This is a genomic window from Streptomyces hygroscopicus subsp. hygroscopicus, from assembly GCF_001553455.1.
GTDB classification, from domain to species: Bacteria; Actinomycetota; Actinomycetes; order Streptomycetales; family Streptomycetaceae; genus Streptomyces; species Streptomyces hygroscopicus.
This window is the reverse complement of the sequence record NZ_BBOX01000009.1, coordinates 1-55784: the sequence shown is the minus strand read 5'-3', so window position 1 is coordinate 55784 and position 55784 is coordinate 1. Positions and strand designations below refer to the sequence as shown.

Sequence of the window (55784 nt, the reverse complement as noted above, 5' to 3'; positions counted from 1 at the left end):
GCGCCTGGGCGGCATGGGCTGGGACGTCGTCGACTACACGCGGACGCCGCCACGGGTGAAGGATGGGCTGGTGCGCGACGAGCGCGCACAGGCCGCGTACCTGACCGACGTGCTCGACGTGTTCGAGTCGATGAGCCTGTACGCGGCCATGGCCTTCACCTTCGTCACCCGCGATGCCCCGCACCGCGGCGAGCCGCGACTCGACCTGGACATGGCCTCCTACAGCCTGGTGAAAACGGTCCGGGACCGCCCGGCCGATCCGGACTCTCCCTGGCACTGGGAGCCCAAGGAATCGTTCAGGGCCGTCGCCGACGCCTACGCCCGCCGACGACGGCGGCCCTGAGATCCGCCCGGATTCTGAGAGTGCGCCTGGTGTCCCCCGCCGCCCTCGCCGCAGGACCCGGCGCCGGACGCCAACGCCCCGCGCCCCAGGCGCCGTTCGGGAATCCGGTCGGCGCCTCCGCGGAAGGCCGCCATGAGCGCCCCGGTCCGCCGCGGTCCGGCCCCCACGGTCGCCCGGATCGCCCCGCTCGCCCACGTCAAGGTGTTCCGGGGCGCTCGCTGTCCGGCCGCAGCGAGCGCACGTACTCCGTGGGCGTCTGACCGTAGTGCTTTTTGAAGGCCCGGATGAAGTGGCTGCTGTCCGCGAACTGCCAGTGGGCGGCGAGTTCGGAGACACTCGGGCGGCCGACCGGAGCGGCGAGGGCGGCTCTTGCCTCCTCCAGCCGCCGGTGGCGGATGTAGGAGGCCACCGACTCCCCCACGGTGGCGAACGCCCGCTGCAGGGTGCGCAGGGAGACGTTGAGCGCACCCGCCAGCATCGCCGGAGAGAGGTCCGGATCAGTGAGCCGGTCCTCGGCGAGGTCCTTCGCGGCTTGGGCGAGAGCCGGCGCGAGCAGCGGTTCCACATCGTCGAAACGGCTCCTGACCACCGCCTTGGCCAGCTCGATCAGGATGCTGTGGGCGGCCTGTACACCGGCCGGCCCCAGGTCGCCCACCACGGAGTGGAGCATGTTCGTGTGTGCCGTCAGCAGGCGCACCTCGGCCGAGTCCACCGGCCCGGTGAAAGTCCGCTTCCCTATCAGCGGTTTGAGCATGGCGGAAGGCAGCACGACGACCTTTGCCACGGTGTGCGGTGCCGTCTCGAAGAGCGTCGGCCGCCCGACGTGCCGCAGATGGAACTGCCCTGCCGAAACGCTGTGTGCGCCCCGGTCGGAGGAGCCGTCCAGGCGCCACGCGCCGCGCCGTACCACATACAGCCGGACCTGGTCCTCGACGCGGACGACAGGGCCGTCGGTCCGGAGGACCGACTCGCTGTAAAAGTCGGTGACGGCCGCGTCGCCCACTCTGAAGGCACGGCTCCTGGACCGGAAGTCCGCCATCGTGGCCGGGCTGAAGGTGGGCAGCCGAAAACCGTCGCCGATCTGCGTCTCCCACTCGCGCCGGAAGGCGTCGAACGCTCCGGATGCGGCGCCCGGGGCCGTGGAGTCCACGGTGAACGCTCCACGCGATCCATCAGCTTGCGCTCCGTTACTGCTCATCGTCGGTCTTTCCGCTCCGCGTCGGGTGTCGTCGGTGTGACGCTACCGCGTGACGTTCCTGTCCCATGATCCCGTCGCTGTGGTCCAAGCGTGCGCCGGGCCGTTCCTCTAGCTTTCGGGGTGGCGCAGGGCCCGGGGCGTTCCGGCCCGCGACGCATGGAAAGACGAGAACTCCGTGAACCAGAACACACCTCGCCGGGTAGCCGTCATCACGGGTGCCGGCAGCGGCATCGGGGCCGCGATCGCGCACCGGTTCGCCGCCGATGACCACATCGTGGTGCTCGTCGGCCGTACCGAGGCGGCACTGCGACAGACCGCCCAGGAGGGCCCGAACGGTGCGGACATGCGCCCCTGGGTCGCCGACGTCACGGACCAGGACGCCGTCACCACGGCCATGAACGGCGTGGCCGAACGGTTAGGCCGCCTGGACGTACTGGTCAACAACGCCGGTGTGGCGATCCCCGGCACCGTCGACCGGATCGGCATGGACGCGTACCGGACCATGATGAGCACCAACATCGACGGTGCCTTCTTCGCCTCGCGCGCCGCCCTGCCCCATCTGCGGTCCACGCGCGGATGCATCGTCAACATCGGCTCCGTGGGCGCGCTCGGCGGCGACTGGGGCCAGGCCGCCTACGACATGACCAAGGCCGCGGTGGCGAGTCTGACCAATGTGATGGCGCTGGACCACGGCCGGGAGATCCGCGTCAACGCCGTCCACCCCGGTGTGACCCTCAGCAGACAGCGCCTGCGGGACGTGTTCGCCGAGGGGACCGCGCGGCACCGGCGTTTAGTGGAGCGCGTCCCGATGGGCCGCCCGGGCGAGCCGGCCGAGGTCGCCGCCGTCGTCGCGTTCCTCGCGAGTGACGAGGCGAGCTATCTCAATGGCGTACACATCCCCGTGGACGGCGGCCTGACCGCCTCCAACGGCCAGGCCGACCTGTACAAGGCCAACGGCTGACGGCCTCACCACCGGCACACCCGCTAACGCTTTTACGTCCAGGGCTACAGAGCCCCATCGGATAGCGCCTCGCGCTCAAACACCCCGAACGGATCTCCGCTCTCGTCACCCAGAACGGCAACGGTTACGAAGACGGTTTCGTCGAGTCGTTCTGGACCGACGTCTGGGCCTACGGGGCGAACCCCGGCCCCCGACACCGGACCCGCCGTCCACGCCGCGCTGAGCATCGACGCCATCCGCTGGCAGTACGTGCGCGGCGTGCCCGACCCGAGTCTGGTCAGCCGGACACCTGGGAACACGACGTCGCACTCGTCTCCCGCGAGGGCAACGACGAGGTCCAACTGGCGCCGTTCCCGCGACTACCAGAACATCCGTCCGCTCTACCCGCTGCTGCACGAATTCCTGCGCACCAGCGAGACCCCAGTGCTCGTCGTCCGGGGCCGCAACGACGAAATCTACGGCCCAGCGGCGCACGGGCCTTCGCCCGCGACGCCAAGGACGCGGAGGTGCACCTGGTCAACAGCGGCCATTTCCTGCTGGAGAGCCACCTGGACGTCGTCGCGGGCTACCTCCGCGGCTTCCTCGGACGGGTGCTGGGATAAGCGCCAGCCCCCGACCCACTAAGCGTTGCGCGGCATCGAGGTACTCGGGGCGGCCATCATCGCGGACAGGTCGACCACGGCAGGGCTCAGTGCGGGCGCCTCATATCCGCCTTGTCAGGAGCCTCCTTACCTCGCTCTTCACCGTCAGCAACGGGCGGACCTCCGTCTCGGCCGCCCGCAGTAGAAAACCTCTGCGCACGATATTCCACTAGCTAAACCGAGGGAGGGTCTGTATCCAATGGCAGAACATCGCGTGCTGGCCTTTTATCTCCCGCAGTTCCACCCCATTCAAGAGAACGACATGTGGTACGGGCCCGGATTCACCGAGTGGCGAACGGCCGTGATGGCCCATTCGCTGTTCGATGGTCACATCCAGCCTCGTATGCCCGCTGATCTGGGATTCTACGACCTCAGGACGCCGGAAACCCGCCTCGCACAAGCCGAGATGGCGGCTGCCCACGGAATCGACGGGTTCGTGTACTACCACTACTGGTTCCAGGGCCGGCAGGTCATGGAACGTCCGATGAGTGACCGCATCACTGTCGACTCCCACGATTTTCCTTTTGCTGTCTGCTGGGCAAATCTGCCATGGAAGAGAACCTGGTCTTCTTTCAGTGGCACACAGGGCGAGATGCTGATACCACAACAGTACGACGAGTCGGATGATGCTCGGCACCTCATCAATCTTCTGCCGGCACTGACACACGAAAACTATGTACGGGTGAAAGGACGGCCGCTTTTCCTCATCTTCAGTCCGACCGAGTTCGAGGACATCACCGCCCGGGTCGAGAGTCTACAACGTGCCGCCGAGAGGATTTTGGGCGATAGGCTCTACATCGGCCTTGTTCGATCGGATCCAAGAGTTCAGCCCACCCTCGGCGTCGACGCGATCATCGATTTCCAGCCGAGTCGCGCCGAAACCTATGAGGAACACGACGTAGAATGTCTGGACGGCAAGTCGACTGTCCGCGTCGTCGGCTACGACCAGGTGATCCAGTCAGCGCAGAAGGCTTTTGAAGAATCGAAGTTCACCTATCCTTGCGTTACCCCGGGTTGGGACAGCACACCCCGCAAGTCCTATCGGGGTTTGGTGATCCATGGTGCCACGCCGGACAAGTACTCGAAGTGGCTCGAGCAGACTCTGCTCACGTTCAGGCCCGAGAGCGACACTGAAAATCTGGTCTTTGTCAACGCCTGGAACGAATGGGGTGAGAGCTGCTACCTGGAGCCGGATATGCATTGGGGTGACGCCTATCTGCGAGGCACTGCGCGAGCCCGCCAGTCGGCCGCATCTGTCGCGCGAGGAAGGTGACCTGCTGAAACAGATGGTCGAACCGATGAAGGAAGTTCTGATGAAATCGAAGGCTGTGGTCAAACAGCAACGGCGGATCATCGTATCCGACCTGCCGGCGGACCAGGCATACCGGTCGGCGTGCTGCCCGGCAGAGCGTGGCATGGAACCTGAATTGATGAGGACTTTGGTGATGGACCGCTCCACCGCTGCCGCGGCTTCGTCCGCCTGCCTCCACGCGAATGCGATAGCGGTGTCATGATCTCAGTGGACATCGGCTTCCCACGCCGCGACCTCGTCGAAAGCTTCGAAAGCGCGCTGGGCGATCCTCATCTTCCTGATAATGCAGTGTCCTTCGCCCGTGCGTGGCAAGCCGACGAGAATGACGCGCTGCCCGTCGTGGGACTACGCTTCCTGAGCGAACTGGGCTGGCAGCGGTACCTCGTACCGCGTTCCCTGGGTGGTGAACTCGCCTCCTGTGAGGACATCCTTTGGCTCACCCGTGTCCTGGCACGCCGCGACATGAACGTCGCGGTCAGCGAGAGCACGCAGATCTGGTCCCTGCTGGTCTGGCTGGCCGGGAACGATGAGCAGTGCCGCGATTTCGCGGGTGCCATGCTCGCCGGTGGCGTGATTCCGTGTCTCGCGTACTCCGAATCAGCGCACGGCGCCGACCTGGGGGCAAACGAGTGCGTCGCCGTCGAGACCGGCGACGCCGGCTACCTGGTATCAGGGAAAAAGTGGCCCATCAACCGGGGCAGCTCGTCAACGCACGTCCTGCTGCTGGCGCGTACGGGCGGCCCCGGGGCTTTTCATAACCAGTCCTTGTTTCTGCTGGACAAGGAGACGATGGCGCCGGACACAGTGACAGGACTGCCCCGTACGGCGACGTTCGGTCTGCGTGGCTGCGACATCAGCGGCATCGAGTTCGACCGTGCCTACGTTCCCGCGTCCGCGCTGCTCGGCGGCCGAGGCAAGGGACTGGAACTGGCGCTGCGGGGATTGATGCTCACTCGTACGCTGTGCAGCGGACTCTCACTCGGCGTCGGTGACACGCTTCTGCGTGTGGCGTTGGCATACCTGAACGAGAGGCCCCTCTACGGTGGTGTGGCCACGGACATACCCCATGTGCGCGAGACGCTGGCCAACGCGTACCTGAATCTGCTCGCGGCAGAGTGCGTCGGCATCCTCGCGATGCGTGGCCTGCATCTCTTCGAATCGGAGTTCAGTACCTGGTCCAGCATCACCAAGGTGCAGGTAAGCCGACTTGTGGATGGCGCGGGTGACGCTCTCTCGAAGCTTTTGGGCGCGCGACACTTCATCCGGGACTTGGAGCACGAAGGCATCTTCCAGAAGACGCGGCGAGATGGTTCTGTCGTCTCGATGTTCGACGGCAGCGAGGCGGTGTGCCTCGACGGCCTGGCGGTGCAGCTCCCGGCGATGGCCCGGGCCTACAGCAGACAACGCGACGACGACTGGGCCGCTCTGTACGACCTGGGCGCGCCATTGCCTGACTGGGAGCCTGGGCAAGTGTCCGTGTTCGGCCGGGGCCGGGATGCGGTCTTCGCTAGTTTGCCTTACTTGCAGAAACGACTCGCCCGTATGCAGCCGGACGACGGCTGCAACCCGCAGCGGATCGACGCGTTGCGCACGCTCGCCCATGCCCTGCGATGCGAAATCGACGGGCTGTTCACCACAGTGACGCAGGAACGTCAGAGGTATTCCCGCGGCGCCAAGTCACCGGAGGATCGGGCGGCCTCCGCCAAGGACACCCCCACTCGTCTGGTCCGCCTCGCCGAGCGCTGCTGCGAACTCCACATGCAAGTGGCGTGTCTCGGAATCTGGCTTGTCAACCGGGACCGGCTCGGCCGCTTCTTCGGCCAGGGCGCTTGGCTCCAGGCGATACTCGCCCGCTCCGATGCCACCGGCATCAGCCTCGATGACCTGGACCCGGCAACAATCCAACACCTCTTCACGCGCATGGAGGAGCAGTGGAAAACCAGCCACTACTTCTCCATCTTGTCCATGCCGCAGGCCGCTGCCGGGAGCCGGTCGGCCAACGGTCGAATGGCCACACCACCGGACGCTGCAAAGAAAGAATGTGCCATATGAGTGATCGAATCACCGAGGAAAGCTTCGTCGCCGCCTTTTCCGCAGCGCTCGAGGAGGTCACCGAGGAACCCTTGCCCCCTGGGTTCACACTCGATTCCAAGTTCATTGACCTCGATCTCGACTCCATGTCTCGGCTCGAGGTGATTACTTGCTTGGAGGACCGCCTGCAGCAGGTGATCGGCGACAGGATGCTGGGCCAGTCCTTCACACCCCGCGACCTGCTTGATGCGCTCAATGAACGCAGCAGCGGAGAAAAGGACTAGCGTTCACATGAAAGAAGTTGTCGTCACCGGAATCGGCGCGGCGACGCCGCTGGCAGGTGACGCACCCGGACATTGGCAGGCCCTGCTGGACGGACGATCCGCCGTGGACACACTGCCGTATGAATGGGCGCAGTCTCTGAGAACTCGCATTGCGGCGGAGCTTGCCGCTGACCCCGACGCCCATTTCGACCGCAAGGAGGCCCGCCGCTTCGACCGTGTGGAGAAGGCGGCGCTCGTCGCCACTCGGGAGGCATGGGCCGACGCCGGACTCGACGACGACCCCGTTCGGCCGGAAAGGCTGGCCGTCTGTGTCGGTACGGGCATGGGCGGCCTGACGACCGTGCTCGGCCAGGAGCGGCTGCTGGAGAGCCGGCACAGGGTCTCGGCGTTCACCGTGACCCGGACGATGAGCAGCGGACCGGCGGCGTGCGTGGGTGTTGAGCTGGGCGCCCGCGCCGGCATCCACTCAGTGGCGAGCGCGTGTGCCACCGGCTCCGAGGCCATAGCAATGGGTGCCGACCTGATCCGCTACGGCCGCGCCGATGTCGTCGTGGCGGGGGGCGCGGATGCGGTGATCAGCAGATTGGCGCTCGCCGGGTTCGGTGCCCTCCGCGCGCTCTCCACACGTAACGACGCCCCCCGGGCGGCGTCGCGCCCTTGGGACAAGGACCGCGACGGGTTCGTCCTGGGCGAGGGCGCCGGCGTCCTCGTACTTGAGCAATCCGACCACGCCGCCGCCCGAGGCGCGCGTGTCTACGCCCGACTGGCCGGTGCCGGTGTCTCCTCCGACGGCTACGACCTGGTCCGGCCGCGCCCCGACGGTGCGGGTATCGCCGACGCGATGACGAAGGCGTTGAAGGACGGTGGAATAGTCCCGGCCGAGGTGGCACACGTGAATGCGCACGCGACCGGCACGCCGGTCGGCGACATGATCGAGGTGGCCGCGGTTCGCCGGGTCATCGGCGACCATCCGGTGCTGACGGCCAACAAATCCCTGCATGGTCACCTCCTCGGGGCGGCGGGTGCCGTGGAATCGATCGCCGCGGTCCGTTCGGTTCACGACGGGGTGATCCCGCCCACCCTCAATCTGGACAACCCCGAGTCCGGCCTGGAGCTGGACGTGGTGACCGGGAAGCCCCGACGCATGGAAGTCCCGGTTGTGCTGAAGACGTCGTACGGGTTCGGCGGGCAGAACGTCGCCTTGCTCTTCACCCGCGCTTGAGCCCACCGCAGCCGATGAGGACGATCGTCATGCACCCCGACTGTGTCGTACACCCTCGCCAACCGGCGGCACGGTCATCCACGGGAGTACCCGTCGGCCGAGACCGTGCCGTTCCCAGCCTCCGAAAGCTGCTCGGGAGCGGTGCCCTGCCCGCATGCGACGCGGCGCTGGGCATATGCCATGACAACCAGGAGCCAATTCCCTCGTGATGCCAACCGTTAAACCCGATTCCGGGACGGCCCACGGCCTTTCCGAACCCTTCGCGCTGCTTTCGTCGCAGGCCAGAGCGATCCGCGAGTGCGGCGGATCCGCCAGCATCGATCCGTACGCCGTCACCTTCCTGCTACGGGCTACCGGACGCCTGCCGCAAGAGCGGGTACGTGCCGCAGCGCACGCGTTGCAGGAACGACACGACGCGCTGCGGAGTCGGCTCGTCGGCCCCGAGCACGACATCCGTCAGGTCGTCATCGCGGCCGGCCGCGAGGCGCCGCCGGTCGACGTCGTGCACATTCCGCTAGCCGCCGGCAGTGCTGTCGAGGACGAGATAGCGAAGCTGTGCAGCAGCGCGGTCAATGAGCTGTCGGTCCGCAATGGGCCCACCTGGCGGGTCATCCAGGTCAGCTCCTCCACGGATGACTATCTGCTTTTCCTTGTCAGCCACCTGTTCGTCGACAACGCCTCGATGGTCCTCCTGCTGCGTGAATTCCAGTCGTTCTACCACGCCGCCGACGCGTCATCGTGGCGACAATCACGCACACCGTCCCGTCTGCTGCAACTGCACGCCCACACCATGGCGCGACCGTGCCCGGTGCTGCCCGCCGAATTGCCGTGGTGGCGTTCAAGGCCGTGGCAGGACATCACGCTCCGCAGCGCCTTCGGTGACACCGCCAGCAACCATCCCGACCTGGAGACCCACCGCACAGTGGACGGTGACCGCTGGAAAGCGGCGACCAGTGCCCTTGCGGCGGACGGCATCACCCCCGAGCACATCGTGCTCTCGACCATCGCGGCAGCCGTCGCCCGGCAGGAGGGAAGGGCGACGGTACGTCTCGACGTCTGTGGCCACGGGAGATATCAGGACCACCACGGGCACGATGTGCGTCGCCTGGCAGGCTGGATGGCGACGGTCACGCCGTATCTCCTCGAAGTGCCCGACTCCGGAATGGACGACCCAGGCCCCCTCCTCGAGAAGATTGCCACGCAGATCGAGGAAGCCAAGGCGCACAGCAGACACTGGGACTGCGTCCGTCCATCATTGCCAGAGCAGATGGCCGAAAGCCCAGGTACGTTCGTCAACTTCACTGGCGACACCTCGTGGCGCAAGCTTGTCCGCGCGCCGTTCGCGCTGGCTGGCCGCCAGCCCGCCCAAGGCTCACCCCCCGTGAGGAGAACAGGCACTCACACCCTTCGCGTTCAGGTATCCATGTCTGCGGATCTGGACTTCCGGTGGCGCTCGCGGATTGCCGCGGCGGAGAGGCTTCGTCTCGAGCAGGTGGCCGACGACACGGCGGAACTCCTGCACCGCACACTGGGCGGGAAGGCCGTATGACTGTCGCGTACGAGATGCGCGGTCTCACCAAGACCTATCCGGGCCGTGCCACCCTGGCGAACGACAACATCGACCTGACGATCGACGCTGGCGAAACGTTTTGCCTGCTGGGCGCCAACGGGTCCGGCAAGTCGACACTCGTGCGTCAGCTGGCAGGACTTGCCGTGCCCGACAGCGGCACCCTCAGCCTCTTCGGACACGACATGCGCACGAGGCAAGGCGAACTGACCACCCTCATCGGCTACATGCCCCAGGCGACCTTCGCACTGAACCACCTGACCGTAGCCGAAGCGATCTACTATGCGGGACATCTGCGTGGCCTGTCGCGAGCGGCGGCCCGGCGTACCCGGGACGAACTGATCGCCACCTTCCGTCTGGAGAGCTGCGCTCGACAAACGGCACGCCAGCTGTCCGGCGGCCAGAAGCGAATGCTGCAGTTCACACTCGCGCTCGTTGGTACTCCCCCGATCCTGGTGCTGGACGAACCCACCAACGACCTCGACCCGGAGCACCGACGCCGGGTCTGGGACATCTGCGCCGACCTGCGACGAGCGGGGGAGACGACGATCGTCATCATCACCCACGACGTGATCGAGGTCGAGCGCGTCGTGGACCGCGTCGGCATCATGCGCGACGGCCGGCTGATCGACGTGGCCGAGTTGGCGGACCTGCGTCGCCGTATGGGCGACTTACTACGCCTGGAGGTCAGTGGCTCCGAGGGCCCGCCCGATCCTCTCCTGGGCTTCGGCGAATGGCAACAGGGCACTGACGGCCGTTGGCTGCTGTGGCTCGAATCCTCGTCGGCCTCGCACGCCGTCGCACAGCTGAGCGGCAGGCAACTCAGCACCATGCGCCTCGCAGCGATGAACTTGGAGGACATGTTCCTTGCCTTTGCCCGCGATACCACGTCGGCTCGGCGGGAGAGCGCTCATGAGCCCTGTTGAGCAGCCCCGCAGCCGCCACCGTGCGCACATCCAGTTCATTGATCTCACCGTCATCCAGCTCCGCAACTGGCGGTGGTCGTGGATCGCCACCACCGTTACCGGAATGATCGCACCGCTGATCACGGTCATCGGATTCGGCAGTCTGGCGGAGCGAGGCAACGCCGCCGGGCAACTCCTCGTGGGAGCCATCGTGCTGGCGATGTGTTTCGAGAACCAAAACAAGATGGCCTCGCACTTCTCAATGCAGCGGGAAACCGGAGCACTGGGGTACTTCGCCACCCTACCGGTCTCTCCCGCCGCGCTCGTCGCAGCGACCAGCGCCGCGTTCTTTCTGCTGTCACTCCCGGCTCTGCTGCTGACAACCTTCTCCGGTGCGGCCGTTCTGGACATCTCACTTCGGCCGCAACTGCTGCTGATCGTCGTGGTGCCAGCGGCCATCATCCCCATGGGATGCGTTGGCGCTTTCATCGGTACATACGCCAAGAACTATCAGCAAGGGCATGCGATCAGCACGGCCCTGACAATGTCGACGGTGATGCTCGGTGGTGTGCTTGTGCCATCAAGTAATCTACCGAAGGCGCTTTCCGTACTCCGGTGGATCAACCCGGCGAACTATGCCGCCTCTGCCTTGCGTCAAGTCCTTCTCGGCCCTGTGACTGGACGGCTCGCGGTCGACCTCGCCGTTCTTACCGTCCTGGGCGCCGTTCTCTTCTTTCTCGCGGAACGACGCCTGCGCTTGGTTTGAGAAGCTATCCACCTTGCTTTGAACCTCGGCGTTATCCGGATGATGTTGGTCCCTTCAGGGGCAAGGCCAAGGTGCGATGCGTGCCCGGATCCTGGACTGGTCCGGGTGAATTCCGAAGGTGATCGAGGTCCTTCAGAGAGAGAGGACGTGTTGGCGCCGTTGTTGCCATCCGGGCCGTTGAAAGTGTCGGGCATGGAGGGGCTCCGTGCCGATCTCCTGTCGTGTTCCCCGGACTTGCTGGACCTGACCTGGGACCAGATGAGGACGCTGATCATCGTCCGTGAAACGGGGAGCGCGCTGGCCGCGGCGAAGGTGCTCGGGCGGGAGCAGTCCAGTGTCCAAAAGCAGCTCGACGTCCTCAACCGCAACTTCCAGGCCCTCACGGGTGAGCTGTTGGTGGTCAAGCAGGGCCGGGGCAAGGACTTCCTGTTCACCCGGACCGGGCTGGAGGTCGCCGAGCGGGCTCGGGCAACCTTTGCCGACTGGCTGCGGGACATTGCCGACTCCCGCCGCCGGCTCGGCTCGACGCTGACGGTGGGGACGGCCGAGTCCACCCTCGGCTTCCTGGGCCGGGTGTTGGAGAGGGTGGCTCCGCATTTGCTCGAGCGGGAGGTCGAGCTGAAGGTCGTGCATGTGCGGAGCCGCGACTTCTGGAAACGACTGGACTCCAACCAGGTCGACCTACTGTGCGGCGATCTCGCGGCCGAGGCGGCCGCCGAGCGGGTGGCTCCCGACTACGACTTCCTCGAATGGCACCGCGAGGGCCTGGCTCTGCTGACGAACCTGCCGGTGCGCGAGCTCGCCGCCAAGAGCGTCGGCGTCGACCGGCTGCGGAGCCTGCCGCTGGTCATCCCCTCCCGCGGGGTGATCACCGACTTCGTCGAGCGCTGGTATGGTCCTGGCTTTCGCTCGCAGTTGCAGATCACCGCCGAGATCGACGACATCTATTTCGGACTCGCCCTGCTGCGGTCCCGCATGGCCTACGGGTGCATGCTGTGTGCCCGCTCCATCGGCGAAGCCGCCGTCGCCGGACACCTGCCCACCAGCGAGGACTTCCGACTCATCGACTTCGCCGGCGACTTCGACCCCATGCTCCAGCTGGTCTCCGGTGTCTTCGCCCGCAAGGGCGAACGTGAGACCTATGACGCCTCCCATCCCCTGAACATTCTGTGGGACGCCTTCCGTGACGAGGCCGCCTCCGGCAGGCCCCTTCCCGTGGGACCTTAGGGACCTCTCGTGCTGCTGGCCTCGGTCAACCTCAACAAGTGGCCCGGCGCCCGCTCAGACCCCGCCGCCCACGAGCCGTTCGAACCGCCGGCTGGATACCGCTCGCACTCGGCCGGCCTCACCTTCGCCAGCCGTGACGGACATCTGGCCGCTTGGCCCAGCGAAACCTCGCCCCGCCCGCCTCCTGGCCGCCCAGCCGACCGGGCAGGCCCCGGACGGCCGCCGCCGAGGACGATCGCCCACTGCTGACCTGCGGGGGTTGCACCCGCCCCGACGATGGCCTGTCCGGCGAGGACACCAGCGCCTTCACCATCGAGGCCGAACGGCAGACGCCGCGGCAGCTGATGAAGGGGTCGGATCTGCTTCCGGTCCACCCGAAACGAGGACTTCCAGCGCGGCCTCGAGCCAGGCTGGATCAGTGCACTCGCCCGCGGGGCTGGCCGCGCCCTCGTGCCGCCGCTGACCGGGGTCTGCCCTGCCGTCCTGACCAATCCCGAGACGTGAGAGGGGTGCCCGTGAACGCCCCCAACCGCGTGCCCGGTCCAGCACAAGGCCATGTACCAACCGATCGCTGAGAGGGTCTCCGATCAGCGGTTGCCCGTCCAGACGATCCGATCGGCGAAGCCGCCCCGCTCACCTGCCTTGGTCTCACGGATCTTCTCCAGCTGATCCGCGGTGACCCCGAGGTCCGCAGCGAGCGCGCGCACCACCTCCAGCACGTCCGCGAGTTCCTCCGGCGCCGACTTCTCATCCGCCTCAAGGAACTCGGCGACTTCCTCGCCAAGCTTGTCCCGCAGCCGGCTGCGGTATTCTTCCCGACCCGCGGTGTAGGTGACCGGCTCAGCCCCGTCCTCACGGATGATCTGCGGAATCCGGTCCCGCACCAACTTGCCGTGCCCACTGGAGGAATCCACTCGTGTTCTCCGCATCTTTCTCCGTGAGGCGGTCGCCGGGCGCCGCCCCTCATGCCTCCGTATCCTAGAGAAGTCGCCTTACGACTGGCCGTACGAACCGCCAGTCCCATCCACTCAGGGCCCATGCCGCCGAGGGCGGCCCGTTTCAGCGGGCGTTGGGCAAGACAGGGGCACTCCGCGCGGCGTCTCTCGCGACGAGGGACTCGGTCCGCCCCTCGCCGCTACAGCGGCGCCTACCTGCTCGCGTTGAAACTGAATACATTCGCGAGATCCTCAGCTTCGACACATCAGCCGACGGGCTGACGGCTCCGTTGCGTTGATCGATCGCGTGCAGTGATACCGCCTTGAGTGGCTCGTTCTTCTTTCTTGTACCTCCGGTCGCTGCCCGGTGTCGGTCTGGTCCTGGCGCACACACTTGCGCGGCGTCTCGCGCGTGCCGATGCCCAACTTCGTGACGACGGCGTTGGTCGTGGCGTCCTCGGTCGGGCGTTGTCGCCGCGGACCTCGGCGACCATGCGCATCGCACGCTCCTCACCCCATAGGACACGGCCTTAGACGACCTGCTCAACGGCGTAGATCGCGTCCCAGACGCGTGCGAGCTGCGCGTGGAAGTCGTCGAGGGTGCCGTCATTGCGGATCAGGTATCGCGCGTCCTCCGGCCTGAGCGTCTTCTCCGACACGTGGTCCATCTGCGGAATGCCGGGACGGTTGATGTGGAGCAGATGGAAGCCGGCGCGGGCGAGGGAGGCCGCTTCGTTGGGGTACCTGATGTCGGTGATGATGACAGGGGCGCCGGCGTCGTTGGCCTCTTCCGTCGCCTTGAGAGCCAGGCGGAGCCAGAAGTCCTCGTCCAGGGCGCGGATGGCGGCGCTGAGTTCCTGAAGGATGCGGCGGACTTCCGCAGTGTCGTCCTTCGCACGCTCCCAGCCGAACTCAGCGATATCCTCCGCGAGCCGGTAGTACTCCGCGGCGTGATCCACCTTGACGATGGGATTGGTCCGGAGTGCCGCCTCCTTTATCGGGTCGGCGAGGGCCACGCGCCGATACCCGTGCTGCTCGACGAAGTACTTCCCCGCCGTGTCCTTACCGGAACGTGCGCGCCCGATGATGCCGATATTGCCCATCGTCCTTCTTCCCTTGTGCTGGTGCTGGCGTAAGGGTGACTGCGGATATTCAGCGGAATCGGCCTACCTGACACACCGATAGCAGAGAAACTTCGCTGACCTGTGAGGACGCGAGTTCGAAAGCGTATCCGCCGCAGCCTCCCCGTTTCGCTTCTGGTGGCTGAGCTGGTGTGATGGCCGTGCGGTGGGGTTCTGGTCGTTGACTGCCACGTGGGCAGATCGAGGCCCGAAGGGTCCCTCGGTCGTGGGTGTTCAGGGACGGTGCCGTGGTTCAGCTAGCCGGCCGCGGCAGTGCTGCTAGGCAGACGAACGCGCTGGTCAGCTTGTTTCGCCAGGGCCAGGTCGCACCAATCCGAAGGTACGTGCGGCGGCCGCCGCGGGTGATGCGGGCTGCTGCGTACGGCAGTCGGTGGCGAAGCTTCTTTGGCTCGGCGGCGGCTGGTTCGCCCTCGAGCGGCAGGACCACGTACGTGTCCAGGCGAGCAGGCCGAGGGCAGTCAGGGACAGCTCCAGCCACGCTTGGTTGACGTGGAAGTGCCGGGAAGGGAATCAGCCGAAGCCGACTGTCCTGTCTTGTGTTGCAAGGAGCCTTCGCCGTAAAGGGTGTCGGTGAGGAAGACCTGATGGTACATGCCTTCGTCGAGATCGAACAGGGACAGCTGGGCGCCGGGATGTGGGTGCTCGCGGCGGACGGTGATTCGAGTTTCCCCGGCAGGCTCGGTGGCGGCTGCGTATGCGAGCCAGGCGGCCGTGCTCGTGATCGTGGACGGCCGCGCCCTTGCACTGTCCGCACGGCCAGTAGAACTGAACCTCTCCGCATTTCACCCTGAGAAAACCCATAAATATCTTGTTCTCTCGGAGCATTCCGAGGCAGGATTCCTGCAGCCGCCTTCGATCCGAAAGGCGATACCCATTGTGCTGTCTACTTTCCCCCGGGGGTGAGCCATGCTCTCAGCCGAGTCGATCACGCAGCTGATCAATAAGGGCGATCTGGGGTGGGCCGGCCAGCTCCGACGCGACTCCCTTCTGTTGACGCTCGGCTCGCCGCTACAGCCACTCGTGGTTCCCAGCACGGAGGTGATCGACCTCGCCGACCAGTCCAGCATCGATGACCTCTACGGCGAGCCGGTGACCGCGTGGAAGACGTACGAGCTGCTGCCCGGCGAGACGCTGCTGGCGGCGGTCGATGAACCGCTTCGGCTCGGGGCCGGGCTGATGGGGATGATCGGCGGGCTGAGCCACCTGGCTCGCGTCGGCTTGGCCGTCCATGTCACCAGCCCGTTCGTCCTGCCCGGCTGGAACGGGTACCTGACGCTGGAGCTCGTGAACACCGGCCCCGCCGCACTGCGGCTGCACCATGGCATGCCGCTGGCCCGCCTGCTTGTCTTCGCCTTGGAGGGGTTCCTCAGCGATGAGGTCGTGTCCCAGCCCTTCTACGACCGTGACGCCCTGAAGAGCCGATACGCCGACAAGTTCCCCATCGACGCAACCCAGAGGTAATTCTTTCTGATGGACTGCCAGTTCTGCACCGAATTCGCCGGATTCGAGAGCGAGTCCCGCATCATCACCGAGACCGCCGGCGGCTGGGTGCTGCTGCCGACCGTTGGCGCCTTCACCCCCGGTTACTGCCTGTTCATGCCGCTGGAGCACTTGGACGCCGCCGCCGACGTCACCCCGGCCGATCTGGAACGGGTCGCCGCGGAGACGGAGGAGATGCGCACGCTGATTCAGGCCCGCTACGGGCCGGTCATCATGGCCGAACACGGCCCGCGCGACTGCGAGCTGGGGGCCTCCTGTTGCAGCCACTGCCACCTGCACCTGATCCCCGTGCCCGACCCGGACGCCGTCACCGCGGCCTATGCGAAGACCGGCGGCCCCGGCCGTCGGCTCACCTCGATGTCGGAGCTCCCGGCCGCTGCGGACGGCTCCTACCTCTATCTCTCGCCGCGGCCCGGTGAGCACTACTACTGGCCCTCGGCTGGCTTCGCCCGCCAGTTCGTCCGCCGCGTCTGCGCCGACGAGCTCGGCATCGGTGACTCCTTCGACTGGCGTGATCACCCCTTCTCCCCGAACCTCCAGCGCACGCTCGCCGAACTCTCCGCCGACCTGCGCGTCCCGGATCCCGCCTGACGAAGGAGAGGGGGATCGGTGCGATGGTGATATCCCCGCCCCGCCCGTTTCACGCACTCACCGCCACTGAGCCAACCGCAGCGGCCAAGGCCCGGCGCCGGCCGAAGCGGCAGACCATGGCACTGCCGCACTCGCTGAAACTGCCCGTCCTCAACACCTGCCCCATCAAGCCCAGCCATCGCGCTGCGACGGCATCAGGCGCCGCCAACCACGTGGAGCCGGCCGCATGATCACCGAGTCGATCTATCTCGACCACCAGGCCACCACACCGCTGGACGAGCGTGTTCTCCAGGAGATGCTGCCGTTCCTCACCAGCGAGTACGGGAACCCCTCCAGCCCGCACACCTACGGGGAGGTGGCCGCCCGCGCTGTCCGCACCGCCCGCCGCCGCGTGGCCGACCTGGTCGGCGCCAAGAACGAGCGTGAGATCGTCTTCACCTCCGGCGCTACCGAGGCCGACCACCTCGCGATCGTCGGCGCAGCCCTGGCCGCCCGCCCGCACGGCGGGCACCTTGTCACCACCGCGATCGAGCACAAGGCAGTCCTCGCCGCCTGCCAACGGCTCGTCAACCACCACGGCTACACGCTCACCCGCGTCGGCGTCGACCGGCACGGCCGCGTACTCCCCGCCGACATCGCCGCGGCGCTCACCCCGCACACCGTGCTGGTCTCGGTGATGCATGCCAACAATGAGATCGGCACCCTTCAGCGGCTCACGGCGATCAACGAGATCACCGCCCCGCGCGGCATCGTGCTGCACACCGATGCCGCCCAGAGCGCCGGCTGCGGTCTGATGGACGTCACCGAACTCGGCGTCGATCTAGCCTCCTTGTCGGCGCACAAACTCTACGGGCCCAAGGGCATCGGCGCCCTCTACATCCGCGGCGGCATCCGCATCACCGCCCAGCAGACCGGCGGCGGACAAGAACGCGGACTACGAGCCGGCACCCCCAACGTCCCCGCGATCGTCGGCTTCGGCGCTGCCGCTCACCTCATCTCCACCGGCGCCGTCACACCCCCGCCCCGCATCCGGGCGCTGCGCGACCGGCTCCAGGACCGCCTCCTGACTGCGATCCCCAACGCCGTCGTCAACGGTCATCCCTACCAGCGACTGCCGGGAAACCTCAGTCTCACCCTTCCCGGCGTCGAAGCCACCGACCTCCTCGACCGCCTCCCCGGTATCGCCGCCTCCACCGGCTCGGCCTGCAATACCGGAAGCGGTGAACCCTCCCACGTCCTCACCGCGATCGGCCTCACCCGCGAGCAGGCTCGCGCAACCCTCCGGCTCAGTCTCGGCCGCACCACCACAGCCACCGATGTCGACCGGGCCGCCGAATGCATCACCCGAACCGCACACACCCTGGCAGCGGTGCCGGCCAACACGGCCTGACCCGTCCCGACCCCCTGTCGCCCTTGCGGAACGCTCCTCCAGAACCCGCCAGGGCGGCCTCGCTCCTCGTCCATTGAGGTATAGCAGATGAAGGCTCTCGTGCTGTCCGGTGGCCTCGGCACGCGGCTTCGGCCGATCACTCACACCTCGGCCAAGCAACTCGTGCCCGTGGCCAACAAGGCCGTGCTCCACTACGGCCTGGAATCCATCGCCGCCGCGGGGATCACCGAAGTCGGCGTAGTGGTCGGCGACACCGCGGCCGAGATCGAGGACGCGGTCGGCGACGGGTCGAAGTTCGGCCTGGACGTGACCTATATCCTCCAGGAGAAGCCCCTCGGCCTGGCCCACGCCGTGATGATCGCGCGGGACTGGCTCGGCGACGACGACTTTGTGATGTACCTCGGCGACAACTTCGTCGTGGGCGGCATCACCGACCTTGTCGACGAGTTCCGCCGGTGCCGTCCGGACGCGCAGATCCTGCTGACCCGCGTTTCCGACCCCCGCGCCTTCGGTGTCGCCGAACTCGACGCGAACGGCCAGGTGGTCGGTCTGGAAGAGAAGCCGGAGCGTCCCAAGAGCGACCTCGCGCTCGTCGGAGTGTACTTCTTCACGCCGGCGATCCACGAGGCGGTGCGCGCCATCCGGCCCTCCTGGCGCGGCGAGCTGGAGATCACCCACGCCATCCAGTACCTCATCGACACCCGCGCCGAGGTCCGCTCCACCGTCGTCCAGGGCTACTGGAAGGACACGGGGAACGTCACCGACATGCTCGAGGTCAACCGGACCGTCCTGGAGGGCATGGTGCGCCGTATCGACGGCGAGGTCGACGAGGCGTCGCAGGCCATAGGGCGGGTGGTGGTGGCGGAGGGCGCGAGGATCGTGAACTCGCGGATCGTCGGGCCCGTCGTCATCGGCTCCGGCACCGTCGTCAGCGACTCCTACGTCGGCCCGTTCACGTCCGTGGCAGAGAACTGCCGTATCACCGACAGTGAACTGGAGTTCTCCATCGTGCTGCGGGACTCCTCGATCCAGGGGGTGGGCCGGATCGAATCCTCGCTGATCGGCCGGCACGTCGAGGTCACCCCGGCGCCCTGCGTCCCCAGCGCGCACCGACTCATTCTAGGAGACCACAGTAAGGTGCAGATCCGTTCATGAACGTGCTCGTCACCGGCGCAGCCGGCTTCATCGGCTCCCACTACGTCCGCACGCTGCTCGCCGGTGACACGGCCCGCGTCACCGTCCTCGACGGACTCACCTACGCCGGTACCCTTGCCAACCTCGAACCGGTCCTGGCGCGCCTGGAGTTCGTCCACGGGGACATCTGCGACTCCGGCCTGGTCGACACCCTCATGGCCGACGCCGACCAGGTGGTGCACTTCGCGGCGGAGTCCCACGTCGACCGCTCCATCACCGGTGCGGCCGACTTCGTCCGCACCAACGTGCTGGGCACCCAGACCCTGTTGGACGCGGCCCTGCGGCACGGTGTCGGCCCGTTCCTGCACGTCTCCACCGACGAGGTCTACGGCTCCATCACCTCCGGTTCCTGGCTCGAGGACCATCCGCTGAGCCCCAACTCGCCGTACTCCGCCTCCAAGGCCTCCTCCGATCTGCTCGCTCTGGCCTACCACCGCACCCACGGCCTGGACGTCCGGATCACTCGCTGCTCCAACAACTACGGGCCGAGCCAGTTCCCGGAGAAGATCATCCCGCTGTTCATCACCAACCTCCTCGACGGCCACAAGGTCCCGCTGTACGGGGAGGGAAGCAACGTCCGCGACTGGCTGCACGTCGCAGACCACTGCCGGGGCATCGAGCTGGTGCGGACCCGGGGCCGCCCCGGCGAGGTCTACAACATCGGAGGCGGCACCGAACTGAGCAACAAGGAGCTGACCGGTCTGCTGCTGGAGGCATGCGGGGCCGGTTGGGAAATGGTGGAGTACGTCGAGGACCGCAAGGGTCACGACCTGCGCTACTCGGTGGACTGGGGCAAGGCCCGCGACGAACTCGGCTACCGGCCGCGGCATGACTTCGCCGACGGGCTCGCCCGCACCGTTGCCTGGTATCGCGACAACCGTGACCGGTGGGAGCCGCTCAAGCGCCGCGTCCGTGAGCGACGCGCATGAGGTGGCTGGTCACCGGCGCCGGCGGCATGCTCGGCCGCGACATGGTCGGGGAACTGCGTCGGCGCGGCGAGGATGTGATCCCCCTGGACCGTGCCGCCCTGGACATCACCAGCCCCGGGTCCATCGATCGGGCCTTCGCCGAGCACCGGCCCGATCTGGTCGTCAACTGCGCCGCCTACACTGCCGTCGATGCCGCCGAGACCGACGAGCGGCAGGCGCTCGCGGTCAACGGCGACGGCCCCCGGTTGCTCGCCCAGACCTGTGCCGCGTACGGCACCCGCCTCGTGCACGTCTCCACCGACTACGTCTTCTCCGGCGATGCCCGCACCGCTTACCCCGAGGACCACCCCACCGCCCCGCGCACGGCCTACGGCCGTACCAAGCTGGCCGGCGAGCGGGCCGTCCTCACCGAACACCCCGGCGCCAGCGCCGTCGTCCGCGCCGCCTGGCTGTACGGCGCCCACGGCCGCAACTTTGTCCGTACGATGCTCGACCTCGAAGCACGCCGTAACACCGTGGACGTCGTCGACGACCAGCGCGGCCAGCCGACCTGGAGCGTCGACGTGGCCGCGCGGATTGCCGACTTCAGCCCGCTGGTCGGGGTCGGCGCGCACGGCGTCTTCCACGCCACCAACGCAGGCCAGGCCACCTGGTACGAGCTGGCTCGCGAGGTGTTCTGGCTGGCTGGCGCCGATCCCCACCGGGTGCGCCCCACCAGCAGCACCGCCCTCTCCCGGCCCGCGCCGCGCCCCGCCTACAGCGTCCTCGCGCACGACCGGTGGCAGGAGATAGGTCTTCCCCCGGCGCGCGACTGGCGGGCCGCCCTGCACGAAGCACTGCCCCACATCCGCAAGGCGACATCGTGTGAAACGCCATGAGTTCGCGTGGGAGCTCCACAAGGCCGGCCCCTACCACAACCTCCGGGTGATCGGCGTCAACGGCGGCCCCCTGCGCCTCCGGCACCCACTCACACGGCGCGCTCCATCGGTCCTCGAACCTGGCGGACAGCCCCGCGGGGCTATCCGCGCTGCTGGGCGTACAGCGCACAGCACTCCGCGTACGACGGCAGCAGCCCGGTCCGTTCCGCCTCGGCCAGCGACGGCGCGACCGTGTCCTTGGGGGACAGGACCGGCGTGATGTCCTGGGGCCAGGGGATGGCCAGAGCCGGGTCGAGCGGGTCGATACCGTGCTCGCGCTCGGGCGCATAGCCGGTCGAGCAGAGGTAGACGAGTGTGGCGTCGTCGGTGAGTGCCGTGAACGCGTGCCCGAGGCCCTCCGCGAGGAACACGGCGCTGTGGTTGTTGTCGTCGAGCCGCAGCGCCTCCCACTGCCCGAACGTCGGGGAGCCGACACGGACGTCGACGATCACATCCAGGACCGCCCCGCGCACACAAGTCACCTGCTTGGCCTGGCCGGGCGGTACGTCGGCGAAGTGCACGCCACGCACGACCCCCCGGCGGGAGACCGAGCAGTTGGCCTGCGCTACGGTCAAGTCGTAGCCGGTCCTCTCGCTGAACTCCTTGCCCTGGTACCACTCGTGGAAGCTGCCGCGTTCGTCCGGGAAGACCTTCGGTTCCAGTATCCAGGCGCCCTCGATTTCCATTGGTCGCATGATCGTTCACGCCTTCCGTGTCGTGGCCGCGGTCGTCGACGGCCCGGGGCCGCGGCGCGGTCTGCGCACCGCGCGTCGTACCGGATGAACCGCTTCGGGATCGATAGAACACGATCAAGGCTAAGACCAGGAGCTGGACTCGGGATGGCGCCCGGCGGAGTGGGGGCCGGACCTGGTTCTGTTCCAGGAGGATCTCTGGCGATCCGCGCACCCGGGCCTGGAGGCTCGCGACGTGGCCGGTTCCTCGCTCACCAACAATAAGGTGAGCCGCCGCAGCCCGTGCGCGAAGGACTTCACGGCGAGCGAGCTGAGTGCGCAGGACTTCGACTTCTCGCACGTTCCCACCCTCCGGGAAGAGCATGACGGCACTCAAGCGGTGCCTCGTGGGCGGGAAGGGGCGCGCCCGGCAGGTGCCTTCCGGGGCTTGTGCTCGGCGCACTACACACACTGGCGGCTCGTCCCCGGTCGGGCGGACCGGCCGGCCGACTCGATCGCTCAGCAGACTCCCTGCGCGGCGGCTCCATCGTGCTCGATTCGTGGTTGCGATGCGAACGGGACCTCGGAGATACGCCCGGGCAGTCCATCGGCCACCCAGGTTCGATGGGCAGCCCACCACGTCGTCGGACTGCCCAGCATCGCCTTGGCCGAGGCGACGCTGCCGGATCCGCGGGTTCTGGGGCGCGGCAGCTCCAGCCGGACGAGCAAGGGATGCTCGGCTGCGCCGGGGGGCGGGCATGGCCATCAGCCTGCCTCGGCATCTCTGCCGCGCAACGCCGTGCCGGGCCACTGCGCGCTCCGGCCCGGGACGCGCAGCGCTCACCCCACGAAGCGCAGCGCATCGGGCGTGAGGTCCTTGCGCGTGGGATACCCGTCGACGGCCATGCTCAAGTCCGCTTCGGCCAGGAGCGAGCGCAGCACGTGCGCGACGCCGTCGACGCCGCCGAGCGCCAGTCCGTAGCAGTACGGGCGACCGACCCCTACCACTGCCGCACCCAGCGCCAGCGCCAGCGCCAGCGCCTTGATGATGTCGGCGCCCGTACGCACCCCCGAGTCGAACAGGACCGGCAGCCCGTCGGCGGCCTGGACCACATCGGGCAGGCAGTCCAGCGCGGCCAGCCCTCCGTTGGCCTGCCGCCCGCCGTGGTGGGATCAGTAGACAGCGGCCACACCGTAGTCCTTGCCCCGGCGAACGTCGTCGGGATGGCAGACGCCCTTCAGCATGAGGGGCAGTCCGGTCTCCGACCGCAGCCACTTCCAGGTCCTCCCACCGGAACGGACCACCGAAGATCGGCAAGGTACGCACCGCCACCTCGGTCGCGTCCGCGCCAGGCCGCAGCCGCTCGCGGAAGGCCGGATCGCTGGTGTAGTGGCTCAGGCAACCGCTGAGGACGTGCGGATAGTTCGGCCCGGCCAGGTCGCGGGGCCGCCAGCCGGTGACCCAGGTGTCGAGGGTGACGGCGATGGCCCGGAAGCCGGCGGCCTCGGCGCGGTGCACCAGGCTCGCGGCCATCTCCCGGTCCGGCGGCGTGTACAGCTGGAAGGAGCCCGGCGTGCCGCCGCGTTCCGCCGCCGCTTCTTCCATCGGATCCGCCGACAGGCTACCGGCGAGGAACGGAACACCGGTCCGCGCGGAGGCCCGCGCACCCGCCATGTCGCCGTGACCGCCCTGAGCACACACCCCGATCACCCCGACCGGCGCCATGAACACGGGCGAGGGCAGCCGCACACCGAACAGCTCGATCGACATGTCCCGCTCGGTAGGCGCCACCAGCATGCGCGGGTACAGACCCCAGCGCTGGAACGCCGCGCAATTGGCTCGCTGCGTGTGCTCGTCACCGGCGCCAACACCGGCCACATACCCCCACCCAGACCTTCGGCGGCATCGCGGCCGACGCCCTCTCCCGAAGCTCCTGGAACGTCATCGGGTACGGGGGCTGATGGCCGCGCTGCCCTGGCCGCACAGTTCGTCCTGGTATGAGGAAAATTGCGTCACGGTCCGCTGAATACCCCGCGCACCGGGGCGACGCCCTCTGCGGCGCCCCCCGCCGCCGGTGGACAAGTGCGCCTTTCCTTCACCTTCGCTGTTTCATGCGACGGAATGTGGCTACCAGGGCGTGATGGCCACTGTCTCGTCGACGCGGTCGGCCCGGCGGCCGGCGTCTGGCGGGCGCTGTGCTTAGCCCCCTGCTGGCTGTGCTGGCAGCCGTGGCCAACGCGCTGGCTTCGGCACTGCAGCGCAAGGCTGCCCGTGAGGAGCCCGAGGAGGAGAACCTGAGGCTGCGCCTGGTGTGGCACCTCCTGCACCGTCCGGTGTGGTTCTGCGGGGTCGCGTCGCTGATCGTGGCGTTCCTGCTGCAGGCCGTCGCCCTGGGCAACGGCCAGCTCTCCGTGGTGCAGCCGCTGCTCGCCCTGGAGCTGCCGACGGCGCTGATCCTCGCCGGTTTCCTCTTCGGCAGCCGGCTGGGCCGGCGTGAGTGGGGCGCGTCGGCGGTCATGGCGATGGGTCTGGCCGGTCTGCTCCTCGCCCTCGGGCCGAGCGGTGGGAGCACCTCGTCCGTCGCCTGGTGGGAATGGGCGATCGGCTGTGGCGCCAACATGGTGCTGATCGCGGCCGGGGTGCTGTGCGGACGCCGTGTGTCGGGTGCCCGACGGGCGGCGGTCCTGGGTACGACCACCGGCTGTGCCTTCGGCCTGACCGCCGCGCTGATGAAGGGCATGACGAGCAGCTTCTCCCACGGCCTGCTCAGCGTGTTCACCAGCTGGCAGCTATGGGCGATGATCATCGTAGGCGCGGGCGCCATGTTCCTTCTGCAGTCGGCGATGCACGCGGGCAGGCTTCTGGCCACGCAGCCCGGTCTGACCATGGCCGACCCGGTGGTGGCCATCCTGTGGGGGGTGCTGATCTTCCACGAGAAGGTCCGCGGTGGCCTGTTCATCCTCCTGGCGGTCCTGGCCGCCGCGGCCGTGGCGGCGGCCGTGATGGTCCTGTCGCGCTCCCCGCTGCTGAGTGGCGAAGGCGGCGAACGGGAAGACGGCGGCGGGGCGGGCCGCGAGGAAGCGACCGGCTCGCGGCCCCGCGGCGAAGCATGAAGCCGCCCCGGCGCGTCCAGGCACTGGCCCGGCGCGGCGTACGGGCCCTCGGCAAGAGCTGACCGGGGGGAGGGAGCAGGAGCCGCCAGGGATGGCGTGGCCGCCGCCGGCGCGGCTCACGGCCGGGGCCGCTCCGCGGGGACCGCGCGGACACCTCGCCGTCCCCGCGGCCGCAACGCCCCGGCAGGCCGGGCGCGGTGCGTCACGACGCGCCGCGGCGGTGAAGGGCGTCGAGTGCCCGGTCGAGGGGGCCGAGGACCGGTGCGGCCAGCTTGTTCGTGGCCTCGTTGTTGACCCATCGGTGCGGCCGGGTCGGGGCGTATGCCTGGGCGAGCTTGACCTCGGCGCCGAGCATGCGGAGCCGGAGCGGGCTGACGGCCTTGCCCAGGGCCCGGAGCTCCTCACGCTCCTCCCGCGCGGCATGCCGGGAGACCGCGCGCCTGGCCTCGTTGAGGCGCCGCAGGTATCCGGCCCCGTCGGGCCCCGTGCGCCACAGTGCGATCAGCAGTTCCTTGGCGTGCTTCTCCTCCGCGCGGCGGCGGGCCGCCAGCTCGCGGCCGTGCCGCAGGACGCGGCGCGCGACGGGATGGACGTGTGCCTCTTCGGCGGCCTCGTGGACGGCGAGCAGGCGCATCAGCCGGTCGAAGTTCCGGCGGCGCCACGGGCCGGGCAGGGCGGCCCGCAGGAAACCGAGCCTGATCTGCCGGTGCTGGCGGATGAGCAGGTCGACGACGTTTTCGCCGCCCAGAGCCCGCATCGCCCGCCGGGACCGAGCGGAAGCGGTGGTCGCGGCACGGGCCGTCGCCGCCCCGGCGAGCGACGGCCTGGCCGCTGTCTTCAGCGCGGCCTGTCTGGTCAGGGTTCCCATGGTCTGTCCCTCCTCACCCGTCTCAGCGGTCCTGGGTACCCTCGCGTGCGGCGCTCACGCACGCAGCCCGCCCGAAACCACCGGTGCCGCCCCGCACCGGGCGGGCGGGCGACGCACGATCCGGGCCCAGCGGCCCCGTCCCGCGCGGTCGCGGGTCGCGTGCCGGCCGTCACCCCGGGTACTCCCGGCACGGCACCGGTGGACCTTCGGCCGAAGCGGCAAGTGGATGCCCTCCCCCGGGCAGGCCCGCCGGGCCTCGCGGCACGGGGAACGGCCGGGTCAGTCCCCCAGCAGATCGGCCACAGCCCGCTCGAGCTCGGCCGGAGTCACGGCACCGACCGCCCGCACGATTCCGTTGTCGTCGACCAGTACGTTCGTGGGGACACCGGTGATGCCGAGCCTGGCGGCGTAGTCGCCGGTCTCGTCCAGCAGGAGGGGGCCCTCCACGTTCCACACGGCGGCGAAGCGGAGTGCCTCCTCGCGTGCCCGGCGCGTTTCCCACACGTTGATCAGAATGATGTCCAGCCCGGACCGGGCGGTACGGCGGCGCAGTTCCTCGAGGACCGGCGCCTCCGCATTGCACGGGCCTCACCAGCTCGCGAAAAAGTTGATCACGTACTTCTTCTCCGCCCACTCCCGTGTGGTGCGCTCCTGACCGGTCCGGGCGTCGGGCAGGGCGAAGTGGGGGATCCTCCGGCCGACCGCCGGATGGGTCTGGGGCCGTACCGGTCCCGGCAGCCAGGGCCTGTCCACCACGGTCAGCGTGCCGCTTCCGGCGTTGGAGACCAGCAGCCGCCCGGTGGCCGCGTCGATGTGGCAGTCGCCGGGGCCGTGACCGACGGTGATGCGGTGTGTTTCGGCCCCGCTGGACGCGTCCAGGGCGCTGACGGTCCCGGCTCCCCGGTTGCAGACGTACAGCCGGCCGCCGTCCGGGGAGACGCACATGCCGACCGGGGCTCGCTCGACCCGCATGTCGTCCAGCGGGCGTCCGGTCGCGAGGGAAAGCCGCAGCACCGTGCTGTGCAGGGACCCGGCCACGTACAGGTGACCGGTCGTGGGGTTGGCGACGGTCTTGCACGGTCCCTCACCGACGGCGATCCGCCGCAGGGGACGCAGGGTCTCGGTGTCGAACACGGTCAGCGAGCCGGCCATGAAGTTCGCGCAGTACCCGCGGCCCCGTTCCTCGTCCACCGCGATGCTGCCCGCGCCGATCTCGGCCGGGATGACGCCGATCACCTCCAGCCGGTCGGCGTCGATGGCGGTGATCGTACCGGCGGCGGTGTTGCCGCAGAAGACGCGCCGGCGTGCCGGATCGTGTCCGAGCCCGGCCGGGTAGGCGTCCTGCCCGACGGTGATCTGGGCGACACGGTCCGCGTTGTCGGCGTCGAGGACGGTGACCGTGTCGGAGCGGGCGTCGGCCGTGAACAGCCGCCTGCGGGGCAGATCCAGTACGACCGGGATCGGTTCCCTGCCCACACCGGCCCGCCACACCGGAACCCAGCGGTCGAGATCCACGGCGACCACCGCGTTGTCACGGGAACAGGCCACATAGGCGCGGCGTGCCGCGGAGTCGACGGCCACCGCCTCCGGGCCGGCGCCGAGCCAGGGCTCCGCCACGACCCTGTGCGCCCATTCCACCCGGCAGGCCGGACCGCTGTGCGGAGGGGGGAACTTGCCAGCCACGGTCATTGTGTAGACGCCGGCCCCGGAAACGAAACCTCGGCTTCCGGGGCGGCGCCGACCGCGCGGCGGTGGAAACGTGTGCGCCGGAGTCACCCGAGCGGCGGTGTGCCGGGGTTTATGCCCGCTCCGCCACGGCAACCCCGGGGCGTGACCCTCGCATCCGCGGCTCAGGAGAATCCCATGACCCTTGTCGCCGACTACGTGCTGCAACGCCCGGCCGAATGGGGCGTCCAGCGGGTGTACGGCTGCCCCGGAGACGGCATCAACGGACTGCTCGGTGCCATCGACCGCGCCCGGGGCGAGCCGGAACTCATCCAGACGCGGCATGAGGAGATGGCCGCGTTCATGGCCTGTGCGCCATGCCGAGTTCACCGGCGAGGTGGGCTGGTGCACGGCCACCTCGGGGCCGGGCGCGGTGCACCTGCTGAACGGGCTGTACGACGCCGAGCTGGACCACCAGCCGGTGGTCGCCGTGGTCGGTCAGCAGAGGTGAACGGCATGAACGAGATGATCACCGTCAAGCGCTACCTGGACCGGCTGACCAACCCGGCCGCCCCGTTCGTCTTCTGCGTGTTCAACAACCAGGACCTCAACCAGGTCACCTGGGAGCAGCGCGCCATGGCGGGCGATCCGAAGTACCCGGGCTCCCCGGAGATCCCCGATGTGCCGTACGCGGCCTACACCCAGCTGCTCGGCCTGAAGGGCACCGTCTGCCAGGCCCCCCGGAAGGTCGGGGACGCCTGGGACGAGGCGCTGGCGGCCGATAAACCGGTGGCGCTGGAGTTCAAGGTCGACAACGGGATCGCGCCGATCCCGCCGCACATCATGGCCTCACAGGGCAAGAAGGCCACCAAGGCGGCGCTGCACGACCCGCGGAAGGCCGGCATCACCGCCAGGAGCGTGCGGCAGAAGATCACCGAGTACGCCGGGCGCCTCCCGGGCCGGGGGGAGAAATGACCGCCACCCGGCCGGACCCCCAGGTCGTGGTGGTGACGGGCGCGAGCGCCGGCGTCGGCCGGGCCACCGCCCGGGCGTTCGGCGCACGTGGCGCCGCCGTGGCGCTGCTAGCTCGCGGGCAGAGGGGCCTGGAGCAGGCCGCGCAAGAGGTGCGGACGGCGGGCGGGCGGGCGCTGCCCCTGGTCGTCGACGTTGCGGACGCCGAGGCCGTGGACTCGGCCGCGCAGCAGGTGGAGGACCGGCTCGGCCCGATCGACGTCTGGGTGAACGCCGCCTTCACCACGGTCTTCGCCCCGGCCACGGAGATCCGCCCGGACGAGCTGCGGCGCGCCACCGAGGTGACGTACTTCGGCTTCGTCCACGGCACCCAGGCGGCTCTGCGCCGTATGCTGCCGCGCGACCGGGGCACCGTCGTGCAGGTCGGCTCGGCCCTGGCCTACCGCAGCGTGCCCCTGCAGGCGGTCTACTGCGGTGCCAAGGCCGCCATCCGGGGTTTCACCGACTCGCTGCGCTGTGAGCTGATGCACGACGGCAGCCGGGTGCGGGTGACCATGGCACATCTGCCCGGGGTGAACACGCCGCAGTTCAGCTGGGTGCTGACGCGCCTGCCGAGGCATCCGCGGCCGGTGGCCCCGGTCTACCAGCCGGAGGTCGCCGCCGAGGGCATCCTGTACGCCGCCGACCACCCGGAGCGACGGGAGTACTGGATCGGCGGCTCCACGGTCGCCACCCTGCTGGGGCAGCGGTTCGCGGCCGGTCTGCTGGACAGGTACCTGGCCCGGACCGGTTACGACTCGCAGCAGACGGACGAGCCCGTCGACCCGTCCCGGGCAGTGAACCTGTGGAAGCCGGTCGACGACGCCCACGGCGCCGACCACGGTCCCCACGGGGTCTTCGACCGGGAGGCGCACTCCCGCAGTCCGCAGCTGTGGGCCTCGCGCCACCGGCGCCCGCTTGCCCTGGGAGCGGCCGCCGGCGGGGCGGTGGGCGCGGTGCTCGCCGCCGGGCTGCGCGGCTCCCTCGGCGCGGCGAGGAAGAAGCGTCGCTAGAGGAAGAAGCGTCGCTAAAGGAGGTCCGGCACCGCCGCGGGCCGTGGACCCGGTGGGACGTGCGGATCGTCTGCCGAGGTGCCCCGGTGTGCCGGATCCCGGTGCCCGGACCGGCCACTGCGGGGCGGCTGCTGTGGCCTCGCCGGGTCCTGGGGCTTCGAGTCCGGCACGTACGAGATCTCCATGCCCTGCGGCGAACAGGCCCTCCTCCCCGCCGTCCGCGACGCCGGCGACGACTTCCTGGTGGTGGCCGACGGCTTCTCCAGACCCAGATCAAGGACGCCTGCACCGGGCGACAGGCCCTGCACGTGGCCGAGGTGATGAAGCCGGCCCGCGACAAGGGCAGGCACGCGGTGCACCGGCTCCCGGAACGCGCCGCCGCCTCCGCGCCGAAGCCTCCCACGCGCACACGGGTGGTCCGGATCTCGGCGGCTGCCGCGATCGGCGCGGCGGCAACGGCGGCCGGTCTCCGGACCGTCCGCCGGTGAATCCTTATCACAGTCTTTCCAGCCAGGAATGTCCGGGATGCACGCGCGTCAGCCAGCCGCCGAGAGCGTCGCGCCGCGACCGGCTCAGCAACGGCAGCACCCCGTCGAAGTCCGCGTGGTCCTTGGGACGTGCCTCCTTCGCTTTGAACAACAGCACCAGCTCCGGCACCAGATACGGGATGCCGTCTGCCGTCCGTTCGATGATCGCCTCGTACGGCAGCCGCAGGCTCTCGTCCCGCCGGCAGATCCACGTCCCGCCCTCGTGCGGCTCGCGGAAGACGTCGAACAGGAATCGGCCGCTCACCGGGTCCCGCAGCCACGTCTGGTGCGTGACCGCGAGCACGTCCGCTCCCGCCCCCGCCCAGACCCGCCCCGAGCCCACCGCGTCATACGCGTAGGCGGGAAAGCGGTCCCGGATCTCCGGGAACCCCGCCGCGGGCACCGCGATCTCCAGATCACCGTGGGGGCGCGACTGCCCTCCGCGGAACAAGTCCAGTGCCCACCCCGCCGCGACGCACCAGGGCGCACCGACCCCGGCCAACCGCTCCGCGACCTGTTCCGGGCGCCAGGCATCCCGCCACCGAGCATCCAGTTCGTCCGCGTCGAGGACAGCGCCGCCAGGCGGAAGGGAGTCGGTCATCGGACCAACGTAGTGCCTGAACCGGGAGGGCGCGAGGAGCAGCGGACCGTCCGGCGGACCGTTGCCGGGCAGTGTTCGGCGCCGCGGGCGCGCACGGCGGCAGCACGCGGACGGCGCTCACCGTGTCCCGATGTGGCCGGCCACGCGCGTGTTCAGGAGGGTGCCGGGCGGAGAGATGTCCCGTTCAGGGTTGCCGAGGCGTCCGTTGGTGAGCCTGCCCACGCGCTTGCCGGCCCCTTACGGTTCGTAGAATGAGGAGTCCTGGCACGGGCACGGGGAGGGAGGCTGCCGATGCTGGCTGCCGTCGCCGACTCGCCCGGCCGGCTCGCCGACGTCCTCGCCGTCCGCGACGTGGGCGCGCCCGCGGCTCCCGGCGCGGGTGAGGTGGTGGTGCGCATGCTCGCCTCGACCGTCAATCCCTCCGACGAGGTCACCGTCTCAGGTGCGTACGGGTCACGGACCGCGTTCCCCATGGTCCCCGGGTTCGAGGGCGTCGGTGTGATCGACGCTGCCGGACCGGGGGTGCCCGCCACGGCGGTGGGCCGGCGTGTGCTTCCGCTCGGGTCGGCGGGGAACTGGCAGCAGTACAAGCGTCTCGGCTACTCCTGGTGCGTTCGCGTCCCGGACGACCTCCCGGATGAGATCGCCTGCTTCGCCTACATCAACCCCCTGACGGCCCTGACGATGGTCGAACGGTTCTGCCGGCCGGGCATACGGAACGTCGTGGTCACGGCGGCGACATCGGCCATCGGCCGGCATCTGGCGGAACTGCTGGCCGGTCGTGGCCTCACGCCGGTCGGGGTGGTCCGGGGAACGCCGGGACGGACCGTGGCCGATCCGTCCCAGTGGCGGGCCGTGATCCAGACCGACGGTCCCCGGTGGCGGGAGGAGCTGCGGGCGGCCGTCGGGCCAGGGGGTATCGATGTGGCCTTCGACTGCGTTGGTGGCGGCGTGGGCGCAGACGTGTTCACCCTGACGGCCCGCGACGGCGTGTTCGTCCACTACGGACTGCTGTCCCGGACACCGCTCCCGGCGGAGTGCTTCACCGGCCGCAGTGGTGCCCGGGTGGAGCTGTTCCGGCTGCGCGACGTGATCCACGAGGACGGCGGTCGGCATCTGCCCGAGCTGTTCGCGCCGGTCTTCGCGCTCCTGCGCAGCGGCGGTCTGCGCACAGCTGTGGGGACGCGTGTCGGGCTCAGCGAACTCCCCGGCCACCTCAAGGACCCGGCGACCGGACGCGCCGGAAAGACCCTGATCGAGTTGCAGAGGTGACGGCGGGGACGGCCGGCGCCGAGGCGGCGCCGCGATCCCCGCTTCGTTCCAGGGGCAGGTAACTGCCGGGCAGCTGCGCGGAGTTCAGGCACGCCGTTCACGATCCGCGGACAGTTGCCCGACGCTCACCTCGGTTCCTCACCCGCCACGTCACCCCCGCCCCTTAGACCACTATTACAGATCTAGACGATTAAGCCAGGCGTGGGTACTGTGCCTCCAGGAGGCGCTCCGCCTGGCCACCCGTATCGCCCGGACTGCCGGAGTTCCGGGCACGGACGGACCCGGCACCGGCCAGGGGCCGCCGCCCACCGAAGCGGCTTCCCTCCCAGGGGCCTGTGCGGCGTCCGTGGGTCCGTGGCGCACACCGCATCACCACCGGCGAAAGAGGATTCATGGATCAGCCCGCCACCACCGCGGAAACAGGCCGGGGCGCCGGAATCACCGGGCCCGGACCGGACACGCCGGACGAGCACCTCATCCGGGAGGCCGAGAAGATCGCCGTCGCGCTGGGCCGGATGTTCCCCGGGCTGTGCGAGGTGGTCCTGCACGACCTGCGCGACCCGCGGCACGCGATCCGCGCCATCGAGAACAACCTCTCCGGCCGCCGGGTCGGGGATCCGGCGACCGAGCTGGGGCTGGCCCGGATCGCCGACCCGCAGTACCCGAGCGTCATCCAGAACTACCCGAACCGGTTCCCCGACGGCCGCCCGGCCAAGAGCACCTCCATCGGCATCAAGAACGCCGCCGGTGAGTACATCGCGGCCCTGTGCCTGAACCTCGACGTCTCCGTGCTCTCCCCGGTCACCCTCGCCCTGGCCAACCTGGTCGCCACCGGCACCGAGCACCGCGACCGGCCCCTGGAGAGCCTGCATGACCGCAATGCGCGCGAGTTGCGCCGCACCGTCGAGGCCCTGGCCGCGGAACGCGCCGGCACCCCCCGCTCACTGAGCCGCGAGGACAAGAAGGAGCTGGTGCGGCAGTTGCACCGGGACGGCTACTTCGGCTCCCGCGACGCCGCACAGACCATCGCCGACCTGCTGGGGGTGTCCCGGGCGACGGTCTACAACTACACCAAGTGAAAGGCCGTCGATGTCCCCCGGTGCGATCCGCCCGCGCGGACCCGCCGCAGGGGCCAGAGTCGGCACGTCCCCGCCGAAGCGGTCCTCACCCCGCTCGGCCAGGCCCTCCTCGGCCACCCACCCGGATGCCGCGACGACGGCGCCACCACGGCCTTCCGACGGTTCCGGAACCGGATCCCGCAAGCCCTCCGCCCCGGGCCGGCCACGCTCACGAAACTGGACATCGCCCTGTGAACACCGCCCCCGCCACCGCTCGGACGCTCGCCGACCCCGACACCCCGTTCGCGGTCGTCGACGTGCACAGGACGCTGCGCAACATCAAACGTCTCGCGACCAGGGCCGACCGGCTCGGCGTCACCCTGCGCCCCCACGTCAAGACGGCCAAGAGCCTTGACCTCGCGGCCCTCATGCACGGCGGCGCCCGCTGCCCCGTCACCGTCTCCACCCTCGCCGAGGCCGAGGCGTTCGCCGACGGCGCCTACACCGACATCACCTACGCCGTCGGCATCGACCCGCACAAACTCCCCCGCGTGATCGGCCGCGAGCCAGGAACACGGCACCCTCACCACCCGCGACGGCACCACACCGCCCGACCTGCCCATCGGCACCCGCCTGCGCATCCTGCCCAACCACGCCTGTGCCACCGCCGCCCAGCACCACGGCTACCACATCATCGACAGCGCCCGGAGCGGCGCCGGCCCCGCGCCCGCCATCGAGGCATTCTGGCCACGCGTCACCGGCTGGTGACCGCCGCCCGAGCGCCCCGCCAGACCCCCGGTCCGACGTCCCACCACCGCGAGGAACCCACCATGACCGCCACACCTTCCGTGTCGTTCGACGACGTCCGCCAGGCCGCCGCACGCCTTGACGGCATCGCCCACCGCACCCCTGTCCACACCTCCCGCACCCTCAACGCCCTGACCGGCGCGGAGGTGTTCATCAAGTGCGAGAACTTCCAGCGCGTCGGCGCCTTCAAGTTCCGCGGCGCCTACAACGCCGTCGCCCAACTGTCCGCCGGGCAACTGGCCAAGGGCATCGCCGCCTACTCCTCCGGCAACCACGCCCAGGCCACCGCGCTGGCCGCCCGCGAACTGGGCACCACCGCCGTCATCCTCATGCCCGAGGACGCCCCCCGCTCCAAGCGGGAGGCCACCGCCGGCTACGGCGCGGAGATCGTCACCTACGACCGCTACACCCAGAACCGCACCGCCCTCGGCGAAGCCCTGGCCACCGAGCGCGGCCTGACCCTCATCCCGCCCTACGACCACCCCGACGTCATCGCCGGACAGGGCACCGCCGCCCTCGAACTCTTCGAGGAGACCGGCGAACTCGACGCCCTCGTCGTGCCCGTCGGCGGTGGCGGCCTCATCGCGGGCAGCGCCATCACCGCCCGAGCGCTGCACCCCGGCACCAAAGTCATCGGCGTCGAACCCGAGAACGGCGACGACACCAAGCGCTCCCTGGCCGGCGGCCAGCGCGTCACCATCCCCGTGCCCCGCACCATCGCCGACGGCCAGGCCCTGGACACTCCCGGGGAGATCACCTTCCCCATCAACCAGCGCCTGGTCACCGCGATCGCCCTGGTCAGCGACGAGGACATCGTCAACGCCATGCGCTTCGCCTTCGAACATCTGAAGATCGTCCTCGAACCCAGCGGCGCCACCCCCCTGGCCGCCCTCATGGCCGGACACATCGAAGACCTCCCGCGCCGGATCGGCGTCATCGCCTCCGGCGGCAACATCGACGCCCAGCGCTTCGCGGAGCTGGTCAGCCGCTGAGAACGCGTCCGCTCTTCGGCGGTGGGGTCATCGCAGGTAGGAGGCTCCGTTGAGGTCCAGGACGGCGCCGGAGGACCAGGCCGCGCCCGGCGAGGCCAGGTAGACGACGGCGGCGGCCACCTCCTCCGCGGACCCCACCCGGCCGAAAGGGCTCTGCGCCCGCACCGCGTCTCCCTCGGGACCGGACAGCTTCGCCATCTGACGTTCGGTGGCGACAAAACCCGGCGCCACCGAGGTGACCGCGATCCGGTGGGGCGCCAGGGCGACGGCGATCGACTGGCCGAACGCGTGGAGGGCGGCCTTGCCCGCCCCGTACGCCGGATGGTCCGGCTCACCGCGGTAGGCACCGCGGGAACCCACGTTGACGATACTGCCGGGCGCACCGCGTCCGATCAGATGGTCGGCGAAAGCCCAGGTGACGTTGACCGCTCCCAGGAGGTTGGCGCGGATCATCGAGTCCCACGTCGCCACCCACGTCTCCCAGCCGACGTCGCCGATCCGATGCCGGTTCTCCGCCCGCGGGGCCACCGCCGCGTTGTTCACCAGGACGTCCACGGTCCGCAGCCCTCGCACCGCCTCCTCCACCACGCCACGCGCCGTGGACGGATCGGCGAGGTCCCCGCCCACGACCAGATGCCCCTCGCCGGGCAGCAGGGCGAGCGTCTGATCGGCGTCCTCGCGATGGTGCCCGTAGTGGACGGCGACCCGGTGCCCCGCCGCCGCCAGGGCGACCGCGGTCGCACGTCCGATGCCACGTGAGGCACCCGTGACGAGCGCTCCGCGAGAGGTGGTCTCCAACACCTGCGGCTCCTTCCAGCACCCATAGCCGGCCTGCAGCTTGTGCCACCCGACGACCGAATGTCAACATTCGGACATGGCGCGAACCGTGGCACAAGTGAAGCGACGTGGCGTCGGCGACGACGCGGCCGACCTGGTCCGAGAGGCCATCTTCGACGGCCGCTTCCCTCCGGGCGCGCCGCTGCGGGAGGTCGAACTCGCCCAGCAGCTCGGTGTCAGCCGCGGCTCGGTCCGCGAAGGACTGGCGGTGCTGGCCCGGGAAGGTCTGATCCGCACCGGCTGGCACCGGCCCACCACCGTCATCGGCATCGAACCGGAGGACGTCGAAGAGGTCTACGCCCTGCGGGAAGCCCTCGACGGACTCGCGGCCCGTACCGCCCAGTCGAGAATCGGCGCCAGCGACGTGTCACACCTGCTGGCCCTCGTCGACCGCATGGCCGCCGAAACCGCCGGACGCGGCGACGCCACGGCGCTCGTCCACCTCGACATCGCCTTCCACGACACCCTCTACACGATCGCCGCGAACCAGCGGCTCACCCGCGCGTGGCAGGCCGTGCGGTCGCAGGTCCACCTGTTCCAAATCCGCCGCGTCCGTGACGGCTACCTCCCCTACCGCGACAGCGTCGTCCGCGAACACCGGCAGATCATCCGGTCACTGCAGGGCGCCGACCCGCAGGCAGTTGAACGGATGGCCAGGGAACACGTGGCGGCGGCCCGGCAGAGCCTGCTGGCGAGCCTCCGCCCGGACACCCGCTGAGACAACCACCGGCCACCCCCGCCCCCGTGTCCGCGCTCTCCCCTCCGACCCGCAGTTCAGGGCCGGTTGTCAGTGGTGGGTGGGAAGGTGGAACCACCGAGAGAGAGAAAAAGGGGGGAGCACACCCATGCCCGGAGACCAGAACTACATCAACCACGTTGCTCTCGTGCTGGATGCCAGTTCATCCATGTCACATTTGAGCCGCAAGGTCGTCGAGGTCGCCGACCAGCAGATCGCCTATCTGGCCCGCCGCTCGAAGGAACTGGATCAGGAAACCCGGGTCACGGTGTACGTCTTCGCGGACAAGGCGGAATGCGTCATCTACGACAAGGACGTGCTGCGCATGCCGTCCCTCAAGCAGCTGTACAAAGTCGGCGGAATGACGGCTCTGCTGGCAGCCACCCTGAAATCACAGCAGGAACTGGCACAGACCGCCCAACTGTACGGCGACCACAGCTTCCTGACGTTCGTCCTGACCGACGGCCAGGAAAACGCCAGTCACCGCAGCCCGGACACCCCCGCCAAAAACCCGCGCCAACTCATTCAGGCCGTGGCCGACATGATAGCGACGCAGGACGACAACTGGACACTCGCCGTCCTGGTACCCGACCAGATGGGTAAACACGAAGCCATGCAGTGCGGCTTCCCGAAAGACAACATCGCCATTTGGGACGCCACGAGCACACAGGGTCTGGAAGAGGCAGGACAGGTCATCCAACAGGCCACCGAAAACTTCATGGTGGGCCGGGCCCAGGGCATCCGGGGATCACGGGCGGTGTTCTCCACAGGTGCGGAGACGGTCAACAAAGACACCATCAAGGCAGCCGGTCTCACCCCCGTGGACCCCTCGCAGTACCAGCTGATTCCGGTGGCCCGCGCGGCGGCGATCCGGGACTGGGTCATCGAATGCGGACACACCTTCCGCACCGGCTGCGCCTTCTACCAGCTGAGCAAGTCGGAGAAGATCCAGGCCCGGAAGCAGATCGCGGTTCTGGAGAAGAAGACGGACCGGGTGTACACAGGCCCGGAGGCCCGAGCCCTGCTCGGCCTGCCGGACATGGAAGTGCGCGTCAAGCCGGACCACAACGACGACTTCACGATCTTCGTCCAGAGCACCAGCGTGAACCGGAAACTCGTACCCCACACCCGGCTCCTCCTCATGCTCTGAAACCCCCGTGCCCGCGAGGCTCCCCCGGGGCCGAGTCCCGGGGGCACGGCCACGTCACCAACCTGTCCGGGCAGCACACCTAGCTACGGACGTTGCGGGCGAGCCATGGGCTGAGTGTGTTGCGCAGTATCAGTTCTTTGTAGGTCTCATCACCGGGCAAGGGGACCGTCAGCCACTGGCCAGGAGGAAAGACTTTCCCCTTCACATAGGCCAAACCGCCGTAGACGGAGCGCAGGAACGCGGGGACGGAGTCACGGGGTATGTCATCGAAGTCCACGCCGTCGACGGTGATTTTCGCGTCACCCTCCGGGAAGAGCCGAACGGTTACGGCAGGGGAGCCTTCCAATTCGACGAACGCCTCGTGCGGCAGAGAGCCGTCCGGGTCGAGGACCGCGAACGCCCCGGCTGACGTGCGGCGGGACGTCTGGTCGGCGCCGATGTCGTCGGTGACGGTCAACTCCAGGGTGTGCTCCCGCGCGAGCTCACGTATCGCCATGACAGCAGCCTCGGTGCTGGCCAGATGCGGATGCTTCATAACCCCGATCATCTCAGGGCGGCGAGGGGCCGGGCGACAGCGGTGGCGGCCCGGCAGCGCTGAGGTTCCGTTCCCGTCCCCGGTCGCCTCGTGGCCGGGCGCCGCTCCGGCGCCGCCCTCGGCGGAGGCCGGAATCGTCCCTCGGGGACGGTTCCGGCCTCCGCCTTCGCCTTCATGTCTCCGGCGAACTGGATCGACGGCCTCCTCCGCACCACTCGCCCTCGGCTGATCGGAGATGCGGCGGTGCGGAGGCGGCGTGCGGTTCAGATGGGTGGACGCGTCCTCGGCTCCGGTCCGGTCCGGGGCGGGGCGGGGCGGGGCGGGGTCAGCGCCAAGGGTTGTTGCTGGTGTGGTCGCCGCCGAGCCAGCGGGCGAGGTCGGCGTGCGCTGTCGCCCGCCGCTCCGCTTCGATCTTCTCGATGTCGGGGTGGTCAACGGCGAATTCGAGCATCAGCCCGTTGGGGTCCGTGATGTACAGCGAGACGCAAAACCCGTGGTCGATCACATAAGCGTCTTCCTCCGAGTAGCCGGCCGCGGCGATGCGCCTGCGCATGCCGTCCTGGGTTTCCTGGTCCACCTTGAAGGCGATGTGGCGCCAGGGCGTGAAGTTGATGGCGGTCTTGAACTCCTCCTGGTCCTCCTGGTGGGCGAACTGGAAGAACGCCAGGCTGCTTCCGTCGCCCAGGCCGTAGAAGCAGTGGCTGTAGACGCGCCGGGCCCCGAAGAGCACCTCACTCTCGGTCCATGTGGCCACCAGGGGCAGGCCGAGGACGTCCTCGTAGAAGGCCCGGTTGGTCTCTTGGTCGTCGGTTATCCAGGCGTGGTGGTGGAGGCGGAGCGGAAGGGTCTGTGTCATCTCGGTCTTCCTCCGGTTGTGGGACGGGACGGGGACCGCCGGCGCCGGCTGGGCCGGGGTGCGCCGGACGTCGTGCCGTTGCCCCATGGGCGACGCGGGGCGTGCGCGTACTCGCGTGCGTCGTCACACAGGGCGTGGGAGCGCTCCCTCGCCTTGGCCGTGCAGACGGGAGACGCGGGCCCGGCAACCGGGCGGTCGCCGGGCCTGAGACCAGAATGGCACCGAGATGGTTTAGCGTTCAATCAACTTTCGGTCATTGTTCGCATCCCCCCGACCGCCCCGGCCGCGCGGCGCCCCGACCGCGCCCCGGACCCCCGCACCGGCCGCGGAGGCGACAGCGGCGGTCAGCTCTCCGCGCTGACGGCGCGGCCGAGAGCGTGTGCCTCGCGCAGCAGCAGCGCCCCGAGTTCGGGTCTGCGCTCGGGGCGGAACCTGGTCTCCACCCCGGTGAGCGTCAGCGCCCACGCGGGCAGCCCGGCGCGGTCGAACACCGCCGCCGCCATGCCCCAGCTGCCTTCCACGATGAGTCCGGGGTTCACGGCGTAACCATCGGTGCGGGTCCGCGCGATCCGATCGCGCACCGCGTCCGGCCCGTGCGCCCGGCCCCACCGGCTGACCAGGTCCGTACGTTCCAGATACGCGTCGATCTCGGCATCGTCGAGGAACGACAGCACCACCAGGCCCGCCGACACGACACCGAGCGGGAACCGGGCGCCCTCGTACAGCACGAAGGAGCGGATCGGGAAGTCCCCGTCCTCGCGCAGCAGACACACCGTCTCATCACCCCGCCGCGCGGAGAAGAAGGCGCTCTCCCCCGTCGCCGCCGCGAGCCGGTGCACGCTCTCACGCGCGTGGTGGGTGACGTCGTAGCGCCTGCCGGCCGCCTCGCCCAGCAGGTACAGCTCGGGTCCGAGGAACCAGCGGCCGCTGCGTCGGTCGCGGTCCACGAAGCCTTCCTCAGCCAGCGAGACGAGCAGCCGGTGGACGGTCGGTCTCGGCAGGCCCGCCGCCCTCGCCAGCTCGGTGGTGCCCGCACCGGCCTCGTTGACCGTCGACAGCGCACGCAGCACCGCACCGACTCTGCCGACGGTGCGGGCTGCCGGGGTCCTGTCCATTGCCCCAGCATACGTTCACTGTGCGGACGCCATGACGAGCCGGCGACCACGGGCCGACCGGTTTTCCCGCCAGGTGCCCCAGTCTCTTGCGCAACGCGATGCCGCGAGTCGAATCTGTGCGCTCGGACAATGAACGACCGAGGCGAGGGGTGGACGGGTTGTCCAAGCTGTGCGCGAACGCGGAAGCGGCTCTGGCCGGTGTGCTGACCGACGGGATGACGATCGCCGTCGGCGGGTTCGGCCTCTGCGGCGTTCCGAACGATCTCATCGAGGTGGTACGCGACAGCGGCGTCACCGGGCTGACGATCGTGTCCAACAACATGGGGGTCGACGGCAAGGGCCTCGGCCTGCTGCTGGAGAACCGCCAGGTGACCAAGGTGATCGCTTCCTACGTGGGCGAGAACAAGCTGTTCGCCCAGCAGTACCTGGACAAGGTGCTCGACGTGGAGTTCTCGCCGCAGGGCACGCTCGCCGAGCGCATGCGGGCCGGCGGGGCCGGTATCGCGGCCTTCTACACGAGGACCGGGGTGGGCACACCCGTCGCCGAGGGCAAGCCGCACGCCGAGTTCGACGGGGTTCCCCACGTCCAGGAGCGCGCCATCGTGGCCGACCTCGCGCTCGTGCACGCGCACACCGCCGACCGGGCGGGCAATCTGTCCTACCGTGCCGCCGCGCGTAACTTCAACCCGCTCGTCGCCACCTGCGGCCGGGTGACCGTGGCCGAGACCGAGCACCTCGCCGAGGACTTCATCGACCCCGAATCAGTTGCCACGCCCGGCGTCTACGTCGACCGTCTGGCGGTCGCCCGCGAGCGGATCAAGGAAATCGAGAAGCGCACGGTCCGCCCCCGCGTGACCGTCGGAGCCTAGGAGAGCCGGACGGCCACTCCCAGGAAGCCACTGAAGGCAAGAACCGTCAGCCACATCCGGCCCTCCCGGGCCCCCGACAACTTACGGAGAAACCCGTGCCCCGGACACGTGACGAGATGGCGGCCATCGCGGCCGCCGAACTCAACGACGGCGACTACGTCAACCTGGGGATCGGTATCCCGACCCTCGTGGCCAACCACATCCCCGACGGCGTGCGGGTAACCCTCCAGAGTGAGAACGGCATCCTCGGCCTCGGCCCGTTTCCCTGGGAGGGCGAGGAGGACGCCGACGTCATCAACGCGGGCAAGCAGACGGTCACGGTCATCCCCGGTGCGAGCTACTTCGACTCGGCGACGTCCTTCGGCATGATCCGGGGCGGCCACATCGACATCGCCATTCTGGGCGCCCTCCAGGTGACCGCGAAGGGCGACCTGGCGAACTGGACCATTCCCGGAGCACTCGTGAAGGGCATGGGCGGCGCGATGGACCTCGTCGTCGGCGCCCGCCGGATCGTGGTGCTCACCGACCACGTCGCCAAGGACGGCAGCCCGAAGATCGTCGACGACTGCACTCTGCCGCTGACCGGCGCCGGTGTCGTCGACCGGATCATCACCGATCTCGCCACCATCGACGTGACCGCCGATGGCCTGCGGCTGGTGACACTCGCTCCGGGGGTCACCGTGGAAGAGGTGCGGGCGAAGACCGGTGCCCCACTGGAGCTGCCCGCCGCGGCAATGGGGTGAGCGTCTGGCACGAGGGCCCGCCACGGCCCCGCCCTCGGAGAGTTGCCGACGTACGGCCTCGGCGCACCCGCCGGCGCGCACTCCACCCGCCCGACGGCAGACCCAGGTGACACCCGGTGACACGGGCTCCGCCGGCGCGGCGTCCGGCGGAGCTCCGGGGCGCCGCTGGGGACAGTCAGGGTATGCGGAACCCTCGAAAGGTCACCTGCTTGCGGGTGGTGAAGCCGAGCCGCTCGTACAGCGCGATCGCGCCGGTGTTCGCCTCCGCCACATGCAGGAAGGGACGTTCGCCACGGGCCACGATCCGCGCGACGAGCGCACCGACCAGGCGTGCCGCGTGGCCCCGGCCGCGTGCCTCGGAAGCGGTACACACGGCGCTGATCTCGGTCCAGCCCGGAGGCCGCAACCGCTCCCCCGCCATCGCCACCAACCTGCCGTTGTCACGGATGCCGAGGTAGGTGCCGAGTTCGTGGGTGCGCGGCCAGAACGGCCCCGGCCGGGTCCGCGCGACGAGGTCGAGCATCTCGGCCACGCTCTCCGCGCCCAGTTCGACCACCCCGGCACCGGTCTCCGTTCCGATCTCCGTTCCGGTCTCGGTTTCGGTCTCGGTTTCGGTCTCGGTTTCGGCAGGGGAGCCATCGGACCGAGCGGTGCCGGGCCAGATCATCTGGCGGCCCTCGAGGGAGAAGACCGGCTGCCAGTCCGGCGGCGGAGTGGCCGGACAGCTGAACATGTCGGCGAGTTCGCCCGGACCGATCAGCCCAGCCAGGTCGGCCCATTCCGCCGCGTCCGGGTCGGCGGATACCGCGGAGAAGGTCGCCGCTTCCGGGAGGTAGGCGGCGGCCCGGCCGAGACGACGGGCGAACCGTGCGTGCCGGCCGCGCAGTGATCGACCCACCGGGTCGTCCAGTACCTGATCGTCGTGGTTCATCATCGCATTGTCCCTCCCATGTCGTACGCGGAAGTGAGGCGGCGCGGGGCACTCGGCACCACACGCGCCCGGTGTCCGGCCCCGCGAGCGGGCCGGACGGCTCCCCGCGGTTCCGGCGTTCGCGGACGTGCGTCCCGCCGCGGGTGGGCCCTCCGCGCCCGGTCGTGTCCGTTGTGCATCTGAGCCTCTGAGCCTCTGCGCCTCTGGGCCTTCTGTGCCTCTGGGCCTTCTGGGCCTTCTGGGCCTGTTCCGCTCGTCGTCGGTTCCCGCACGCCGGGCGAGGCGCTCCGGTCACCGCGCGGCGGCAGCCCGGGTGAGGGCTGCCGCCGCGGTCTTGATATCCCCCGGTGTGGTCCAGCGGCCGAGTGACAGCCGCAGCGCCCCGAGCGCGCGGGCCGGATCGAGGCCCATGGCGCTCAGGACGGGTGAGGGGGTGTGAGTGCCGCTGTGGCAGGCCGATCCGGTGGAGGCCGCGATCTGGTCGGCGGCGGCGAGAAGTCCGTGGCCCAGGACGCCGTCGACGCTGACGTTGAGGGTGTTCGGCAAGCGGTTCTTCTCCGGACCGTTGAGGTGCACACGGCCGGGCAGCCCGTCGGTGAGCCGCTGGTGGAGGTCGTCGCGCAGCGCCGCGAGACGTGCCGGGGCGCCGTCGGCGAGTTCGGCCGCCGCGAGCCGGGCGGCAGTGCCCAGCGCGACGGCCAGAGCGACGTTCTCGGTGCCACCGCGAAGGCCGCGCTCCTGGCCGCCGCCGTAGACGACCGGTTCCAGCCGTACGCCGTCACGGACGTACAGCGCGGCGGCGCCCTTCGGCGCGTACATCTTGTGCCCCACGATCGTGAGCAGGTCGACGCCCAGCGCCCGGGTGTCGAGGAAGATCTTCCCCACCGCTTGGGCCGCGTCGCAGTGGAAGAGCGCCCGGTGCTCGTGGGTGAGCGCGGCGAGTTCGGCGACCGGCTGGAGGGCGCCGGTCTCGTTGTTGGCGGCCATCACCGACACCACCACGGTGTCCTCGGTGAAGGCGGCGGCCAGCGCGGCCGGATCGACGAGTCCGTCCCCGTCGACGGGCAGGACCGTCACCCGCGCGCCGTGCAGGCGCTCCAGGGCGCGGCAGGTCTCCAGGACGGCCGGATGCTCGGTGGCCTGCGTGATCACATGCGGGCGTGTGCGGCCGGCCGCGAGGACCGCACCGCGCAGCGCGAGGAGGTTTGCTTCGGAGCCGGAGGCGGTGAACACGATCTCGTCCGCACTCGCGCCGACCAGGCCGGCCACCTGGGCGCGGGCCTCGGCCAGCGCCCGCCGGGGAGGGTCGGCGTAGGGGTGGCTGCTGGAGGGGTTGCCGAAGAAGTCGGTCAGGTGCGGTGCCATCGCCTCGGCCACGCGCGGGTCGACCGGGGTGGTGGCGTTGTAGTCGAGGTAGACCGGCCCGCCGGCCGGCCCCGGGCACGGTGGGAGGTCGTCATCCGGGCCGGTCACATCAGGTCCCCGGCGTCGGCGGGCAGCCCGGCCGCCGTGGCGAGCGCGTCGGCGGCGCGCTCGCCCTGGTCCGGCAGATCCGGCAGGTCCGGCAGCTCCACGCGCTTTCCGCCGGCCGGTACCTTGCCACTGGCCGCGGACGCGTCGTACAGCCACGCCTTCGTCCCGCTCCTCGCGTTTTCCGGCATGGCCTCCTCCGCACATCCGTGGATCATCGTGGGCGAGTCCGGGAGCGGGAGCACACGGCCGGCTCCCGAGACCTCGGAGAACGCCGTGGGCTTCGCGGACGATCACCTTATCCCGCTGTTCGACGGCTGGCCCGGCAGCAACCCGCCTGCTCGGCCTCGATGTCCACCCGGACGCCGACCACGCCGCCGGCCACGTCCCCCGGGCTCCCTGTCCCTCCCGCCGCGCGGCCGATGCGCCGCCTGGTTCGGCCGCTCCGGTCCGGCACCGCGCTCCTGGCCTCCCGCGCGGGGGGCAACCAGGGCCGGCGCGTTCGGGGTGTCGGTGTCGGAGAGGTGCACACGCGTAGTTGCCCGGTGCGGTGCAGCCCCTGCCCGCTCTGCAGACCACGGCCGCGGCAGACCACGGCCACCCGTTCGCGCCTCCGGAGCCCCGGGTTCCACCGGCCGCCGCTGCCGCCCGCGGCCCGGCCGGTGGCGCTGCGGGCCGGTGGCACTGCGGGCGGCCTGCTCCGGGGCGTGCCGGAGCAACGAGCACGGCCGCGGGCCGCGGTCCACGGTACGCGGGCCACGGGCCGCGGCACAGCGGACACTCCTGATGAGACGCCGTTGCGCGGGTTCATCGCGGCTGATCGCCGCCATGACGCGGGGGGCCGCCTTCGCGTGTCCGAAGCGTCCCGCGCAATGAGACACCAATAGGTGTCCATTGACAGTCGGTGACACCTGCCCCCAGGATTGCGACATGCTCACGACGCACCCCGGTGTGATGTGCCGCTACGTGGATCTGCGGCGCACCTCCAGCGCTCTCTGTCGCTGACCACCCGCCGCCCACGGCCCACCGGTCCCGCTCCGCTCCGCCGGAACCGGCCGTCCCGTACCGCCGCGCCTGGTACCTCCCGTGCGCCCCTTCCTCCGCGGCTTCACCGTCTGTCCTCCCTTTGGAGTCCCGGCCCTCCCCCCGCGTATCCGCCGAACGGCTGGTGCCCCGCGCCCGGCGACTACACCCGGCTACTCGTCAGCTCCGCCCCCACGCTGCGCGCCGCGCCCGCCGACCGGGCCGAACGCGAGGCGCTCCGCGCGCTGCTGCGCGCCTGAACCAACCACAGGGAGGAACTCTCATGTCCCGCACGCTCCACCTCGCGCTGCACCCGTACGGCGTCGGCGGCCCGGGCCAGCACGGACTGTGGAAGGACCCGCGCGTCGCGAAGAACGCGAGCATCGACATCACCTACTACATCCGGCAGGCCCAGGCGGCCGAACACGCCCTGTTCGACGCCCTGTTCATCGTCGACAGCCAGTTCATCAACGCCACCTATCCGGCGCACTACCTCAACCGGCTGGAGCCGCTGACCCTGCTGTCGGCGGTGGCCACCCACACCCGGCACGTCGGGCTGGTCGGCACGGCCAGTTCGACCTACAACTCGCCCTTCAACCTGGCCCGGCGGTTCGCCTCCCTGGACCACATCAGCGGTGGCCGCGCCGGCTGGAACGTGGTGACCAGCTTCGACACGGGAACCTCCCGGAACTTCGGGCTCGAAGAACACCTGGACTACACCACCCGCTACCGCCGTGCCCTGGAGTTCGTGCAGGTCGCCCGCGGCCTGTGGGACTCCTACGAGGACGACGCCTTCCCCGCCGATGTGGAACACAACCTGTTCCTGGACCCGTCCAGACTGCACCGGCTCGACCATGAGGGCGAGCATTTCAAGGTGGCGGGGCCGCTCAACATCTCGCGCTCGCCACAAGGACAGCCGGTGATCTTCCAGGCCGGCGTCTCCGAAGAGGGCCGCGACCTCGCCGCGCGGGTCGCCGAAGGCATTTACGCGCCGGGCGGCCCGCTGGAGCAGGCGCGGGAGTACTACGCCGACATCAAGCGCCGCACCGCCGCCTACGGGCGCGACCCCGAACACATCAAGATCTTCATCCATGGCGGCCCGGTCGTCGCCACGACCGACGAAGCGGCCCGGCGCCGCGAGCGGGAGATCTTCGAGGAGGACCACGACTTCGACCGCAACCTCGCGCTCCTCGGCCGTTCCTTCGGCGCCTACGACTTCAGCGTGCACGACCTGGACGCGCCGTTCCCGGACGTGGCACACCTCGCCGAGAAGGGCGGCCGGACCGGCGCCGCCAAGCTCATCGCCCGCGCCAAGGCCGAGAACCTGACCCTGCGGCAGGTGGCCGAATCACTCTCGGAGTTCCGCCGCTCACCGTTCGTCGGTGCGCCGGAGACGGTCGCCGACACCATCGGGCAGTGGTTCGCCGCCGACGCGTTCGACGGCATCAATCTCGCCTTCCGCACCGACGAGGACCTCGATCTGTTCGTGGACGGCGTCGTCCCGATCCTCCAGAAGCGCGGGCTGTACCGCACCGAGTACCCGGCTGACACCCTGCGCGGCAATCTGGGGCTGCCCGTCCCGGTCAACCGCTGGACCCGCGAGCGCTCGTCGGCGAACGGCTGATGGCCGGGTCATGAACGAGGCAGGACCATCCCCGGCCACGGCAATGAGCGAGGCAGGACCGTCCCCGGCCACGGCGCCGCATCCGTGCCGTGGAACCCACCGTGAGCCCGACGGCACCCGCACGGGCCGGAAAGCCCTCACCCCATCCGTACCGCCATCCACTGAAGTGCGAGTGTGACATGACCGACTACACCGACCACTACGCCCCCGAAGGTCTGCGGACGCGCGGCACCGTCATCGTGGTGCCCGGCCGGGGCGAGACACGGGCGACCTACGCCCGGCTCTCCAAGCGACTCGCCGCCGACGCCTACCGCGTCCGCGTGATCGATGCACCCGCCGTCGAGGACGGTGACCCGGCCGACTTCGCGGACCGTCTCTCCGACGCCCTCGACGGGACAGCGGGCGACGACGGCATCGTCCACCCGGTCGTCCTGATAGGAGCCGACTCGGGCGCCGCCGCGACCGCCGCGCTGCTCGGCCGAACGGACCTTCCCGCGGCCCGGCGTCCCGATGCCGTTGTGCTGGCGGGCCTCCCGGGCCAGGGCACCGGGGCGGTCGACACCTGGGACGAGGAGCTCGACGTCCGCACCTTCTGCCCCACCCACCGAAACGCACTCACCCAGGACTCCCAGGTGCGGCGAGGCGCACTCCGCGCCCCGGTACCGGATGCCGTGCTCACGGCCGCCTACGACAGCGACCCCGGTGTGCCCGTCCTGTTCCTCATCGGCGACGCCGATCCGCTCGCCGACCACGAGGCGCTCACGCGCACCGCGAAGTCACTGGACCGGGCCCGTCTGGCGGTGGTCCACGGCGCCCATCACGACGTCCTCAACGACCTGCAGCACCGCTCGGTGGCAGCCGAGATCGTCACGTTCCTGGAGACACTGCGCAACGAACTGCGGCCCGTGATCACCTGGCGGACAAGCACGTGGTGAGCGCCTGCTCGGGCCTCCACGCCCGTGGTCGGGGGCCGGGGGCGTGCCGGTGTGTCAGGGGGTGGTGGGCAGGGGGACGGTCCATTCCACGATGGTGCCGGTCGGCTCGTTCGGGCGCAGGGAGAAGGAACCGCCCAGTTCCTCGGCGCGGTGCCGGAGGTTGGCCAGCCCGCTTCGGCGGGTGACGGCCGGGCTGACGCCGCAGCCGTTGTCCGCCACTTCCAGCCGCAGCTGCGTACCGGTCACCTCGACACTGACATCAACACCGGTGGCCCGGGCGTGCCTAGCCACGTTGGTCAGGGCCTCCCCGGCCACGGCGAGGAGGTGTTCGGCGTGTGGGGTGGGGACGGTGGTGTCCAGTAGTCCGGTCATGCGTAGTGCGGGTGTGAAGCCGAGGGTTTGGGTGGCTCGTTCCATGGCCGCCACCAGGCGGGTGCGCAGGCTTTGGCTTCGGGTGCGTTCCTGTTCGCGTAGGGAGTAGATGGTGGAGCGGATGACTTTGATGGTGTCGTCCAGGTCGTCCACCACCTGGTGGACGCGTGTGCTGGTCTGTGGTTGGTCGGTCAGGCGGCCGAGGGTGGACTGCAGGGTCAGGGCGGAGGCGAACAAGCGCTGGATGACCAGGTCGTGCAGGTCGCGGGCGATCCGGTCGCGGTCGTTGAGGATCAGCATGCGGTCGGCGTCCTGCCGGTGTTCGGCGACGTCCAGGGCCAGCGCCGCCTGGTTGCCGTATCCGATCACCATGTCGATGACGGTGTCGGCGAAGACCGGGCCGCCAGGTGCGTTGGCCACCTGCAGCACCCCCCGCACATGGTCACGCGTACCCAGGGGAACCAGGAACGCCGGGCCCAGCTCCACGATCGCGGCACTGCCCCCGGCGGCACGCGGATCGGCGCTGACCGCCTCACTGGTGATGGTCTCCCCAGAAGCGAAGACCTTCGCCGCCAGCGTCGCAGCCCCCAGCACCAGACCCCGCGCCCGCTCGGCATGGGTTCCCGAGGCCGCCTCGATGACCAGCTCACTGCCGTCACCGACCGGAATGGCCAAAGTGACCAGATCCGCCCCCGCCATCTCCCGCACAGTGGAAGTGAAGGACTCCAGCACCACCGCGGGATCGGTCCCCGACAACAGACTGCGGGTCAGCTCATTGCTGGCTGCCAGCCACCGCTGCCGACGGCGGGCATCCTCATACAGCCGGGCATTGTCGATCGCCACACCCGCCGCCGCGGCCAAAGTCCGCAACACCGCCTCATCATCGGCATCGAACTGCGCGGCGCCCTGCTTGTCCGTCAGATACAGATTCCCGAAAACCTGCTCACGCACCATGACCGGAGTGCCCAGGAAACTGGTCATCGGCGGATGACCGGGCGGGAACCCCACAGACGCCGGATGCCGCGCCAGATCCGCCAGACGCAACGGCTCCGGATGACGGATCAGCAACCCCAAAATACCCGCACCACGCGGGTAATGACCCATCCCCGCAATAGTCTCCTCATCGACACCCACGGTAAGGAACTGCCTGATCGTGCCCTCCTCACCCAGCACACCCAGCGCCCCGTACCTGGCATCCACCAAACTGACAGCCGACTCCACAATGCGCTGGAGCACCACCTCCAACTCCAAATCGGAACCAATCACCAGCACCGCATCCAACAGCGTATGAACACGGTCACGCGCCGCCCGCACCTGCGCCACCTGCCGCTGCAAACCCTCCAACAACTCATCCAGACGTAACTGCGGCAAAGCCGCGGACACCCCGGCATCACGGGGCCCCTGACCACACTCATCCACCACAACCACTCCCCTATCCCCTCACACCGACCCCCACCAGCATGCCCCACCCACCGACACGGAACGACAGCACCCCGACGGGCAGCACGTTCGCTGGGCGGCAGCCGGGCGATGTCCACGAAGCGCACCGGCCGAACGGCCGACTCGGTCGGTGCCGACGCGACAACTGGGCGGTCTTCAGGTCCCTTCGGCCCGGGACGTCGCCCGCGTGGGCGAACACGACGGCCGGAGGCGAACACGACGTGCGGTGGCACGACGTGCGGTAGTGAGCACGACATGCGGTGGCGGCCGCGAGCGCGGCGGCCATCACCAGGAACGCGACGCGGCTCACGATGAACGGCTCGTCGGCGTCTGCACGCGAGCGCCCAGGGTGGCCACCAACGTCATCCGTTCTGCGGCATGTCCGGTACGGAGCTATCTCCATACGCCCATCGGTTCTCGCCACTCGGGCCCTCGGCCCCAACGACGCGGGCGCAGCCGGTCCGGAAAGTCTCCCGGACAGGGACGTTCGGGCCCAGGCCCGGCGCGGGCCGGCGCCTGGCGTGCGTGTCCATGGAGAACGACGAGATCGCGCGCCCAGCGCGGCGGCGCGCAGGCGGGGCCCCGGCCGCAGGCCACCAGCGCGCGGTGGGGTGACGGGCGGTGGACGCGCCGTCTTCGGCGCGGGCGGCCGACGCCGCGCGGCCACTGCGGCGCCAGTGGTGCGCACCGGCTCGGCTCCCCCGTCGCCCACCCGGCGCGCCGCATGAGCCGGGCCCGCCAGAACAGGCGAGTCGGCGCACCGGTTGACTGCCGGACCCCGCTCCGGAAACGTCGGCTCCCCGGCACAAGGACCGACCGGCCCTTTCCGCGCCCCGCTCGGCTCTGGCACGCCCTGCCCGAGCCCGGAGACGATCAAGCAGGCCAGAGGGCGGTGGGGAGAAAGGACAGTCAGGGATGATCGCCGTCGTAGGGCATCGCGATCTCAGCGCGTCGACACTCGTGCTGGTGGAGGAAGAGCTGCGGGCACGGCTGACCGGCTTCGCCCGGGCTGGCGGAGCCGGTCTGGTCCGCGCCGGACGAGGGCTGCCGATAGCGTTCGGGAGGGCCGCCCGTCAGGCGGGGCTGGCCCTGGTGACGGTCCTGCCGTCGCGGCACGGCGTGCCCGCCCAGTTGACCGGGCACGACCGCACGGCCGCTGGTGAACTGCTGATGCTGTCGGAGCAGGTACGGCTGGTGGAGTACGACCCGGGCGACCGCGGCTCGTGCGTGAGCGCCGACGAGAGCTTGCTGCGCCACTGCGCCCGCGTGCTCGCGGTCTGGGACGGCTCGCCGTCCAACGGCCGTGACGTGACGGCGCATCTGGTGGCCTACGCGCGCAGCCACGGCGCCGACGTCGAGGTGATCTGGCCGCGAGGGGCCGCGCACGAGGCCGTTCGCCGGGAACCGTCGTGAACGCCGGTCCGCCCTGACGGCGAACCGGCTTTCCTTGTCCTGCTCCGCAGGGGTTCGATTCCTCCCCCGCCCGAAGGCGGGGGCTTCCTCAAAAGGACTCCGATGACCGTGCCACCTCTTCCCCCCGTTCCCGGCACCCGTATGGTCGAGCTGGGCCGGGAGGAATCGCTCGAGCTGCTGACGGGCGTGTCCATGGGACGGGTGGGCTTCACCCACCAGGCGCTCCCGGTGATCCGGCCGGTCAACCACCTGGTGAACGACGACGGCGACATCGTCATCCGCACCCACGCCGGTGCCGTGCTGCTGGCCACCGCGTCCGGCTCCGAGGTGGTGGTGTACGAGGCCGACCAGATCGACGAGGCCACGCACACCGGCTGGTGTGTCATGGCCACCGGCACCGCGAGCCGCGTGACGGATCCGCTGGCGCTCCCCCGCTACCGCACCGAGCTCACGCCCTGGATCGACACGGAGATGGAGCACGTGGTCCGCATCCGTGCCGAGTTCGTGACCGGCTACCGGCTGGAGACGGCGGTCTCGCACGAGTAGCGCGGCGTCACCAGCCGTGGCCGCGCATGGGTTTCGGCGGCGGTTTCACCGGCGCTTGACGGGGCGGTCGGCCCCGGGATGTGAGACGTCCGCGATCGCGGACGCCGACGCCGACGGACACCGCGGAGGCAACGGCAGGCAGGCCGGTCCGGCCCGTTCCGCAGCAGGGCGGCGGCCAGCGGCAACGACAGCGACCAGGACATCACCAGCGGGGACGACGGGGCAGGGCAAGGGCGACAGCGGCCAGGGCGGTCCGCCAGCGGGGCCAAAGCCAAAGGCGGCCAGTTGCCGCCACCAGCGGGGACGACGATGGCCAGGGCAGAGGTGACGGTGGCCAGGGCGGCGCGCGGTCCGGGACCGGCGAGGGCGGCCAAGGTGCGCCGGGGAGGTCGCTGGTCGGCCGCGGGCGCGTCATCACGCCACTCCACACTCCGCTTTCCGCTTTCCGCTGGGCGCGTCCGCACCATGCCCCGGAGCCCCAGCGGCGGGCGATCCGCGGCGGGGCCGGGTGGCCCGCCGTACGGACCGGATGGCCCCTCGTCCGAGTCCGGCCGCCGCCGCACGCTGGAGGCGGTAGGTCGTAGGTCCGTCCGGGAGGCAAGCCATGAACACCCCCACCATGCTGCGCGCGCTGCCCGCCGATCACCGGCAGCGGCTCATGCACTTCGCCCGGGAGGTGTCCTTTCCGCAGGGAGCGCGCCTCTTCGACGAAAATGCCCGCGCGGACCGGTTCTGGATCATCCGCACCGGCTCGGTCGAGCTCGACACGTACGTGTCCGGTCGGCACACCGCCGTCATAGAGACGCTGGGCCCCAACGAACTCGTCGGCTGGTCCTGGCTGTTCGCGCCGCATGTGTGGCATCTGGGCGCCACGGCGACGACACCTGTGCGGGCCTACGAGTTCGACGCCACCACCGTCCGTTCCATGTGCCAGGACGACCCGGCTCTCGGCCAGGCCGTCACCCAGTGGGCCGGCGAGGTGCTCGCCCATCGCCTGCGCTCCGCCAGGACCCGGCTGCTGGACCTCTACGCCCCGTACAGCACCGGCAGCGCCGTCTGAGCGGGCGGAAGGTGCCGAAGCGAACGATCGGTGCGGGTTGGCCGGACGTCTCCCGGTCCATGTGGCTGGTGGCCCCCGCTGAGTGTCCTGAACGTGCCAGGTCCGACCCGGGGGTTGAGGCGGCTTCGGCGGTTTCGGCCCCGCCACCGCGGCCCTGGCCCTCAGCACCCCTCCCTGTCGCTGCCGTTGCCGGATCCGGATGGTGATGGCCTCCGCCTGACCGCGGCATGACCGCGGCCCGGACGCGACGTGCCACGCCGCGCTCGGCGGCAGACGAGAGACGGCAGACGGGAGACGTGCAAAACGGGAGGCGGCGGACGGGAGACGGGCGAACGAGGCCACGGCCGCGGCCCGAAAGCCTCACCGGGCCTCGGCCGTGGCGGACGGCTCCGCCACTCACCCTCGGACACCTGCTCGGGCACACCTCGGGACCGGCCGGACCTTCCCGGCCGTACCCGAGGCGAATCCGCGCCGTACCCGAGGCGAATCCGCGTGTGCACACGCCTCAGTGGGGTCCGGCTCGGAACGTGGCGCGCGATACGGCGGCGGCCCCCGGCACGAGGAGGAGTCGGGGGCCGCCGCCGACGTACTCCATCGGCTGGTGCGGTCGCCCCGCCCCGCCCCGTGGCCACGGTGCGACGCCACCGCGCGGCCATCGTCCCGACCACGCGCACACGGCCCGGGGCCGCCTCCCGGCATGGTCCCGACCACGCGCACCCGGCAGAGGGCCGAACGGCCACGCTCAGGGGACCTGGGGCCCATCCCGGCGCGCCTTCCCCGCCGAGATGGTGGAGGCGCACCCCGGAAGGAGGTCGTCTTTCATGCCCCGTAGCGTCACCGTCGGCCTGGACGGTTCATCCGAGAGCCTCGCCGCGGCGGACTGGGCGGCCCGCGAGACCCAGCGCCGCGGGCTGCCGCTGCGCCTCGTGCACGCGCTGGACTGGCACTCGTTCACCTACGCGCCGCTCACCGGAGTGGAATCGCTGACCCGATGGGCCGAGCGCCTGCCGCGCGACACCGCGGCGCGGCTGCGGCGTGACCACCCGGACCTGCGGATCGTTCATGAGCAGGTCGCCAGGGAACCAGTGCCGTCGCTGCTGGCGGCCGCCGGGAACGCCGAGTTGCTGGTACTCGGCTCGCGGGGCCTGAGCAGGGTCACCGGGATTCTGGTCGGCTCCGTGGCACTGTCGGTGGTGGCCCGGGCCGAGCTCCCCGTCGTCCTGGTACGGACCGGCGGGAGCGACCAGGACAGCCACCGGACCGGCCCGGCCGCCACCGCCTCGCCGGTGGTCGCACGCCGCGATGTCGTCCTGGGACTCGATCTCCGGCGGCCCGCCGCCCCGGTGCTCGAGTTCGCGTTCGACGCCGCCGCCCGCCGGGGGGCGGCACTGCGCGTCGTCCACGGGTGGAGCCCGCCCTCCGGCCCTGACGGCACGGCCCGCCGCGACACCGGGCAGTCGGCCCGGGTCCCGAGCGGGCCGGCGGACGTACTCAGCCCGTGGCGGGCGAAGTTCCCCGGCGTCGAGGTGAGCGAGCAGGCCGTGGTCGGCAGCCCGGCTGGGCACCTGGTGGACGCCTCGGCCGGTGCCGCGCTGGTGGTCGTCGGCCGTTTCACCCACGGTCCGCGGCCGGGCCCGCGGATCGGTCCGGTCACCCACGCCGTGCTGCACCACTCCGCCGCCCCGGTGGCGGTGATCGCGCACGGCTGACGCCGCGTCGGAAGGCAGTCCCGAGGCCAGCAGCGTTCCCGGACCGTTCCCGGCCCGTTCCCGCCCGTTCTTCGAAAGGAGACCCTCCATGCTCAGAACCGTGCCGCACACCCTCCTCGCCTCCGCCCTGCTGCCACTGGCCCCGGCCGTGCCCACCGCCGCCTCCGCACCGCGCGGGGCGAGGGCCGGGGAGGCCACGGCGCCGGCGGGCCGCGGGAACGGTGCCGTGGGGCGCCCCTGGACGCGGATGCGGCTCGCCCGGGACACCGGTCAGCGCCCGCCGTACACCGGCCCCTCCCGTCGCTCGGGCCCGTCCGCCACGCTCCTCTCCGCCGTCCGCACGACGACCGTCGAGCGATGAATCTCAACGGTGCGGAACACCCGCTGCCCACTCACCCGCTGCCCACTCTGCTACGCACGGAGGTACACGTCATGCCCCGCCCCGTCGTCGTCGGGCTCGACGGCTCACCCGAGAGTTTCACCGCGGCCAACTGGGCGGCCCGCGAGGCCCGGCGCCGCGCCCTGCCGCTGAGCCTGGTGCATGCCTCGCCCCGGCAGACCGGCGATCTGCCCGTTCCGGACGGCGAGGACACCGTGGGGCACTGGGCGCGGCGCATCCTGCACGACGTCGAGAAGGAACTGAGGGACCGCTACCCGGACCTTCCGCTCACCGCCGAGCAGGTGCCCACCGCGGCCGCCACGGCGCTGCTGGAGCGGGCGGAGGGCGCCAGGATGCTGGTGCTCGGTTCGCGTGGGCTCAGTGGCCTCGCCGGCTTCCTGCTCGGCTCCGTCGGCCAGCAGGTCCTGGCCCGGACGACGTGCCCGGTGGTGATGGTGCGGGCGAACGAGCGGTCCGCCACCGAGCGCGCGGGCAACGAGGTGGTCGTCGCGCTCCAGCACCTGACGGAGGCTCCCGGGCCGCTGCTGGAGTTCGCCTTCGCCGCGGCGTCCGCACGCGGGGCGGCGCTGCGGGCCGTGCACGTCCGCAAGCTGCCGTCGTCCGACTACGGGTACGGCCTCGCGGCGGGGCCCGTCGGCGCCCTGGACGGTGATCTGGAGGGCCAGGTGAGCCGGGAACTGGACAACGCCCTGGAACCGTGGCGGGAGAAGTATCCGCAGGTCAGGGTGGAACGCACGATCGACCTCGCGTTCGTGGCCGGGGCCGTGCTGCGGGCCACGGCCGGGGCCGGGCTCCTGGTGGTCGGCCGCCGGACACACCGGTCCGCCCTGGGCGCGCACATCGGCCCGGTCACGCACGCGGTGCTCCACCACTCCACCGTTCCGGTGGCCGTCGTACCGCACGTCTGAAAGCCGCCCGACGGCACCGGCCGGGTTCTCGGCCACGCCTTCGCCCTCGGTGGACCGGGCGGACCACCCGCCCACCGGGGCCGCACGGCCCTGACCCGGGGCCGGGCCGCCGGGGAGATCCGGACCCCAACGCCATCCGGAACCCAACGACCAAGGAGCGAGAAACATGACGTTCAGGACCACCGGTAAGACGGCCGTGACAGTGCGCGCCGAGCACGGGGTCGATGAGGAGACGCTCGGCTACGCGCGGGCCAAGGTCGACGCGGTCCTGGCCCGGGCGGGGCTGCCCGTGGTCACCGGCGAGGTGAGGATCGTCAAGGCGGCGGCCCCCCACGTCGAACGCCCCTGGTCGGCCACGGCCAACCTCCGGGTGGGCGGAGCCGTCGTGGTGGTCCACGCGCGGGAAGCCACCGGCCGGGAGGTCGCCGACCAGTTGCAGGACCGGATGCGCCGCCAGG

51 protein-coding genes and 7 pseudogenes (1 of these 58 running past the window's edge) are annotated in these 55784 nt (G+C 70.1%); 40 read left to right on the top strand and 18 right to left on the bottom strand.

Annotated features, from left to right (window positions below; genetic code table 11):
• Positions 1–343, top strand: the end of a protein-coding gene (locus tag AXW62_RS01875) for a glycoside hydrolase family 113 protein (RefSeq protein ID WP_060942923.1). Its footprint begins 824 nt before the window's first position; only the last 343 of its 1167 coding nucleotides appear in the window; its start codon lies off the left edge, out of view; it ends in the stop codon at positions 341–343.
• A 196-nt stretch (positions 344–539) separates the two neighbouring features.
• On the opposite strand, the gene AXW62_RS44340 is transcribed toward AXW62_RS01875, so the two are convergent.
• On the bottom strand, positions 540–1493 hold the full coding sequence (locus AXW62_RS44340; protein WP_060942922.1) for a helix-turn-helix domain-containing protein: 954 nt from the start codon (positions 1491–1493) through the stop codon (positions 540–542).
• Between the two features lie 223 nt (positions 1494–1716).
• On the opposite strand from AXW62_RS44340, the gene budC reads away from it, so the two are divergent.
• The 11 genes and pseudogenes from budC to AXW62_RS01815 all read left to right on the top strand — a co-directional run bounded on the left by budC (position 1717) and on the right by AXW62_RS01815 (position 12457).
• Positions 1717–2502, top strand: coding sequence for a meso-2,3-butanediol dehydrogenase (budC, locus tag AXW62_RS01865; RefSeq protein WP_060942921.1), 786 nt, complete (start codon positions 1717–1719; stop codon positions 2500–2502).
• A gap of 33 nt (positions 2503–2535) precedes the next feature.
• Positions 2536–3104: pseudogene (locus tag AXW62_RS01860) on the top strand (alpha/beta hydrolase); the annotation flags it as partial.
• Positions 3105–3342: 238 nt separating this feature from the next.
• Positions 3343–4416: a glycosyltransferase WbsX family protein gene (locus AXW62_RS01855; RefSeq protein ID WP_063817504.1), complete on the top strand. Its 1074-nt coding sequence runs from the start codon at positions 3343–3345 to the stop codon at positions 4414–4416.
• 25 nt (positions 4417–4441) lie between these two features.
• Complete coding sequence (locus AXW62_RS01850) at positions 4442–4657, top strand: hypothetical protein (RefSeq protein ID WP_143712683.1); 216 nt, start codon at positions 4442–4444, stop codon at positions 4655–4657.
• 5 nt (positions 4658–4662) lie between these two features.
• Positions 4663–6507, top strand: a complete 1845-nt coding sequence (locus AXW62_RS01845) for an acyl-CoA dehydrogenase family protein (RefSeq protein WP_252368466.1) — start codon at positions 4663–4665, stop codon at positions 6505–6507.
• Positions 6504–6770: a phosphopantetheine-binding protein gene (locus tag AXW62_RS01840; protein WP_060942917.1), complete on the top strand. Its 267-nt coding sequence runs from the start codon at positions 6504–6506 to the stop codon at positions 6768–6770. Before AXW62_RS01845 ends, AXW62_RS01840 begins: the two co-directional genes overlap by 4 nt.
• 7 nt (positions 6771–6777) lie before the next feature.
• Positions 6778–7992 carry a beta-ketoacyl-[acyl-carrier-protein] synthase family protein gene (locus tag AXW62_RS01835; RefSeq protein ID WP_060942916.1) on the top strand — a complete coding sequence of 405 codons (1215 nt, stop codon included), beginning with the start codon at positions 6778–6780 and terminating at the stop codon, positions 7990–7992.
• Positions 7993–8200: 208 nt separating this feature from the next.
• Positions 8201–9541, top strand: a complete 1341-nt coding sequence (locus tag AXW62_RS01830; protein ID WP_159060785.1) for a condensation domain-containing protein — start codon at positions 8201–8203, stop codon at positions 9539–9541.
• Positions 9538–10485: an ABC transporter ATP-binding protein gene (locus AXW62_RS01825; RefSeq protein ID WP_060942914.1), complete on the top strand. Its 948-nt coding sequence runs from the start codon at positions 9538–9540 to the stop codon at positions 10483–10485. The genes AXW62_RS01830 and AXW62_RS01825 overlap by 4 nt, the downstream gene beginning before the upstream one ends.
• Positions 10472–11230: an ABC transporter permease gene (locus tag AXW62_RS01820; RefSeq protein ID WP_060942913.1), complete on the top strand. Its 759-nt coding sequence runs from the start codon at positions 10472–10474 to the stop codon at positions 11228–11230. The genes AXW62_RS01825 and AXW62_RS01820 overlap by 14 nt, the downstream gene beginning before the upstream one ends.
• Before the next feature lie 192 nt (positions 11231–11422).
• Positions 11423–12457: a LysR family transcriptional regulator gene (locus tag AXW62_RS01815; RefSeq protein WP_060942912.1), complete on the top strand. Its 1035-nt coding sequence runs from the start codon at positions 11423–11425 to the stop codon at positions 12455–12457.
• A 587-nt stretch (positions 12458–13044) separates the two neighbouring features.
• Here AXW62_RS01815 and AXW62_RS01810 read toward each other — a convergent pair.
• Entirely contained in the window at positions 13045–13371 is a 327-nt protein-coding gene (locus tag AXW62_RS01810) for a nucleoside triphosphate pyrophosphohydrolase (protein WP_244502733.1), read from the bottom strand.
• A gap of 551 nt (positions 13372–13922) precedes the next feature.
• Entirely contained in the window at positions 13923–14495 is a 573-nt protein-coding gene (locus tag AXW62_RS01805) for a deoxynucleotide monophosphate kinase family protein (protein ID WP_060942910.1), read from the bottom strand.
• Positions 14496–15440: 945 nt separating this feature from the next.
• Between AXW62_RS01805 and AXW62_RS01800 the strand changes: the two genes are divergently transcribed.
• The 6 genes from AXW62_RS01800 to rfbD all read left to right on the top strand — a co-directional run bounded on the left by AXW62_RS01800 (position 15441) and on the right by rfbD (position 21016).
• Entirely contained in the window at positions 15441–15995 is a 555-nt protein-coding gene (locus AXW62_RS01800) for a dCTP deaminase (protein ID WP_060942909.1), read from the top strand.
• 9 nt (positions 15996–16004) lie between these two features.
• Positions 16005–16625 (top strand): HIT family protein, encoded by a 621-nt coding sequence (locus AXW62_RS01795; RefSeq protein ID WP_060942908.1) that lies wholly within the window; start codon positions 16005–16007, stop codon positions 16623–16625.
• Positions 16626–16851: 226 nt separating this feature from the next.
• Entirely contained in the window at positions 16852–18015 is a 1164-nt protein-coding gene (locus AXW62_RS01790; RefSeq protein ID WP_060942907.1) for a cysteine desulfurase family protein, read from the top strand.
• Between the two features lie 87 nt (positions 18016–18102).
• Positions 18103–19170, top strand: a complete 1068-nt coding sequence (locus tag AXW62_RS01785) for a glucose-1-phosphate thymidylyltransferase (RefSeq protein WP_060942906.1) — start codon at positions 18103–18105, stop codon at positions 19168–19170.
• On the top strand, positions 19167–20138 hold the full coding sequence (gene rfbB, locus AXW62_RS01780; protein ID WP_060942905.1) for a dTDP-glucose 4,6-dehydratase: 972 nt from the start codon (positions 19167–19169) through the stop codon (positions 20136–20138). The genes AXW62_RS01785 and rfbB overlap by 4 nt, the downstream gene beginning before the upstream one ends.
• Positions 20135–21016: a dTDP-4-dehydrorhamnose reductase gene (gene rfbD / locus AXW62_RS01775; RefSeq protein WP_060942904.1), complete on the top strand. Its 882-nt coding sequence runs from the start codon at positions 20135–20137 to the stop codon at positions 21014–21016. Before rfbB ends, rfbD begins: the two co-directional genes overlap by 4 nt.
• Positions 21017–21156: 140 nt before the next feature.
• On the opposite strand, the gene rfbC is transcribed toward rfbD, so the two are convergent.
• From rfbC to AXW62_RS47380, 3 genes and pseudogenes are all read right to left on the bottom strand, one after another.
• Complete coding sequence (rfbC, locus tag AXW62_RS01770; RefSeq protein WP_060942903.1) at positions 21157–21750, bottom strand: dTDP-4-dehydrorhamnose 3,5-epimerase; 594 nt, start codon at positions 21748–21750, stop codon at positions 21157–21159.
• 816 nt (positions 21751–22566) lie between these two features.
• A pseudogene (locus AXW62_RS47385) lies at positions 22567–22971 on the bottom strand (alpha-hydroxy-acid oxidizing protein).
• A 172-nt stretch (positions 22972–23143) separates the two neighbouring features.
• Positions 23144–23605, bottom strand: a pseudogene (locus AXW62_RS47380) (alpha-hydroxy-acid oxidizing protein); the annotation flags it as partial.
• Between the two features lie 317 nt (positions 23606–23922).
• Between AXW62_RS47380 and AXW62_RS01760 the strand changes: the two are divergent.
• On the top strand, positions 23923–24840 hold the full coding sequence (locus AXW62_RS01760; protein ID WP_063817503.1) for a DMT family transporter: 918 nt from the start codon (positions 23923–23925) through the stop codon (positions 24838–24840).
• A gap of 202 nt (positions 24841–25042) precedes the next feature.
• Here AXW62_RS01760 and AXW62_RS01755 read toward each other — a convergent pair whose 3' ends face one another.
• The 3 genes and pseudogenes from AXW62_RS01755 to AXW62_RS01750 form a co-directional block, all read right to left on the bottom strand.
• Complete coding sequence (locus tag AXW62_RS01755; protein ID WP_252368465.1) at positions 25043–25708, bottom strand: hemerythrin domain-containing protein; 666 nt, start codon at positions 25706–25708, stop codon at positions 25043–25045.
• Positions 25709–25987: 279 nt separating this feature from the next.
• Positions 25988–26284: pseudogene (locus AXW62_RS40255) on the bottom strand (TlpA family protein disulfide reductase); the annotation flags it as partial.
• Positions 26285–26296: 12 nt separating this feature from the next.
• Positions 26297–27391 (bottom strand): YncE family protein, encoded by a 1095-nt coding sequence (locus AXW62_RS01750; RefSeq protein WP_159060784.1) that lies wholly within the window; start codon positions 27389–27391, stop codon positions 26297–26299.
• Positions 27392–27571: 180 nt separating this feature from the next.
• Here AXW62_RS01750 and AXW62_RS47375 point away from each other — a divergent pair.
• From AXW62_RS47375 to AXW62_RS01740, 3 genes and pseudogenes are all read left to right on the top strand, one after another.
• Positions 27572–27875: pseudogene (locus tag AXW62_RS47375) on the top strand (thiamine pyrophosphate-binding protein); the annotation flags it as partial.
• Positions 27876–27889: 14 nt separating this feature from the next.
• Complete coding sequence (locus tag AXW62_RS47370) at positions 27890–28348, top strand: thiamine pyrophosphate-dependent enzyme (protein ID WP_060942900.1); 459 nt, start codon at positions 27890–27892, stop codon at positions 28346–28348.
• Positions 28345–29397 carry an SDR family oxidoreductase gene (locus tag AXW62_RS01740; RefSeq protein ID WP_060942899.1) on the top strand — a complete coding sequence of 351 codons (1053 nt, stop codon included), beginning with the start codon at positions 28345–28347 and terminating at the stop codon, positions 29395–29397. Before AXW62_RS47370 ends, AXW62_RS01740 begins: the two co-directional genes overlap by 4 nt.
• A gap of 495 nt (positions 29398–29892) precedes the next feature.
• On the opposite strand, the gene AXW62_RS01730 is transcribed toward AXW62_RS01740, so the two are convergent.
• Entirely contained in the window at positions 29893–30525 is a 633-nt protein-coding gene (locus tag AXW62_RS01730) for a nucleotidyltransferase domain-containing protein (protein WP_060942897.1), read from the bottom strand.
• A gap of 291 nt (positions 30526–30816) precedes the next feature.
• On the opposite strand from AXW62_RS01730, the gene AXW62_RS01725 reads away from it, so the two are divergent.
• From AXW62_RS01725 to AXW62_RS01715, 4 genes and pseudogenes are all read left to right on the top strand, one after another.
• Positions 30817–31797 carry a zinc-dependent alcohol dehydrogenase family protein gene (locus AXW62_RS01725; protein ID WP_060942896.1) on the top strand — a complete coding sequence of 327 codons (981 nt, stop codon included), beginning with the start codon at positions 30817–30819 and terminating at the stop codon, positions 31795–31797.
• 392 nt (positions 31798–32189) lie between these two features.
• Positions 32190–32876: a helix-turn-helix transcriptional regulator gene (locus AXW62_RS01720; RefSeq protein WP_244502735.1), complete on the top strand. Its 687-nt coding sequence runs from the start codon at positions 32190–32192 to the stop codon at positions 32874–32876.
• 230 nt (positions 32877–33106) lie between these two features.
• Positions 33107–33623: pseudogene (locus tag AXW62_RS40240) on the top strand (hypothetical protein).
• Between the two features lie 62 nt (positions 33624–33685).
• Complete coding sequence (locus tag AXW62_RS01715; protein ID WP_060942964.1) at positions 33686–34654, top strand: threo-3-hydroxy-L-aspartate ammonia-lyase; 969 nt, start codon at positions 33686–33688, stop codon at positions 34652–34654.
• Positions 34655–34681: 27 nt separating this feature from the next.
• Here the strand turns inward: AXW62_RS01715 and AXW62_RS01710 are convergent, their stop codons facing one another.
• Positions 34682–35455 (bottom strand): SDR family NAD(P)-dependent oxidoreductase, encoded by a 774-nt coding sequence (locus AXW62_RS01710; RefSeq protein WP_060942895.1) that lies wholly within the window; start codon positions 35453–35455, stop codon positions 34682–34684.
• A gap of 73 nt (positions 35456–35528) precedes the next feature.
• On the opposite strand from AXW62_RS01710, the gene AXW62_RS01705 reads away from it, so the two are divergent.
• Together AXW62_RS01705 and AXW62_RS01700 are read left to right on the top strand one after the other, a co-directional pair.
• Positions 35529–36209, top strand: coding sequence for a GntR family transcriptional regulator (locus tag AXW62_RS01705; RefSeq protein ID WP_060942894.1), 681 nt, complete (start codon positions 35529–35531; stop codon positions 36207–36209).
• Positions 36210–36336: 127 nt separating this feature from the next.
• Positions 36337–37377: a vWA domain-containing protein gene (locus tag AXW62_RS01700; RefSeq protein WP_060942893.1), complete on the top strand. Its 1041-nt coding sequence runs from the start codon at positions 36337–36339 to the stop codon at positions 37375–37377.
• Positions 37378–37456: 79 nt separating this feature from the next.
• On the opposite strand, the gene AXW62_RS01695 is transcribed toward AXW62_RS01700, so the two are convergent.
• The 3 genes from AXW62_RS01695 to AXW62_RS01685 all read right to left on the bottom strand — a co-directional run bounded on the left by AXW62_RS01695 (position 37457) and on the right by AXW62_RS01685 (position 39883).
• Positions 37457–37912: a hypothetical protein gene (locus AXW62_RS01695; RefSeq protein WP_060942963.1), complete on the bottom strand. Its 456-nt coding sequence runs from the start codon at positions 37910–37912 to the stop codon at positions 37457–37459.
• Between the two features lie 325 nt (positions 37913–38237).
• Positions 38238–38768, bottom strand: a complete 531-nt coding sequence (locus AXW62_RS01690; protein ID WP_060942962.1) for a VOC family protein — start codon at positions 38766–38768, stop codon at positions 38238–38240.
• Between the two features lie 344 nt (positions 38769–39112).
• The gene (locus tag AXW62_RS01685; RefSeq protein WP_060942892.1) at positions 39113–39883 is read right to left on the bottom strand and encodes an IclR family transcriptional regulator; all 771 of its coding nucleotides are present in this window, start codon (positions 39881–39883) and stop codon (positions 39113–39115) included.
• A gap of 158 nt (positions 39884–40041) precedes the next feature.
• On the opposite strand from AXW62_RS01685, the gene AXW62_RS01680 reads away from it, so the two are divergent.
• Together AXW62_RS01680 and AXW62_RS01675 are read left to right on the top strand one after the other, a co-directional pair.
• A complete protein-coding gene (locus tag AXW62_RS01680) occupies positions 40042–40752 on the top strand; it encodes a CoA transferase subunit A (RefSeq protein WP_174556341.1) in 711 nt (236 codons plus the stop codon).
• Between the two features lie 116 nt (positions 40753–40868).
• Positions 40869–41495 carry a 3-oxoacid CoA-transferase subunit B gene (locus AXW62_RS01675; protein WP_030832804.1) on the top strand — a complete coding sequence of 209 codons (627 nt, stop codon included), beginning with the start codon at positions 40869–40871 and terminating at the stop codon, positions 41493–41495.
• A gap of 175 nt (positions 41496–41670) precedes the next feature.
• Here AXW62_RS01675 and AXW62_RS01670 read toward each other — a convergent pair whose 3' ends face one another.
• The 3 genes from AXW62_RS01670 to AXW62_RS01660 form a co-directional block, all read right to left on the bottom strand.
• A complete protein-coding gene (locus tag AXW62_RS01670) occupies positions 41671–42426 on the bottom strand; it encodes a GNAT family N-acetyltransferase (protein WP_060942960.1) in 756 nt (251 codons plus the stop codon).
• Positions 42427–42717: 291 nt separating this feature from the next.
• Positions 42718–43899 carry a cysteine desulfurase family protein gene (locus AXW62_RS01665; RefSeq protein WP_060942891.1) on the bottom strand — a complete coding sequence of 394 codons (1182 nt, stop codon included), beginning with the start codon at positions 43897–43899 and terminating at the stop codon, positions 42718–42720.
• Positions 43896–44087: a hypothetical protein gene (locus tag AXW62_RS01660; RefSeq protein ID WP_174556340.1), complete on the bottom strand. Its 192-nt coding sequence runs from the start codon at positions 44085–44087 to the stop codon at positions 43896–43898. The genes AXW62_RS01665 and AXW62_RS01660 overlap by 4 nt, the downstream gene beginning before the upstream one ends.
• A 996-nt stretch (positions 44088–45083) precedes the next feature.
• Here AXW62_RS01660 and AXW62_RS45335 point away from each other — a divergent pair.
• The 3 genes and pseudogenes from AXW62_RS45335 to AXW62_RS01650 all read left to right on the top strand — a co-directional run.
• Positions 45084–45179, top strand: a pseudogene (locus tag AXW62_RS45335) (ABC transporter ATP-binding protein); the annotation flags it as partial.
• Positions 45180–45202: 23 nt separating this feature from the next.
• A complete protein-coding gene (locus tag AXW62_RS01655) occupies positions 45203–46543 on the top strand; it encodes an NtaA/DmoA family FMN-dependent monooxygenase (RefSeq protein WP_060942889.1) in 1341 nt (446 codons plus the stop codon).
• Between the two features lie 179 nt (positions 46544–46722).
• Positions 46723–47478: an alpha/beta hydrolase gene (locus AXW62_RS01650; RefSeq protein ID WP_060942888.1), complete on the top strand. Its 756-nt coding sequence runs from the start codon at positions 46723–46725 to the stop codon at positions 47476–47478.
• Between the two features lie 54 nt (positions 47479–47532).
• On the opposite strand, the gene AXW62_RS01645 is transcribed toward AXW62_RS01650, so the two are convergent.
• On the bottom strand, positions 47533–49233 hold the full coding sequence (locus AXW62_RS01645) for a sensor histidine kinase (protein WP_169808105.1): 1701 nt from the start codon (positions 49231–49233) through the stop codon (positions 47533–47535).
• 972 nt (positions 49234–50205) lie between these two features.
• Between AXW62_RS01645 and AXW62_RS01640 the strand changes: the two genes are divergently transcribed.
• The 7 genes from AXW62_RS01640 to AXW62_RS01610 form a co-directional block, all read left to right on the top strand.
• Positions 50206–50703 carry a hypothetical protein gene (locus tag AXW62_RS01640; RefSeq protein ID WP_060942887.1) on the top strand — a complete coding sequence of 166 codons (498 nt, stop codon included), beginning with the start codon at positions 50206–50208 and terminating at the stop codon, positions 50701–50703.
• Positions 50704–50805: 102 nt separating this feature from the next.
• Positions 50806–51249 (top strand): pyridoxamine 5'-phosphate oxidase family protein, encoded by a 444-nt coding sequence (locus AXW62_RS01635; protein WP_060942886.1) that lies wholly within the window; start codon positions 50806–50808, stop codon positions 51247–51249.
• A 604-nt stretch (positions 51250–51853) separates the two neighbouring features.
• The gene (locus tag AXW62_RS01630) at positions 51854–52309 is read left to right on the top strand and encodes a cyclic nucleotide-binding domain-containing protein (protein ID WP_060942885.1); all 456 of its coding nucleotides are present in this window, start codon (positions 51854–51856) and stop codon (positions 52307–52309) included.
• Positions 52310–53130: 821 nt separating this feature from the next.
• Positions 53131–54018 (top strand): universal stress protein, encoded by an 888-nt coding sequence (locus tag AXW62_RS01625; protein ID WP_060942884.1) that lies wholly within the window; start codon positions 53131–53133, stop codon positions 54016–54018.
• Positions 54019–54106: 88 nt separating this feature from the next.
• Positions 54107–54379 carry a hypothetical protein gene (locus AXW62_RS01620; protein ID WP_060942883.1) on the top strand — a complete coding sequence of 91 codons (273 nt, stop codon included), beginning with the start codon at positions 54107–54109 and terminating at the stop codon, positions 54377–54379.
• Complete coding sequence (locus AXW62_RS01615) at positions 54376–55326, top strand: universal stress protein (protein ID WP_252368464.1); 951 nt, start codon at positions 54376–54378, stop codon at positions 55324–55326. The genes AXW62_RS01620 and AXW62_RS01615 overlap by 4 nt, the downstream gene beginning before the upstream one ends.
• Positions 55327–55492: 166 nt before the next feature.
• The coding region (locus AXW62_RS01610) for a hypothetical protein (RefSeq protein WP_060942881.1) at positions 55493–55784 on the top strand (292 nt) is incomplete at its 3' end.

What these genes read in the sequence shown, in the direction of transcription:
- AXW62_RS01755 (WP_252368465.1), bottom strand. Translation starts at nt 25,708, where the DNA reads ATGGGAACCCTGACCAGACAGGCCGCGCTGAAGACAGCGGCCAGGCCG.
- AXW62_RS01855 (WP_063817504.1), top strand. Translation starts at nt 3,343, where the DNA reads ATGGCAGAACATCGCGTGCTGGCCTTTTATCTCCCGCAGTTCCACCCC.
- AXW62_RS01835 (WP_060942916.1), top strand. Translation starts at nt 6,778, where the DNA reads ATGAAAGAAGTTGTCGTCACCGGAATCGGCGCGGCGACGCCGCTGGCA.
- AXW62_RS01635 (WP_060942886.1), top strand. Translation starts at nt 50,806, where the DNA reads ATGACCGTGCCACCTCTTCCCCCCGTTCCCGGCACCCGTATGGTCGAG.
- AXW62_RS01625 (WP_060942884.1), top strand. Translation starts at nt 53,131, where the DNA reads ATGCCCCGTAGCGTCACCGTCGGCCTGGACGGTTCATCCGAGAGCCTC.
- AXW62_RS01690 (WP_060942962.1), bottom strand. Translation starts at nt 38,768, where the DNA reads ATGACACAGACCCTTCCGCTCCGCCTCCACCACCACGCCTGGATAACC.
- AXW62_RS01790 (WP_060942907.1), top strand. Translation starts at nt 16,852, where the DNA reads ATGATCACCGAGTCGATCTATCTCGACCACCAGGCCACCACACCGCTG.
- AXW62_RS01685 (WP_060942892.1), bottom strand. Translation starts at nt 39,883, where the DNA reads ATGGACAGGACCCCGGCAGCCCGCACCGTCGGCAGAGTCGGTGCGGTG.
- AXW62_RS01615 (WP_252368464.1), top strand. Translation starts at nt 54,376, where the DNA reads ATGAATCTCAACGGTGCGGAACACCCGCTGCCCACTCACCCGCTGCCC.
- rfbC (WP_060942903.1), bottom strand. Translation starts at nt 21,750, where the DNA reads ATGCGACCAATGGAAATCGAGGGCGCCTGGATACTGGAACCGAAGGTC.
- rfbB (WP_060942905.1), top strand. Translation starts at nt 19,167, where the DNA reads ATGAACGTGCTCGTCACCGGCGCAGCCGGCTTCATCGGCTCCCACTAC.
- AXW62_RS01825 (WP_060942914.1), top strand. Translation starts at nt 9,538, where the DNA reads ATGACTGTCGCGTACGAGATGCGCGGTCTCACCAAGACCTATCCGGGC.
- AXW62_RS01695 (WP_060942963.1), bottom strand. Translation starts at nt 37,912, where the DNA reads ATGAAGCATCCGCATCTGGCCAGCACCGAGGCTGCTGTCATGGCGATA.
- AXW62_RS01670 (WP_060942960.1), bottom strand. Translation starts at nt 42,426, where the DNA reads ATGAACCACGACGATCAGGTACTGGACGACCCGGTGGGTCGATCACTG.
- AXW62_RS47370 (WP_060942900.1), top strand. Translation starts at nt 27,890, where the DNA reads ATGAACGAGATGATCACCGTCAAGCGCTACCTGGACCGGCTGACCAAC.
- AXW62_RS01705 (WP_060942894.1), top strand. Translation starts at nt 35,529, where the DNA reads ATGGCGCGAACCGTGGCACAAGTGAAGCGACGTGGCGTCGGCGACGAC.
- AXW62_RS01795 (WP_060942908.1), top strand. Translation starts at nt 16,005, where the DNA reads ATGGACTGCCAGTTCTGCACCGAATTCGCCGGATTCGAGAGCGAGTCC.
- AXW62_RS01800 (WP_060942909.1), top strand. Translation starts at nt 15,441, where the DNA reads ATGCTCTCAGCCGAGTCGATCACGCAGCTGATCAATAAGGGCGATCTG.
- AXW62_RS01725 (WP_060942896.1), top strand. Translation starts at nt 30,817, where the DNA reads ATGCTGGCTGCCGTCGCCGACTCGCCCGGCCGGCTCGCCGACGTCCTC.
- rfbD (WP_060942904.1), top strand. Translation starts at nt 20,135, where the DNA reads ATGAGGTGGCTGGTCACCGGCGCCGGCGGCATGCTCGGCCGCGACATG.
- AXW62_RS01805 (WP_060942910.1), bottom strand. Translation starts at nt 14,495, where the DNA reads ATGGGCAATATCGGCATCATCGGGCGCGCACGTTCCGGTAAGGACACG.
- AXW62_RS01740 (WP_060942899.1), top strand. Translation starts at nt 28,345, where the DNA reads ATGACCGCCACCCGGCCGGACCCCCAGGTCGTGGTGGTGACGGGCGCG.
- AXW62_RS01840 (WP_060942917.1), top strand. Translation starts at nt 6,504, where the DNA reads ATGAGTGATCGAATCACCGAGGAAAGCTTCGTCGCCGCCTTTTCCGCA.
- AXW62_RS01675 (WP_030832804.1), top strand. Translation starts at nt 40,869, where the DNA reads ATGGCGGCCATCGCGGCCGCCGAACTCAACGACGGCGACTACGTCAAC.
- AXW62_RS01650 (WP_060942888.1), top strand. Translation starts at nt 46,723, where the DNA reads ATGACCGACTACACCGACCACTACGCCCCCGAAGGTCTGCGGACGCGC.
- AXW62_RS01640 (WP_060942887.1), top strand. Translation starts at nt 50,206, where the DNA reads ATGATCGCCGTCGTAGGGCATCGCGATCTCAGCGCGTCGACACTCGTG.
- AXW62_RS01715 (WP_060942964.1), top strand. Translation starts at nt 33,686, where the DNA reads ATGACCGCCACACCTTCCGTGTCGTTCGACGACGTCCGCCAGGCCGCC.
- AXW62_RS01720 (WP_244502735.1), top strand. Translation starts at nt 32,190, where the DNA reads ATGGATCAGCCCGCCACCACCGCGGAAACAGGCCGGGGCGCCGGAATC.
- AXW62_RS01700 (WP_060942893.1), top strand. Translation starts at nt 36,337, where the DNA reads ATGCCCGGAGACCAGAACTACATCAACCACGTTGCTCTCGTGCTGGAT.
- AXW62_RS01630 (WP_060942885.1), top strand. Translation starts at nt 51,854, where the DNA reads ATGAACACCCCCACCATGCTGCGCGCGCTGCCCGCCGATCACCGGCAG.
- AXW62_RS01830 (WP_159060785.1), top strand. Translation starts at nt 8,201, where the DNA reads ATGCCAACCGTTAAACCCGATTCCGGGACGGCCCACGGCCTTTCCGAA.
- AXW62_RS01850 (WP_143712683.1), top strand. Translation starts at nt 4,442, where the DNA reads ATGAAGGAAGTTCTGATGAAATCGAAGGCTGTGGTCAAACAGCAACGG.
- AXW62_RS01730 (WP_060942897.1), bottom strand. Translation starts at nt 30,525, where the DNA reads ATGACCGACTCCCTTCCGCCTGGCGGCGCTGTCCTCGACGCGGACGAA.
- AXW62_RS01620 (WP_060942883.1), top strand. Translation starts at nt 54,107, where the DNA reads ATGCTCAGAACCGTGCCGCACACCCTCCTCGCCTCCGCCCTGCTGCCA.
- AXW62_RS01820 (WP_060942913.1), top strand. Translation starts at nt 10,472, where the DNA reads ATGAGCCCTGTTGAGCAGCCCCGCAGCCGCCACCGTGCGCACATCCAG.
- AXW62_RS01785 (WP_060942906.1), top strand. Translation starts at nt 18,103, where the DNA reads ATGAAGGCTCTCGTGCTGTCCGGTGGCCTCGGCACGCGGCTTCGGCCG.
- AXW62_RS01660 (WP_174556340.1), bottom strand. Translation starts at nt 44,087, where the DNA reads ATGCCGGAAAACGCGAGGAGCGGGACGAAGGCGTGGCTGTACGACGCG.
- AXW62_RS01815 (WP_060942912.1), top strand. Translation starts at nt 11,423, where the DNA reads ATGGAGGGGCTCCGTGCCGATCTCCTGTCGTGTTCCCCGGACTTGCTG.
- AXW62_RS01655 (WP_060942889.1), top strand. Translation starts at nt 45,203, where the DNA reads ATGTCCCGCACGCTCCACCTCGCGCTGCACCCGTACGGCGTCGGCGGC.